The sequence below is a fragment of the Acetivibrio ethanolgignens genome (assembly GCF_001461035.1).
Lineage (GTDB): Bacteria > Bacillota > Clostridia > Lachnospirales > Lachnospiraceae > Velocimicrobium > Velocimicrobium ethanolgignens.
In genome coordinates this window covers 1-57397 of sequence record NZ_LNAM01000164.1, presented here as the reverse complement: position 1 = coordinate 57397, position 57397 = coordinate 1, and the positions used below count along the sequence as shown (strand labels likewise).

General features: G+C 43.0%; 60 protein-coding genes and 2 pseudogenes (1 of these 62 cut by a window edge). 8 read left to right on the top strand and 54 right to left on the bottom strand.

Translation table 11 applies throughout. The features are described from left to right. From ASU35_RS20485 to aroD, 11 genes and pseudogenes are all read right to left on the bottom strand, one after another. Nucleotides 1-400, bottom strand: part of the annotated coding region (locus ASU35_RS20485; protein ID WP_187142709.1) for an Ig-like domain-containing protein (this coding region is incomplete at its 3' end). The annotated region extends 2762 nt beyond the left edge of the window; 400 of its 3162 annotated nt are in view. Nucleotides 401-610: 210 nt separating this feature from the next. Continuing rightward, a complete protein-coding gene (locus ASU35_RS11200; protein ID WP_058353096.1) occupies nt 611-1432 on the bottom strand; it encodes a response regulator in 822 nt (273 codons plus the stop codon). A 7-nt stretch (nt 1433-1439) separates the two neighbouring features. Beyond that, nucleotides 1440-3221 (bottom strand): sensor histidine kinase, encoded by a 1782-nt coding sequence (locus ASU35_RS11195; protein ID WP_172794635.1) that lies wholly within the window; start codon nt 3219-3221, stop codon nt 1440-1442. Nucleotides 3222-3332: 111 nt separating this feature from the next. Continuing rightward, nucleotides 3333-4214 carry a DUF6674 family protein gene (locus ASU35_RS20250; protein ID WP_058353094.1) on the bottom strand — a complete coding sequence of 294 codons (882 nt, stop codon included), beginning with the start codon at nt 4212-4214 and terminating at the stop codon, nt 3333-3335. A 246-nt stretch (nt 4215-4460) separates the two neighbouring features. Continuing rightward, nucleotides 4461-4583: pseudogene (locus ASU35_RS18795) on the bottom strand (helix-turn-helix domain-containing protein); the annotation flags it as partial. 400 nt (nt 4584-4983) lie between these two features. Next, entirely contained in the window at nt 4984-5853 is an 870-nt protein-coding gene (locus ASU35_RS11185; RefSeq protein WP_058353093.1) for a DegV family protein, read from the bottom strand. A gap of 43 nt (nt 5854-5896) precedes the next feature. After that, nucleotides 5897-6412 (bottom strand): 5-(carboxyamino)imidazole ribonucleotide mutase, encoded by a 516-nt coding sequence (gene purE / locus ASU35_RS11180; RefSeq protein ID WP_058353092.1) that lies wholly within the window; start codon nt 6410-6412, stop codon nt 5897-5899. Between the two features lie 71 nt (nt 6413-6483). Then, on the bottom strand, nt 6484-7509 hold the full coding sequence (locus ASU35_RS11175; RefSeq protein WP_058353091.1) for a branched-chain amino acid aminotransferase: 1026 nt from the start codon (nt 7507-7509) through the stop codon (nt 6484-6486). Between the two features lie 184 nt (nt 7510-7693). Continuing rightward, nucleotides 7694-9415, bottom strand: a complete 1722-nt coding sequence (locus tag ASU35_RS11170) for an InlB B-repeat-containing protein (RefSeq protein ID WP_058353090.1) — start codon at nt 9413-9415, stop codon at nt 7694-7696. A gap of 18 nt (nt 9416-9433) precedes the next feature. Further along, entirely contained in the window at nt 9434-10060 is a 627-nt protein-coding gene (locus tag ASU35_RS11165) for a hypothetical protein (protein WP_058353089.1), read from the bottom strand. Nucleotides 10061-10118: 58 nt separating this feature from the next. Continuing rightward, nucleotides 10119-10898, bottom strand: a complete 780-nt coding sequence (aroD, locus tag ASU35_RS11160) for a type I 3-dehydroquinate dehydratase (RefSeq protein WP_058353088.1) — start codon at nt 10896-10898, stop codon at nt 10119-10121. Nucleotides 10899-11045: 147 nt separating this feature from the next. On the opposite strand from aroD, the gene ASU35_RS11155 reads away from it, so the two are divergent. Beyond that, nucleotides 11046-11633 carry a hypothetical protein gene (locus ASU35_RS11155; protein ID WP_058353087.1) on the top strand — a complete coding sequence of 196 codons (588 nt, stop codon included), beginning with the start codon at nt 11046-11048 and terminating at the stop codon, nt 11631-11633. A gap of 44 nt (nt 11634-11677) precedes the next feature. Here ASU35_RS11155 and ASU35_RS11150 read toward each other — a convergent pair whose 3' ends face one another. From ASU35_RS11150 to ASU35_RS11110, 10 genes are all read right to left on the bottom strand, one after another. Then, nucleotides 11678-12703, bottom strand: coding sequence for a galactose ABC transporter substrate-binding protein (locus tag ASU35_RS11150; RefSeq protein ID WP_058353086.1), 1026 nt, complete (start codon nt 12701-12703; stop codon nt 11678-11680). Between the two features lie 20 nt (nt 12704-12723). After that, nucleotides 12724-13647 carry a substrate-binding domain-containing protein gene (locus tag ASU35_RS11145; RefSeq protein WP_058353085.1) on the bottom strand — a complete coding sequence of 308 codons (924 nt, stop codon included), beginning with the start codon at nt 13645-13647 and terminating at the stop codon, nt 12724-12726. A gap of 2 nt (nt 13648-13649) precedes the next feature. Beyond that, the gene (locus ASU35_RS11140) at nt 13650-15449 is read right to left on the bottom strand and encodes a sensor histidine kinase (RefSeq protein WP_058353084.1); all 1800 of its coding nucleotides are present in this window, start codon (nt 15447-15449) and stop codon (nt 13650-13652) included. Between the two features lies 1 nt (nt 15450). Next, entirely contained in the window at nt 15451-17055 is a 1605-nt protein-coding gene (locus ASU35_RS11135) for a response regulator (RefSeq protein WP_058353083.1), read from the bottom strand. Between the two features lie 31 nt (nt 17056-17086). Continuing rightward, nucleotides 17087-18079, bottom strand: coding sequence for a Fic family protein (locus ASU35_RS11130; protein WP_058353082.1), 993 nt, complete (start codon nt 18077-18079; stop codon nt 17087-17089). A 71-nt stretch (nt 18080-18150) separates the two neighbouring features. Then, nucleotides 18151-18384 (bottom strand): hypothetical protein, encoded by a 234-nt coding sequence (locus tag ASU35_RS20245; protein WP_242861270.1) that lies wholly within the window; start codon nt 18382-18384, stop codon nt 18151-18153. A gap of 44 nt (nt 18385-18428) precedes the next feature. Beyond that, the gene (locus ASU35_RS20240; RefSeq protein ID WP_242861269.1) at nt 18429-18605 is read right to left on the bottom strand and encodes a hypothetical protein; all 177 of its coding nucleotides are present in this window, start codon (nt 18603-18605) and stop codon (nt 18429-18431) included. Next, on the bottom strand, nt 18602-19030 hold the full coding sequence (locus ASU35_RS20940; RefSeq protein WP_058353080.1) for an ATP-binding cassette domain-containing protein: 429 nt from the start codon (nt 19028-19030) through the stop codon (nt 18602-18604). The genes ASU35_RS20240 and ASU35_RS20940 overlap by 4 nt, the downstream gene beginning before the upstream one ends. A 115-nt stretch (nt 19031-19145) precedes the next feature. Then, nucleotides 19146-19529 carry a DUF6262 family protein gene (locus tag ASU35_RS11115; RefSeq protein ID WP_058353079.1) on the bottom strand — a complete coding sequence of 128 codons (384 nt, stop codon included), beginning with the start codon at nt 19527-19529 and terminating at the stop codon, nt 19146-19148. Then, on the bottom strand, nt 19498-20703 hold the full coding sequence (locus ASU35_RS11110; protein ID WP_058353078.1) for a tyrosine-type recombinase/integrase: 1206 nt from the start codon (nt 20701-20703) through the stop codon (nt 19498-19500). The genes ASU35_RS11115 and ASU35_RS11110 overlap by 32 nt, the downstream gene beginning before the upstream one ends. A 252-nt stretch (nt 20704-20955) precedes the next feature. Here ASU35_RS11110 and ASU35_RS20750 point away from each other — a divergent pair. Next, nucleotides 20956-21117: pseudogene (locus ASU35_RS20750) on the top strand (DUF6431 domain-containing protein); the annotation flags it as partial. A 52-nt stretch (nt 21118-21169) separates the two neighbouring features. Here the strand turns inward: ASU35_RS20750 and ASU35_RS20235 are convergent. The 15 genes from ASU35_RS20235 to cptIN all read right to left on the bottom strand — a co-directional run bounded on the left by ASU35_RS20235 (nt 21170) and on the right by cptIN (nt 32592). Next, a complete protein-coding gene (locus ASU35_RS20235; RefSeq protein WP_242861268.1) occupies nt 21170-21322 on the bottom strand; it encodes a hypothetical protein in 153 nt (50 codons plus the stop codon). Between the two features lie 26 nt (nt 21323-21348). Continuing rightward, nucleotides 21349-21489 carry a hypothetical protein gene (locus ASU35_RS20230; RefSeq protein ID WP_242861267.1) on the bottom strand — a complete coding sequence of 47 codons (141 nt, stop codon included), beginning with the start codon at nt 21487-21489 and terminating at the stop codon, nt 21349-21351. A gap of 197 nt (nt 21490-21686) precedes the next feature. Further along, nucleotides 21687-22616 (bottom strand): HipA domain-containing protein, encoded by a 930-nt coding sequence (locus ASU35_RS11105; protein ID WP_058353077.1) that lies wholly within the window; start codon nt 22614-22616, stop codon nt 21687-21689. Continuing rightward, on the bottom strand, nt 22600-23028 hold the full coding sequence (locus ASU35_RS18785) for a helix-turn-helix transcriptional regulator (protein ID WP_172794634.1): 429 nt from the start codon (nt 23026-23028) through the stop codon (nt 22600-22602). Before ASU35_RS18785 ends, ASU35_RS11105 begins: the two co-directional genes overlap by 17 nt. Before the next feature lie 375 nt (nt 23029-23403). Further along, the gene (locus ASU35_RS19320; protein ID WP_242861266.1) at nt 23404-23931 is read right to left on the bottom strand and encodes a hypothetical protein; all 528 of its coding nucleotides are present in this window, start codon (nt 23929-23931) and stop codon (nt 23404-23406) included. A gap of 19 nt (nt 23932-23950) precedes the next feature. After that, the gene (locus tag ASU35_RS11090; RefSeq protein ID WP_058353076.1) at nt 23951-24721 is read right to left on the bottom strand and encodes a FlxA-like family protein; all 771 of its coding nucleotides are present in this window, start codon (nt 24719-24721) and stop codon (nt 23951-23953) included. 189 nt (nt 24722-24910) lie between these two features. Then, nucleotides 24911-26281, bottom strand: a complete 1371-nt coding sequence (locus ASU35_RS11085; RefSeq protein ID WP_058353075.1) for a sensor histidine kinase — start codon at nt 26279-26281, stop codon at nt 24911-24913. After that, on the bottom strand, nt 26278-26991 hold the full coding sequence (locus ASU35_RS11080) for a LytR/AlgR family response regulator transcription factor (protein ID WP_058353074.1): 714 nt from the start codon (nt 26989-26991) through the stop codon (nt 26278-26280). The genes ASU35_RS11085 and ASU35_RS11080 overlap by 4 nt, the downstream gene beginning before the upstream one ends. Before the next feature lie 288 nt (nt 26992-27279). Next, entirely contained in the window at nt 27280-27390 is a 111-nt protein-coding gene (locus ASU35_RS18780; RefSeq protein ID WP_083504267.1) for a JAB domain-containing protein, read from the bottom strand. Nucleotides 27391-27685: 295 nt separating this feature from the next. After that, a complete protein-coding gene (hydE, locus tag ASU35_RS11075) occupies nt 27686-28720 on the bottom strand; it encodes a [FeFe] hydrogenase H-cluster radical SAM maturase HydE (protein WP_058353073.1) in 1035 nt (344 codons plus the stop codon). After that, nucleotides 28717-29805: a tRNA 2-thiouridine(34) synthase MnmA gene (gene mnmA / locus ASU35_RS11070; protein ID WP_147525430.1), complete on the bottom strand. Its 1089-nt coding sequence runs from the start codon at nt 29803-29805 to the stop codon at nt 28717-28719. The genes hydE and mnmA overlap by 4 nt, the downstream gene beginning before the upstream one ends. Further along, entirely contained in the window at nt 29786-30229 is a 444-nt protein-coding gene (gene nifU / locus ASU35_RS11065; protein WP_058353071.1) for a Fe-S cluster assembly scaffold protein NifU, read from the bottom strand. The genes mnmA and nifU overlap by 20 nt, the downstream gene beginning before the upstream one ends. Before the next feature lie 35 nt (nt 30230-30264). Next, nucleotides 30265-31461 carry a cysteine desulfurase NifS gene (nifS, locus tag ASU35_RS11060; RefSeq protein WP_058353149.1) on the bottom strand — a complete coding sequence of 399 codons (1197 nt, stop codon included), beginning with the start codon at nt 31459-31461 and terminating at the stop codon, nt 30265-30267. A 17-nt stretch (nt 31462-31478) separates the two neighbouring features. Beyond that, nucleotides 31479-31937, bottom strand: coding sequence for an RrF2 family transcriptional regulator (locus ASU35_RS11055; protein ID WP_058353070.1), 459 nt, complete (start codon nt 31935-31937; stop codon nt 31479-31481). Nucleotides 31938-32127: 190 nt separating this feature from the next. After that, nucleotides 32128-32592 (bottom strand): type III toxin-antitoxin system CptIN family toxin, encoded by a 465-nt coding sequence (gene cptIN / locus ASU35_RS11050; protein ID WP_058353069.1) that lies wholly within the window; start codon nt 32590-32592, stop codon nt 32128-32130. A 290-nt stretch (nt 32593-32882) separates the two neighbouring features. On the opposite strand from cptIN, the gene ASU35_RS11045 reads away from it, so the two are divergent. Beyond that, nucleotides 32883-34388, top strand: coding sequence for a putative polysaccharide biosynthesis protein (locus tag ASU35_RS11045; protein ID WP_058353068.1), 1506 nt, complete (start codon nt 32883-32885; stop codon nt 34386-34388). Here ASU35_RS11045 and ASU35_RS11040 read toward each other — a convergent pair. The 6 genes from ASU35_RS11040 to ASU35_RS11015 all read right to left on the bottom strand — a co-directional run bounded on the left by ASU35_RS11040 (nt 34379) and on the right by ASU35_RS11015 (nt 39485). After that, on the bottom strand, nt 34379-35380 hold the full coding sequence (locus ASU35_RS11040; RefSeq protein ID WP_058353067.1) for a hypothetical protein: 1002 nt from the start codon (nt 35378-35380) through the stop codon (nt 34379-34381). The two genes, ASU35_RS11045 and ASU35_RS11040, sit on opposite strands and share 10 nt — an antisense overlap. Before the next feature lie 67 nt (nt 35381-35447). Further along, on the bottom strand, nt 35448-37070 hold the full coding sequence (locus ASU35_RS11035; protein WP_002334812.1) for a recombinase family protein: 1623 nt from the start codon (nt 37068-37070) through the stop codon (nt 35448-35450). A 99-nt stretch (nt 37071-37169) separates the two neighbouring features. Next, complete coding sequence (locus ASU35_RS11030; protein ID WP_002334813.1) at nt 37170-37364, bottom strand: hypothetical protein; 195 nt, start codon at nt 37362-37364, stop codon at nt 37170-37172. 72 nt (nt 37365-37436) lie between these two features. Next, nucleotides 37437-38381, bottom strand: a complete 945-nt coding sequence (gene mobV / locus ASU35_RS11025; RefSeq protein ID WP_002334814.1) for a MobV family relaxase — start codon at nt 38379-38381, stop codon at nt 37437-37439. 183 nt (nt 38382-38564) lie between these two features. Further along, nucleotides 38565-38960, bottom strand: a complete 396-nt coding sequence (locus tag ASU35_RS11020; protein ID WP_002588752.1) for a replication initiator protein A — start codon at nt 38958-38960, stop codon at nt 38565-38567. A gap of 111 nt (nt 38961-39071) precedes the next feature. Beyond that, nucleotides 39072-39485, bottom strand: a complete 414-nt coding sequence (locus ASU35_RS11015; RefSeq protein ID WP_002588751.1) for a cysteine-rich VLP domain-containing protein — start codon at nt 39483-39485, stop codon at nt 39072-39074. A gap of 338 nt (nt 39486-39823) precedes the next feature. Here ASU35_RS11015 and ASU35_RS11010 point away from each other — a divergent pair, with 338 nt between their 5' ends. From ASU35_RS11010 to ASU35_RS11000, 3 genes are all read left to right on the top strand, one after another. After that, nucleotides 39824-40627 carry a helix-turn-helix domain-containing protein gene (locus tag ASU35_RS11010; protein WP_002334816.1) on the top strand — a complete coding sequence of 268 codons (804 nt, stop codon included), beginning with the start codon at nt 39824-39826 and terminating at the stop codon, nt 40625-40627. Nucleotides 40628-40655: 28 nt separating this feature from the next. Further along, entirely contained in the window at nt 40656-41201 is a 546-nt protein-coding gene (locus tag ASU35_RS11005; RefSeq protein WP_001071501.1) for a P-loop nucleotide/nucleoside kinase family protein, read from the top strand. A 175-nt stretch (nt 41202-41376) separates the two neighbouring features. Beyond that, nucleotides 41377-42243 (top strand): aminoglycoside 6-adenylyltransferase AadE, encoded by an 867-nt coding sequence (locus tag ASU35_RS11000; protein WP_001255868.1) that lies wholly within the window; start codon nt 41377-41379, stop codon nt 42241-42243. Here the strand turns inward: ASU35_RS11000 and ASU35_RS10995 are convergent. The 4 genes from ASU35_RS10995 to ASU35_RS10980 form a co-directional block, all read right to left on the bottom strand. Next, a complete protein-coding gene (locus ASU35_RS10995; RefSeq protein WP_002334817.1) occupies nt 42192-42602 on the bottom strand; it encodes a hypothetical protein in 411 nt (136 codons plus the stop codon). The genes ASU35_RS11000 and ASU35_RS10995 overlap by 52 nt on opposite strands. Before the next feature lie 239 nt (nt 42603-42841). Next, nucleotides 42842-42994 (bottom strand): helix-turn-helix domain-containing protein, encoded by a 153-nt coding sequence (locus ASU35_RS10990; RefSeq protein ID WP_058353066.1) that lies wholly within the window; start codon nt 42992-42994, stop codon nt 42842-42844. Nucleotides 42995-43054: 60 nt separating this feature from the next. Beyond that, the gene (locus ASU35_RS10985; RefSeq protein ID WP_242861265.1) at nt 43055-43630 is read right to left on the bottom strand and encodes a uridine kinase family protein; all 576 of its coding nucleotides are present in this window, start codon (nt 43628-43630) and stop codon (nt 43055-43057) included. After that, nucleotides 43627-44172: an ECF transporter S component gene (locus tag ASU35_RS10980; protein WP_058353065.1), complete on the bottom strand. Its 546-nt coding sequence runs from the start codon at nt 44170-44172 to the stop codon at nt 43627-43629. The genes ASU35_RS10985 and ASU35_RS10980 overlap by 4 nt, the downstream gene beginning before the upstream one ends. Nucleotides 44173-44375: 203 nt before the next feature. On the opposite strand from ASU35_RS10980, the gene arcC reads away from it, so the two are divergent. Then, nucleotides 44376-45293, top strand: coding sequence for a carbamate kinase (gene arcC / locus ASU35_RS10975; RefSeq protein ID WP_058353064.1), 918 nt, complete (start codon nt 44376-44378; stop codon nt 45291-45293). Between the two features lie 25 nt (nt 45294-45318). Here arcC and ASU35_RS10970 read toward each other — a convergent pair whose 3' ends face one another. Both ASU35_RS10970 and ASU35_RS10965 read right to left on the bottom strand, forming a co-directional pair. After that, complete coding sequence (locus ASU35_RS10970) at nt 45319-46044, bottom strand: DNA alkylation repair protein (RefSeq protein ID WP_058353063.1); 726 nt, start codon at nt 46042-46044, stop codon at nt 45319-45321. A 4-nt stretch (nt 46045-46048) separates the two neighbouring features. After that, complete coding sequence (locus ASU35_RS10965; RefSeq protein WP_058353062.1) at nt 46049-46882, bottom strand: deoxyribonuclease IV; 834 nt, start codon at nt 46880-46882, stop codon at nt 46049-46051. A gap of 90 nt (nt 46883-46972) precedes the next feature. Here ASU35_RS10965 and metA point away from each other — a divergent pair, with 90 nt between their 5' ends. Beyond that, nucleotides 46973-47878 carry a homoserine O-acetyltransferase MetA gene (gene metA / locus ASU35_RS10960; protein ID WP_058353061.1) on the top strand — a complete coding sequence of 302 codons (906 nt, stop codon included), beginning with the start codon at nt 46973-46975 and terminating at the stop codon, nt 47876-47878. Here the strand turns inward: metA and ligA are convergent. From ligA to ASU35_RS10925, 6 genes are all read right to left on the bottom strand, one after another. Then, nucleotides 47873-49837, bottom strand: coding sequence for an NAD-dependent DNA ligase LigA (gene ligA, locus ASU35_RS10955; RefSeq protein WP_058353060.1), 1965 nt, complete (start codon nt 49835-49837; stop codon nt 47873-47875). The genes metA and ligA overlap by 6 nt on opposite strands. Further along, nucleotides 49779-50552 carry a pseudouridine synthase gene (locus tag ASU35_RS10950; RefSeq protein WP_058353059.1) on the bottom strand — a complete coding sequence of 258 codons (774 nt, stop codon included), beginning with the start codon at nt 50550-50552 and terminating at the stop codon, nt 49779-49781. The genes ligA and ASU35_RS10950 overlap by 59 nt, the downstream gene beginning before the upstream one ends. A gap of 186 nt (nt 50553-50738) precedes the next feature. Continuing rightward, on the bottom strand, nt 50739-51389 hold the full coding sequence (locus tag ASU35_RS10940; protein ID WP_058353057.1) for a hypothetical protein: 651 nt from the start codon (nt 51387-51389) through the stop codon (nt 50739-50741). Nucleotides 51390-51522: 133 nt separating this feature from the next. Continuing rightward, the gene (locus ASU35_RS10935) at nt 51523-56223 is read right to left on the bottom strand and encodes a DUF5057 domain-containing protein (RefSeq protein WP_058353056.1); all 4701 of its coding nucleotides are present in this window, start codon (nt 56221-56223) and stop codon (nt 51523-51525) included. Between the two features lie 16 nt (nt 56224-56239). Further along, nucleotides 56240-56824 carry a PilW family protein gene (locus ASU35_RS10930; RefSeq protein ID WP_083504260.1) on the bottom strand — a complete coding sequence of 195 codons (585 nt, stop codon included), beginning with the start codon at nt 56822-56824 and terminating at the stop codon, nt 56240-56242. After that, the coding region (locus ASU35_RS10925; RefSeq protein ID WP_083504259.1) for a type II secretion system protein at nt 56814-57397 on the bottom strand (584 nt) is incomplete at its 5' end. The genes ASU35_RS10930 and ASU35_RS10925, both read right to left, overlap by 11 nt.

Here is a 57397-nt window from a genome sequence, read left to right as displayed (position 1 = left end):
GCTCATGCTTACAGTCCAGCTCCCGTCTGATACAGCCGGATTCCTCGCTGCATTCATGGGTACAGTTTAAAGTTTTTGTATAGCACTCGTCTGTATGCTCATGCCCTTCCTCCGTATTTTCGCAGGTCAGTTCTTTTTCATAGCATTCTTCCCCATGCTCATGCACACATTCCGTCACTATCCTGTAACATTCGTCCGTGTGCTCATGGGTGCAGTCCGCACCCTCCACTGCCTCTACATAACCGCAGTCTGCGGTATGCTCCGGATGGTTCGGGCAGGTTGTTTCCGTTCTCTCCGCCGCCGCTGCGCTCAAAACACCGTAATCCACGGAGCTAAACATAAGAAGCGCCGCAAGAAACATGACGGATATTCTTTTTGTCGTTGCTTTAAATCTTTTCATAGAGTTGTCAATCCCTCCTCTTTTTAATTTATTAAGTCAAGCATAAATAACTCGACGTTAAAAAACCGTTAATTCTTCCCAGTTTTGGCAAAAAATATTGCACAAAACTTTCACTATTTTTTGTTCGTATTTCATAAAAAGGTCAAAAAAATCCCGTCCTGCCCTGTTTTAAGGGTAAGACGGGATTTCCCATCTGCCGTTGTTTCTTTCCTAAACCCCACTGTCCGGTTTTTGAAAAACTGCGGCTTCTTTCATGCTGTTTAACTGTCCGTTTCTGGTTTCTGACCACGAATACTCTTTCAGGTAATATCCCCCATAACTTTTCAATCCCTCCGTCTCTCCATCCAGTATGCGGTACAGGTCGCATTCCACCATGTCCTTCACGATATACTTGCTCTTTTCACCAGAACTTATAATATCCTCAATCCCGTTTTTCTTCAGCTCATCCATAAGCTGGTAGAAAGTGACCCGGTACAAGGTCTGCGTCTTTTCATCCGCACACCTGTCCTGCCACAGACAGGCTATGGCTTCCCCGGTCGTCAGCCCTGTTTCCCCCCTGTCCACCAGCAAGGCAAGCAGCTCCTGTTTTTTCCCGCCCAGAGCCAGCCGCTTCCCATCCACATGCACGGTAAAACTGGGTATTGTTTCGATTTCCACCCTCTTTTTGGGACGGGAGCGCATCAGTGCAGCCGTTTCCAACGCTTCCCCGATCTCCTCCTTCGTGTACGGCTTCATGATATATCCAAGTGCCTTCACACCAAATGCGTCCAGTGCATACTGCTCAAAAGCCGTCATAAAAAATATCCTGATGTTGCAGTCCTTTTTCTTTAACTCCCTCGCAAGCTCTATGCCTCCCATATCCGGCATCTCTATGTCCAAAAAGGCGACGTCTATCCTGTTCTCCCCTGCATACCGGAGTGCCTCCTCGCAATCCGAAAACAGACGGAGACTTTCGATTTCCGGAAACCCCTTCGCCTTTAACCGGAACGTGTCAAGTGCCGGCTGTTCATCATCCACACATATTACTTTCATTTCTTTTTCACTCCGTCTTCTGTATTTTATGTTTTCCGGGAATCGTAATGGTTACTGTTGTACCCTGCCCCGGAGTGCTTTTTATGTCCATTGTCCCTCCCACCATATACTTCAGGCGGAAACGGACATTTTTCATTCCGACAGATTCCTGCCCCGGTGCATTTGCCATGTCAAACCCCACACCGTCATCGGAAATCTCAATGATGCTGTCGCCGTTTTCCTCCCATGTGTGCAGGATGACGGTTCCTCCCTGCTTCTTATGAAGCAGCCCGTGCCTGATTGCATTTTCCACCAAAGGCTGGAGAACCAGCGGAGGAATCTTGAAATTATCTGCCTCAATGTTTTTTGCAAACTGTATCTTTTCGCCGAAACGCACCTGCTCAAGAAAGACGTATTTCTCCAGATGTTCCAGTGATTTTGTAAAGGCTTCCGGCTCGTCCTCCTCCATAATGTTAATGTTGCTCCTTAAATAATGGGCGAACATGACCAGTGTTTCATCCGCTTTCTGCGGGTCATATTCACACATACCACTGATTGCATTCAGGATATTGAATACAAAATGCGTCCGTATCTGGCTCATGGCGAGGACTATGCGGCTGTTTTTCAGTTCCTCCCTGAGCTTTTCCGCCCTGATGGAATCCTGCTGGTTCTTCGCCACCAGCCATGCTGCTCTGGCAAGATGGAACACAAACAGCACCGTAAATATTATTTTAATGCAGATGCCGCCCCGCCACCAGCCCGTGCAGGAGTTAACAAGCTCAAGCAGCAGCACGGTCAGCAGCACGATTGCGGAAGGCTGCATCAGTCCCCTACGCTTTCCGCCGTCCTTTGCATCCATAACGGTCAAAACGAGCAGAAGCAGGCTGACAGCTCCCTGCACCGCTGCCCAATAAATGCCAGTATCATAAATCCCCTTTGCCCCAGCAAGGGACACAACCATAAGAACAAAATCAGTGAGCATCAGCACATATACTGCAATTTCCGATATTTTCCTGCGTTTCCCATGCAGCAATTCATTCACACACGCCCCCATCAGCCACGCTGCACCCATCATAGCAAGCCGTCTGGCATATGTATTGAATGCCATCTGCCCGCTCCAGAGGGAAATGTCCTTTGCGTCAAGATACATATACACCCCCATCATGAGTGACATGAGTCCGGACTTTAGCAGCAGACTGTTGCCAGGGAGACGTAAAAGCCTGTAGCCAGCCGCTGTTCCGATGAGTGCAATGGAAACCACAAGAATGAAAATACTAGTTGCCTTATACGGCAGGCTCTGCCGCTCAAAATAGTTTTTCATTACCACATCACCACCAATGTAAATGGAATCCAGGAACTGATTATATGCGTCCCTGTTTCCAAAACCGTGGGGATTATACAATTTTATTTCAAGTACGTCCTCCGGCGATGCTGACGGAAGCACCCACGATACCCACGTGCTACCGCACATATCCGGGAACTTTTCATGGCTTGATTCATATAGGATTTCCCCGTCCCTGCATATATCCACACCAATGTGGTTTAGATAAAATCTTATTTCTGCCCCCTCCAACAGTTCTGTATCAAATCTGCCACGGAGTGTTACAGCCCCGTTATAAGAAGACAGGTCTGTTTCTGTATCAAGCATCTGCCATTCTCCGCCACCTTGACTGTACTCGCCTGTAAAATGAACAGGTATAGGGATTGACATGACAGCCTGATGACTTTGGCGGCTGGCTGATATTACAAGAATCCCGGCTATAAGAAACATAGCTGTATACATGATTATATTTATTGGTATTTTCTTCAAAGTAGTACTCCTTAATGAAAAATTTGTTTTTATTATATCATAAATAACCTCGCCATTCCACAAAAAAAGACGTACCACCATTTCTCCATTACTGATGATACGTCCTCACATCTATCTGGCTTTATCTTCCCTTATCTTCAATACTTCCTTATGTGCCGCTTCCTGCTTCACCTCATCCACACCTCTAGCCTCAAATGCATCTGCATTATACTGATACTCCTGCGGCTCAGCGACCATTGGAGAGTATACAACCTCTGCTTCCACTCTCTCTGCTTCAGCCCTCTCCGGCTCTGTCTGCTCCTGTTTCTTCATATTCTCCATATGCTTTTCCTTATCAAGCTTCACATTCATAGCCAGACTATCCAGCTTATCAATAGATGCATCCAAATGAAGTTCCATTGATACAAGCATCTTTTTCACTGCTTTCATCGGAGCAAGTACCGCCTTTGTAATTGGATGTTTCTGCTCTTTCTGAGAATAATCTACCTCCGGTTTGTCAGCAAAAGTACGGAATGCATTGGCTGCTGTCTGACCAGCTTCACGAAATCCTTTTGCAAGAAGTGCTGTCTTTGCTATATCCTTATCCGTGGTCTTGATTGCACCTCTTACATTCTCTCGGATATCAAGAAGCCTTTTCTTAATTCCTAAGAACTCCGACACCCTGTATAATGCAGTTCTTCCCTTTACCTTTGCTTCATCAACTATGCTCTTTGCTGTAGATTTGACCTGTGCTTTCACTTCCAATACCTGCGACTTTATCTGCTCACATCTGGCATTAAGTCGCTCCTGTGCTTCCGACAATGCCTTTTTAGCATTATTGACAAGTGTATCTTCCTGCATTTCTTTGATCTGATTCTGCATATTGGTGAGTTCTTCCGTCATGGAATCAATCTTTTTCTCCAGTCCATTGAACAGGTTTTCCAGCTTCACCATACTGCCGACAGGACTTGTGGAAAGCTCAGCTTTATACTCAGTCTTTCCACGAAGCACCATATAATTGATGCCAATGCTAATTTAGTCCTCACTAAATATTTTGATATAAAATTGTACCTAATCTAAGCACACAGATTCACTCTCAGACTGATTGCGGACATCTGTGATACTGACTTGTATTTTCGGTTTTGATATAACAGCGCTGCCTTATCTACCGCTAAATTGGTATAAAAATAAGGACTAAATTAGGCATAACCCCTTGATTTTACTGGGTTTCATCTAACTTGGTCCTATTATAACTCAAACACCATTTTCCCATTTAGATATTGCACGATCTGTAATACCTAATTTTTCAGCCAGAACTGCCTGCGTATAATTTTGCTCTTTTCTGCATTCTGCAATAAACTTTCCTATTTTTTCCTGATTCATTTCGGGAACCCTCCTTTCGCTATAAAGCCTATCTTATAGTCATAAATAATTCCATGAACCAACAGTTGATATTGTATAAATACAGTAAGATAAAACACTCAACCAACGGTTGATAACTAAAATATGCACGAAATGTGCCACTTTTTATATGGATTCTTGATAATCCTTATTTTTCATCAACATAAACAGTGCTTTAGTAATACATTCACGAACAAACAAATTTGCAGGATGTCTTCTTTCCATAGAAAATCTCTCCTAAGATTATAAAATGTCTTATACGTTGGCTGTTTCTACGTTTTTTGCCCTCGTTTAATTTGGCCAAAACATTATTTTAAGGAGCAAATCCGAAGATTTACTCCTTAACTTAACAAGATTTTTGACTAACTAAATGACATTGGTTTTATTCTGTAATCTTTTTCGTACAGGCGAAAGCCAGAGAGCCTGGACCAATATGGCAGGCAACGCTTAAGGAAAGCCTGTCCACATAGATATCATAGCCTGGGAACAGTTCCCCTATCTCTTCTGCAAAAGCATTCGCTGCCTCCTCATTTGCTGTATGAGCAACCTGAAAGTAAAGACCTTTATCCTCCCTTACAGCTGCAAATCGGGTATCCAAATCATTTTTAATCGCTTCAATCATTGTCTTTTTTGCTGCCTTAAGACCTCTTACCTTAGCATAGGAATCCAGCTTTTCTCCCTGGATCTGAAGCACCGGCTTTAGATTCAGTACTGTTCCAAGAGCAGCTGCCGCTGCGGTGATACGTCCACCCTTTTTCAAATATTTTAAGGTATCAACCATAACATAGATACTGGATTCAAACCTGGTTTCCTCCAAAATCTGCTTAATCTCTGTGGCTGACTTACCCTGCTTTATAAATTCCAAAGCGTCCAGTACAGATTGCCGCTGGGTAACAGAAATCCGCTGATTGTTTACCACCTGCACTCTACCATCATAATCCAGCGCCAGTCCCATAGCAGTCTCACAGGAACCGGAAAGTCCACTGGACATCGGAATGTGCACAATCTCATCATAATCCTCCAAAATCCCATCCCATAAATCAAGAACGGAACCAACTGATGGCTGTGAGGTTGCAATATCCGCACCATCTTCCAGCATCTGGTAGAATTCTTCCTGGGTCAGATTAATATCTTCAAAATATTCCTTTCCATTAATCGTAAAAGGCATCGGAAGTACAAAAACACCAAGCTCCTTACCCTGTGCCTGCGTAATTCCGCTATTGCTGTCCGTAACTACTGCTATTTTCTTCATTCTGCTTTCTAGTCCTCCATTTTCAAATCTATTCACAGACCATTTATTTTGACTGTTTTAAATATCCCTCATAGCCCAGACGGTTAAGCTTCTCATCCTTGGCTACTACAGAAGCCTTCATCTGCTGCTGGTAGGCTGCCAGTTTCTCTCGTAAAGACGGATCAGATATAGATAAAATCTTTGCTGCAAGAATGCCTGCATTGGCTGCCCCGTTAATCGCCACCGTAGCTACCGGTATGCCAGATGGCATCTGCACGATAGAATACAGGGAATCTACACCGCCCAATGTCTTTGTCTCAATTGGTACGCCAATCACCGGCAGCTTATAAAGTGCGGCACACATACCCGGCAGATGAGCAGCTCCACCAGCTCCGGCAATAATTACCTCAATTCCCCGCTCCTCTGCAGTCGTTGCATATTCCACAAAAATATCCGGCATCCGGTGTGCAGATATAATCTTCATCTCATATTCAATTCCAAATTTATTCAGCATTTCACATGCCTTACTCATAATAGGAAGGTCTGAATCACTTCCCATTAAGATACCAACCTTAACCATGGCCTGCACGCTCCTTTTTACAGAAATTTAAACCTCTCTATTATCATACCAATTTTCATTTCAAAAGTAAACTATTTAATTACTTTAATCCATCCCTCTGGTGCTTCAATTCTCCCCATCTGGATGCCTGTTAAGGTGTCATAAAGCTTCTTTGTCACCGGTCCCATCTTAGTCATACCGCTTGGGAAACAGATCTCTTTACCATGATCAACAATTTTTCCAACCGGAGAAATAACTGCAGCTGTGCCGCAGAGCCCACATTCTGCAAAATCCTTAATCTCGTCAAAGTATACTTCTCTTTCTTCACATTCCATGCCAAGATAATCCTTTGCTACAGTCATAAGAGAGCGACGGGTAATCGATGGTAAAATACTGCTTGACTTTGGTGTTACCAGCTTGTTGTCCTTCGTAATAAAAATAAAGTTTGCTCCACCAGTCTCCTCTACCTTTGTTCTTGTAGCTGCATCCAGATACATATTTTCATCAAAGCCTTCCTCATGGGCAGTTACAATCGCATAAAGACTCATAGCATAGTTAAGTCCGGCCTTAATATGCCCTGTCCCCTTTGGAGCTGCTCTATCATAGTCGCATACCCGTAAGGTAAGTGGTTTTACTCCACCTTTGAAGTATGGTCCAACCGGAGTTGTAAAGATACGGAACTGGTATTCATCTGCCGGTTTTACTCCAATCACTGGATTGGTTCCAAACATATATGGACGAATGTACATCGTCGCACCGGAGCCATAAGGCGGTACATAGGCCTCATTAGCTGCAACTACCCTCTCTACCGCCTCAATAAATCGCTCCTCCGGGAATACAGGCATCTGTAATCTCTTTGCAGAATCTGCCATTCTCTTTGCATTGAGATCCGGGCGGAAGGTCACAATATGTCCATCCTCTGTGGTATATGCCTTTAACCCCTCAAAGCAGGTCTGTGCATACTGAAGAACACCAGCACACTCATTAATTACCACTTTATCATCTTCTGTAAGGCCTCCTCCATCCCATACCCCATTTTTATAATTGGAAACATAACGCATGTCTGTTTTCTGATAACCAAATCCAAGATTCGCCCAATCAATATTTTTCTTTTCCATATGAATACTTCCTTTCCACGGCTGTCTCTGTTTTTTAAGATTTTACCCCGAATAGCTTTCTGTGTCAAGAAAGAGTCCTTACATCAGCATAAAAACTCCTGCCCGGCTGTTCTCCAAAAGAAAAATAGCCGGGCAGAGAGTTCTTTCGGATAATCCCATTGAAAATCCTCGTCTGCATATGCAATTATTGATATCTGATTCCATACACTCCTGTCTGGTTTACATCTAATATTACCATCCCTGTGGCAGAATCATAGTAAGAGCCAGTCACCTTTTTTATCTTCCCATTCTCTGTCACATATACACCACATACCCTATCTTTGTCCTCGTTATCTTTCAATGCATATGGTATCGACACAGATACTGTACTCTTTACAAATCTTTTTACAGATTTTCCCTTCTTATTTGTAATGTCTATTTTGAAAATTTGCTGCTTATCTGCAATTTTAGATGCTGACTTAGAAAGCATTGAGGCAGGAATTTTTTCTACCCTAATCACCGCTGTAGTGCCTACATCCTTTTTTATCTTTTTTAGTGCCTCCGGGGTAAAAGAAATCTGAAGCCGATCTGTTACCACTTTTACTTCTTCTACCTTGGAATTCAATAATGTTTTCTGAGCCCCCTCCGACAGCTGAATGGAAATGGCATTTCCCATAGTAACTGTTTTCACCTTAAACACAATCGTAGCACCCTTTCCACCCTCAGGACTGCTATCTACTGCTTTTTGAACAATTCCTTTTGTTATGGATACAGTACTAGCTTGGCTTTTATCCATCTTTCCCTTTAAGACAACTGCTGTCTCCTCTGTGGTGTTTCCTTTTGAAACCGAAGCTTTTTCCTTCTTCCGGGACTCATTGGATGTCTTAATTGATTCCTCCTGCCTTCCTGACGTCTCACTGGAAACTCCTCCCGAGGCAGAGCCTCCACCTGAGCTGATACCGCCTCCCGGGACAGAGCCTCCTTCTGGACTGATACCTTCTTCCGAACCCGGCGATGGCTGTGGTTCTGGAGCTTTACCCGCATCCGGAGAGACCTCCGGTTTCAGAGCTTCAGTTGAAGTCGGCAAATTTAACTTTTCAAAAACAGCTGTAAGAGCTTTATCTCCAGCAACGGTTAACCTATAGTTCTCATCTGTACTAACCTCTTTGCCGTTTTCAAGCCAATGAACAAACTTATACCCTTCTCCAGCCTTTGCAATGACAGTTACAGAAGCATTCTTCTTATAAATCCCTTCTCCTGTTACTGTTCCTCCACCGCCTTCCTTCACAGTCAGGGTGATTTTATGCTGCTTTTCTTCTGTATCATAGATTTCCTTATAAGAATCGGATGTCCAGGGATTTTTTGCAGCCCTGTTTAGGGTTCCATCTCTCCGCAAGCCCTTTGTTTTGGTCTTTCCGCCGCCTGTACGCACATTTTTGCCCTCCAGGACACTGGAATTGTCATATATTCCACCACAGGCAATATCCAGAATAAAATAGTCAGACTCTCCCGACAGCCCCTGATACATCTTTAATTTGCTCACAGCTAGTCCATCACGGGCTAAAAGCGATCCCGTAGGATGCCACCTTACATCCTCTGTATTAACATCAATCAAATTCATAAAATCTATTGTAAAGTCATAGGCATCGCCAGAAAACTTCTCCTGAAAATCCTCAATGCTCGTATACTTTTGCTTTGTTTGCCTGCAGATAGCCTGACTGAGAGAATATCCGTCCTCCACATCCAGCACGATGGCATCCAAGCCCTTTATAATGTTGGCACTGGTAATGCTGTCAACCTCACCACCCGCAATATGTCCCAAATAAAGCACCGCAATATACCCCTGTGCATATGCCTCATATCCCAGATAGTAAAATTCCCCCAACCATTCCTTTATAAGTGCCTCTCTGGAATTTCTGAAATACAAATCATTTGTCAGCCTTCCTCACCATTCGATGCCGCCACCCACAGTCTGGGCTATCCCCTCATAAAACCAGCTGGGAAAAGCATCTACAGTCTCATGATAGGTATTGGTCCAGTATCCATCTCCCAGCATTCCTGTCGAGGTCACATCAAACATGACCGCATGCATCAGCTCATGGGCAATAGAGCCATACAACTCCCCATGATTGGCATCTGCATCTACCTTCCCTTCATTCGTTGCCGTTAAGGCGGCCATATTGATGCTCAGCTTATATTTTATGCCATTAGACTCAACCATTGCCAGGGCTGCATTTCCACGATTGTCGTTATAAAGTTCCAGCCCCATCTTCATTCCCTTTACGGTAGGCTTTGCAAAGGAAAAGCTCTCTGTTATCCCATTCAAAATCCTTGGAACATACTCCCCCTGCAATTTTAGAGCAAATTCCTTCAATGCTTCGGAAGTAAATTTTCCATTACTTTTATCTGCCCATTTCTCATAAAGCTCTTCATTAAGAATACTCTCTTCCTGTATATTGGCAATATCCTGATTTTTGTTTTCCAAATTACTCGCATTGGCTGTAACCGGTGTGATTGCCAAAACCATACAAAGACATAGCATTGCGAATATAGCCTGTTTTACTCTTCTCATAATACCTTCTACGTCCTTTCATCATTTTCTATAATTTTACCTTTAAACCCTCAAAATGTCAACTTTTTCCATTTTGCATCAGCAGATTAAGAATATCAAAAAGCTTTCCCGCCTCTATCTGTCCCGGGGCCGAAGCCTTTCCAGCCGTTCCAAAGGTAATAGCGGATCCAAAAATTTCACCGGATAATCGGCTTATCAGCCCAAGCCTTCCCATTGACATCGTTACCACCGGTTTTTCTGTTCTTTCCTGCATTTCCATCGTTGCTTCCAGAAGAGTCAGCACATCTGCCTTTGTCTTTGGCATCACTGCTACCTTTAAAATGTCAGCTCCCAGCCGGTCCATCTGCAACAAGCGTTCAAGGATATCCTCCTGCACCGGCGTCTTTTCAAAATCATGGTTTGATAAAAGAATATACTTCCCTGCCGGTTTGGTTTTTAAAATATTCTCTGAAACTCTATCCTCCGCAAATAGCTCTATATCCAGGATGTCTACCTCCTCCTGTGCCAGAGCCCAGCGACAGAGTCCTTCGTATTTCTTCCAGGAAAGTTCTCTTTCACCCCCCTCTCTCCTGCTTCGGAAAGTAAATAAAAGAGGAAGCATAGGAAACTCCTTATGTATCTTCTCCAATGCTCTTTTCCGACTTTTTTCATCTTCGATATTTTCCCAGAAATCAATTCTCCATTCCAACAAATCAACACATTTTTTCTCCTCCGAAAAGCAGATTTTTCTTATAGCTTCCAGCTGCTCTGCCAACTGGACTTCCCCATTTGCTGTCACCGGCACACAGATTTTTGGTCTTCCCGAACCTATTACCAATTCTTTTATTTTCAATGCCATATAAAACGCCTCCTGCCTTCCCTTGAATTACCCTATTTTATCATATTTTTCTGTATTTTTATATATTTTTCTATAAAGTTTTCTAAGCTCTATCCGATATAGATAATATAACCAGAATTTATGATTCCACGGAAGGAGAAATGAACCATGAGTGTAAATGGAATTACTAACAACACAACAACAGCCTATACTGCACCAGCAGCTTCTACTGCTACAAAAGCAGAAACTACAGCTTCTGTAAAAGAAGACCCGGCAGCGGTATATGAAAAATCAGATAACAAGGCAAATTCTAAAAAGGTGTATAAGCAGGATACCGGTACCATTAATAAGCTTTTAGCCGATATGGAGAACCGGAAGAAACAGCTGGAAAATCTTGTAGCAAAGACCCTTCGCAAGCAGGGCGAGACCTACAACACCTCCATGAATATTTACGATTTGTTAAAGAGCGGCAATCTCAAGTTCTCACCAGAGGATATTGCACAGGCTAAGGAGGATGTATCTGAGGATGGCTACTGGGGCGTAGAACAGACCTCAGAGCGAATTTATTCTTTTGCTTTTGCCTTAACTGGCGGTGACCCATCCAAAGCTGATGAGATGATGGCTGCTGTAGAGAAAGGCTTTAAGCAGGCAACAAAAGCCTGGGGAAGCGACCTTCCGGATATTTCCAAGCAGACACTGGAGGCTGTTCGCGAAAAAATTAATAACTGGAAAAATGGAACTACCGTAGAGGAATAATTAAAATACACCATAGGGACTGCTAAAAGCAGTCCCTATTTTTCTTATCTTTCTTCTGTTTTCACCTTCTGATGGGGGAGCCTTACATAGCTTCCCTCCATATATTCTACATCCTCGAAGCTTTTCCCTGCTGCCAGATCAAAAGCAAGCCTTAGCATCTGCTTTGCCTGCCCTGCCCCATCATTAAACACAGTAGCACCAAGAGTCCCTTCCCTGATGGCTTCCATTCCAACCTCAGTTCCATCGATTCCAGCAATGAAAGGATATTGGGCAAGGGGTGTATCTACCGCCTTGTATGCATCAATTGCCCCCAGAGCCATATCATCATTATTGGACAGCACCAGCTCAATTTCATCACCAAAATTTTCAATCCACTGCTGCATCTTAGCCTGTGCCTGTCCACGGTTCCAGTTGGCAATGGCATGATCCAGCTTTTCCATCCTGATACCAGATTCTAAAATCGTATTGACAGCATACTCTGTACGGATAATTGCATCCTGGTGTCCAGCCTCACCCTCCAGCATTACATACTGGAGTACACCATCACCATTCTTATCCAGCTTCTCCGGATTCTTTTCATAGGCCTCTGTCACAATTTCTCCCTGCATAATACCAGATTCTAATGCTACTGCACCTACATAATAGAGCTTCTCCCAACGCTCCAAATCCTCCTCAACCAGTTCCCGGTTAAAGAAGATAACCGGGACATCTGCACTTTTTGCCTTGTCAATAATCATCGTCGGGTCTGTACGGTCTACCAGATTCACACAGATTACATCACAGCCACTATTGATAAAATCTTCTACCTGATTGTTCTGCTCGCTCTGGCTGCCGGCTGCGTTCTGAACCTCAACAAAAATCGTTATACCCTCTTCTGTCTCCTTCTCCTTCGCCGCCTTTTCAAAGGAATCCATCAGCTGTGAAATAAAGGTATCATACTGATTATATACACTGACCCCTATTTTGATGGAGGTCGTTTTCTTTTCACCACTGCCACAACCAATTAGTAAAAATGCAAGCCCCACTGTCAAAAGCACTGTCGCCAGATATCCATATGCTTTTCTGCTCATCTTTCTTTCCCCTTTCTGCCCTACTGCACTGCCGGAAACAGAATCCTCTCATTTTCTCCTGTATAAAGATTCTCCCGGTCTACCAGAATATATGGTATTGTCTCACTTTCAATCGCCGCATAATAGCGAAGCTGCCGATATAAGCTCTGCAATGCCGTATATCCCATAACAAAATCATCAGTTACCAGCAGAGCGTCTACTATCCCCTTATCCAGATAATATACCAGCTTTTCTGTTCTTCCAATCCCGTAAAGAAGCTTTCCATCCTCCTTTGCCTTATCGACTGCAGCTTCCCCTGCCTGAACATCCAAAAAGAGAAGCCTCTGTGTTTTTTGCCAAAGCTCCTTAGACACTCCATCTGGAGTAGAAGCCACAAAAGCAATCCTCTCTCCCAGAATCTCCTTCACTCCCTGCAAGCGTTCCTGATTTGCCTGCATATCGCTATTTCCAATCATAATACCAAAGTTCTCCTCTTCTCTGGCTTCTGAAAGCACTGTTTCTGCAAGTTTTTTTCCCATTGCTGCATTATCCGGGGCAATATAGCCACAATCAAAGGTAAGAGGCAGAGAAGAATCCACCATTACAATCCGCGTCTGGCTTAAGGTTTCATTAATTTGTTTTACCAGTGCTCCCTTATTTGGCAGATTTAATACAATACCCTCTGCTCCATTTTGCACTTCACGGTGGAGTATTTCCATCTGCTCCTTAATGCTTTCCTCTCCTGCCAAGATAACATAGCTTACCTCAATTTCATTTTCCTTGGCAAAGCTTTCCATCCCCTGCCGCAGTACCTTCCATTGCTGACTGTTCTGGGAATCCAAAATAACAGATACCCTTACTATATCCTCTATGGTTCCTCCATTCCAATAGGCATAACTGAATATAATAAGACAAAACAGGATAATCCCAGTCAAAAGCACCGCATGACTTAATTTTTTCTTCACAGCTATCCCTCCCTTCTTTCATAACGGATAGCTGGCAGATGAATCCTAACTGTGGTACCTTCATCCGGACAGCTTTCTACTGTAAGGCCATAGGCCTCTCCATAACGAAGCTGAATTCTCTTGTGTACGTTAATAAGTCCAACGCCAGAGCCCTTAGCCCGTACCCGGTTATGGTCTGTCAGAAGACGATCCACAACCTCCTTCGTCATTCCCATGCCATTATCTGTAACCTCAATATAAATATCTTCACCACGCTTATAGCCCTTTACCAGAATTTCACCGTCACCATACATATACTCAATTCCATAATAAATAGCATTTTCCAAAAGAGGCTGTATAATCAGCTTTACTGTGGCGTATTCATAAATTTCCTCTTCAATATCATATTCAATCGAAAACTTATCTTTATAACGGATTTTCTGTATATTCATGTAATTTCTTGCATGTAAAAGCTCATCCTTAATGGAAATAATATTTTTTCCCTTGCTGAGACTGATACGGAACAGGCTGGCAAGATCTGTTACCATGCAGATAGCCTCCTGATACCGTTCTCCTTCAATCATCCAGACAATAGAATCCAGAGTATTATATAAAAAATGAGGATTAATCTGGGACTGCAATGCATCCAGCTCAGAACGCCGTTTCTCTTCCTGCTCCATAACAACCTTTTCCATCAGCTTACGAAGCTGTACCACCATCGAGTTCAGGGTCTTCCCAAGATGTTCAATCTCGTTGGAGCCACCACCGTCATAAACAACAACATCCAGATTGCCATTTTCCAATCCCTTAACTGAATCATCCAGCCGCTTAATTGGCCTTGCTATCTGAGCAGAAACTGACTGGTTCACTAAAATCATAACTACCATCGTTATAAATACAATCAGAATCACAAAAAACCTTGTCTGGGACAAATTGATGTCAAAGGCACTGTTTGGTGTTACATTTACAATTTTCCATCCGGTATAGGCAACTGTCTTTACTGTGACCACTCTTTTTTCTCCGTCAAAGCTTTCCTTATGGGAGCCATCCTCATAGCCTGCCACAGCTTCATTGTTTTCCTTTACAATTCCTGCTGCAATCAGCTTCTGCTTTGGATGGTAAATCAGCTTTCCCTCACTATCTACCAGATAAATATACCCAGACTCTCCCAAGGAATTTGAACGCTTAAAGAGCTTCTCAATACCGCTGAAATTCATATCAACCAGTAAAATTCCACGCACATTGTTTCCCGCCGAAGTAAATTCCACCATTCTGCTTAGGGACACCACCCAATAATAACGGTAGGATGTATCGTCAAAAAGATTTTGGACATGGGGTGTAGAGAAATGCAGATTTTCCATTTTTTGAGCCGCAGCTGTAAACCATGCCTGATTTCTTACATCTATATCCTTTTTTAAATTGTTAACCGGCGTTGCTTCTACCAGCGTTCCATCCTCTTTAAAGCAGGATATATTCACTAAATAATCCTTATTTGCCTCATAAAGAAGGTTCATTTCACCATCCATGGTCTCTGCTGAAATATCCTTATTTTTAATTACCGAATAATACATCGTATCGGAAATCCGCATCATGTTACGAAGATAGGTTTCCAGATTTGTATTTGTCTGGTTTAACAGCTGCTCTGTCGCCCGCACCGTCATTTTCTCTGTTCTGGAAACAAATCTGTTATACAGCATAATACCTATAAAGCTCATGCAGACTACGGCAATCAGTGTAAAAGAGGCTGATATTGTAAACTGGATACTTGTCAATCCATGCCTTTTTGCAAAGCTTTCCCAATATTTCTTTATTTTCCGTATCATTTTACTCCATTCTTGTCTTTCTGTATTTCGAAGGTGCCATACCATATTTTTTCTTAAATACATAGCTGAAATAATTTGGTTCCGCATAGCCTACCATTTCAGAAATCACATAGGATTTTTCTTCTGTTTCCTCTAAAAGCCGTATTGCTTTTTCCATTCTAAGGTCTGTCAGATAATTTAAGAAGGTCTTTCCCGTCTCTTTCTTAAAAATTGTGCAAAAGTAAGCCGCACTGACATTTAATACTCCACACAGCTTTTCTACCGAAAGCTCACTGTCACTGTAATTTTCCTCCAGATAAGCCACCGCCTTATCCACCAGAATTTTTGCCGAATTAGACCGTTCCCTGCTGGCTGATTTACGAAGCTTTAAGCAGCTTTCTAAAAGCCACTGCTTTAAATCCTCCATGGTTGTAAAATGATTTACTATCCGGTAAACATCCATATCATCTCCAAAAATCTCTGTTGCATCAACCGGATAGGCACAGGTCATCTTATACATTTCCGTCACCAGCTCCATCAAGGTTATCTTAAACTGTGGTACCGGCATCTGAGCTTCCTTAAGATGCACAATAAATTCTTCGATTTTGATTCCCAGGCTCTCTTTATCCCCCACTCGGATTTCCCGGATAATAGAGGAAATTTCCTTATCACTCCAATCTGTTGTAGCACTGCTTTGTGGTTGGATATAGTCAATATAAACCGCCTGGTTGCTTCCTCTTCCCTCTCCATAAAATACTGCATTTTTAGCTCCTGTATAAGAATCACACAAAGCATCCAGGCTCTCACATACACAGCCAATTCCCGCTGCCGCATTCATCTTAAGAATACGGTTCGCCGTCTTGCAGATACGATCCATAAGATCCGTATATTCTTTTACCTGGAACTTGTCCGAAAGCATTGTAATATAAACAATCTGCTCAAAATACAAAAAGCTCTTAAATTGATACAGGCTCTCCAGGTTTTCATCTGCCAGACGTTTCATGGAAAACTGCATCAGCTCCTTTTCCATAGTACCAGCAGCCTCTGCTGCCATCTGGAATCGAATCACCGCTACCGTATAAAAAGGAGCCTCAAGCTCAATCTGGTAGTTCTTTCGGAAGCTGTCAATCTGCTCCTTGTCAATCCTTCCCTCTAAAAGCCCAATATAAAACTGATCCTGCATCATAGGAAGGCTCTTCTGATAATATTCCTTAAGCATATGAAGGTTCAGTTTTTCATTTCTTTCTCTATCCAGGGCTTCCTTCATCCTCCGGAAAATCTCCGTCAGCTCCTCCAGCTTAATCGGCTTTAAAATATATTCTTCAACCTCCAGCTTAATTGCCTCTCTGGCATACTCAAACTCATCAAAGCCAGAAAAGATAATAACCTTAATCCCATCATAGCTTTCCTTCAATTTTTTACTTAAAGTCAAGCCGTCCATAAAAGGCATCTTAATATCCGTCATCACAACATCCGGTACATTTCCCTCTGCTATCTCCAAAGCCTCCTCTCCGTTCTGGGCATAGCCTATCACTTCAAAGCCTAACCCCTCCCAATCCATTTTCCGGATAACTGCCTCGATAACCTCCGGCTCATCATCCACCAGCATTACTTTATATAAATCCATATTGCTTCCTCTCTACCTTTTTCATTTAAGTTTACTGTTTTACATATCTTTGGTTCCTGCTGTTAGGCTTATCTGACAATGTCATGTTAACCAGTCCCAGTTCCATAGCTGGCTTCAAATAATTTTTCCGTAAGGTTTCTTTTGATTTTAGACCTAGCCGCTCCATAATAGCATTTGCTGTATACGGCACATCATATTCCATACATTCAAGAAGCCTCTTTACATATTCCGAAGTACCAGCGTTAGATTTATTCACCTGTAAAATAACATCATCGAGAGCCTGATCTATCTTTTCAAGCATAAACTCAATAAAGATATCAGAATTACCATTTACATGACATTGAGCTATAGCATCATAATAATCATCTTGAAATTTTTCAATCTGGCTCTCCAACGGAATATACGCAAATATACTTCGCCATCTATATAAGATAACCGTGTGCCAAAGCCTTGCCATTCTTCCGTTGCCATCAGAAAAAGGATGTATAAAAACAAATTCATAATGAAAAACAGCGGACATGATAAGAGGATGCACCTTGCCCTCGTTCTTTTTAATCCAGAATAATAGTTCTTTCATCAAATCGTTTATCCTATGTGGTGGCGGTGCAACAAAAATACATTTGTCTCTTGAAAATACCCCCTCATCCCCTTTTCTAAAAACACCTGACTCATTTACAATCCTATCCGTCATTATTCCATATATCTTTTTTAAATCAGTAATACTTGACGGATTGATTTCTTCTATTCTTTCGTATGCTGCATAAGCATTCTTTACTTCTTGAATCTCTTTCTGATTACCTAGCACAAGATGTCCGTTAATAGCATCCCTAACTTCAGATAAAGACAACGAATTAGCTTCTATTTTCAGAGAAGAATGGATTGACCGTATCCTGTTATTTCTTCTTAAGTGAGGTTTTGATTCCAGTTCTTTATGACTATTTATTTTTCCAACCTTTTCCGAAATGGAAGAGACATATTCAAGCATTTTATTTGATATCGTATATGGTGGTATATAATCATTCATTCCATCACCTCATCTTGCTTATTATCTTACTTACTATCTTAACTATTTTTATATAAAATATCAATAGTTAATTAATAGAAAAGCAAAAGTCCATACAGACCTGCATTCAGTACCAGAAATTTCTTTACCTCCATCTCACCTGGAAAAAGTCCTTCACTGACTGCCAGACAAAGCACTGTTACATAAGCTACCAGACAAAGGAGGCTGGCTGCCATAAATACTGCCTGGGTTACTATAATATTTCTCCGGCAGTTTGGTGTCGCCAAAAGATATGCCATAGAGCCTCTGTCTATGTAACGGGTCACAAGGCGGCTTGCTAAAAGCACGATAAATACCGACGGGAAAGCAATCAGCAGAAAACCATACAGGTATCTGGCATACTTTCTGCCATCATAGCAAGGCTTTCTCCTAGCCTTGGGTCAAACATAGCCACAATCATGGAACCATACATCGTAAGCACTGCCATAAAAATCAGAAGAAGCTTATAATTTGATTTACATTCCTTTAAAAATAAAATCCGGTTCATTTTAATTCCTCCCCATAATAGTTCATAAACAGTTCCTCTAAGGTCTGCGTCCGCACATTCATATCTACAATAGAAAAATGACTGATTTTCTTCAGGAAACCATCCATATTTCCCTCATCGGTAGTATTGACCCAGACACCCTTTTTCTCACTTCCCGGTAATGCCTTAGAAAGCTCTGTTGCTTCCTCTTCTGAGGCTGCCTTTAGTTCAAAAATTTTTCTTTTACTCTCCTTTAGCTTTTCCAATGTTTCCACAGCTGCCAGCCGCCCACTTCTGATAATTGCCGTTCTGTCGCAGGTTCTCTCCACCTCTTCAAACATATGGGAGGACATAAGAATCGTAGCTCCCTTCTTCTTCTCCTCTAAAATCAATTCAACAAAACGATTCTGCATAAGCGGATCCAGGCCACTGGTTGGTTCATCCATAGTTTCCTGTTCACCCTTTATATTTTATATGAAAGAAAACGCATAGTCAATGTTAACCATGCGCTTACTTATGCCCCTCAATTCCGAGGTTCATGTATTCTATTGTTTTCTTTACTTATAGGTTTTTTAGTATGTTCATGTTCTTTTTATCCAGAGCCTTTTTCAATCTCTGATTCTCTTCTTTGAGCTGCTCGTTCTCTCCTCTTAGGAGTCTTATCTGCTCATGCAGTTTTGCAATTTCGTTATCCATGACCATGTCAAGGATTCCTTTTCGTGGATCAACCATACCTGCCTGTTTCTCCACAGCTTCATCTACCAATTTCCTCACGGTTGGATTCTTATAAAAGAACCCTCTTGATAATCCTGTTTGTACCATCAGTTTTGGTACTGTCACTCTCTCGCCTTCTTCTACCATTTCCAGTATTGTTATTCTGGCAAGGTTAATCTTTTCTACACTAACTCTGCGGTTACATTCCACCATCTTGTCGTATTTGCTCATATTCATCACCCCATCCATCGAGATTTTGCAGTATGATATCGGACAACCTTTTTCGTGCCTTTCGTGTATCATCTGCCAGAATCTGATTGCTCATCTTCCTATAATATTTTACATTTTTGAGATTACTGTGTCCGAGCAGTTTTGCTATGGTCCAGTCATCCAAATGCATCTCTGTCAGCTTTACGCCATAATAGTGCCGGTATAAGTGAGAGCCGAAGCCGAATAAGTTACCATTGTCATCTCTTATGTTCTGCTCTCGAATCATCTTTACGATTCGGCTTTGTATCGTACCATACTGCATCGGCTTATTCGGATTGTTCTCGTTAACAAAAATGTACTGTGTTTCTCCGAATCTTTCCTGCGTATAAGCAATCGCTTTTCTTATCAAAGCTGCCCGTTCTGCACTAACCGGCTTCTCATAAGTGCTAGTTTTCATCTGCCGGATTCGAATAATAGTATCAATTTCCTTTTCATACAAGCAGTCTGTTTCAAGTGTTAGGGTATCCGAAATTCTCGTTCCCAGCATCTGATGAATTACCATGAGTCTTGCAGTCTGCTCATCCATATTTACAATTGCTGCATTTAATCGCTTTAACTCTTCATCAGAATATACCTTAAATTCTGCTTTTCGTGCCGGTGGGATATCTCTTGTTAAAAATAAAGTGCTTAAATTCTGATATCCGCATGTATGACCGATGCTTTCCAAGACTGCCCGAAGCCTATTTATATCTGCATGAAAATGTTTTGTTTCTGTTGCCTCAGTTTTTAGGTAGGTCAGATACTCTTCAACGATTTCTCTTTCCAGTTCCTTACATGACTGAATCCGTGGATACCTTTCCTTTAGGTATTTTGATAACCGCCTCATGGCAGTCATCTCTTTTTGTACGCAAGCAATTGCTTCGCCCTGTAGGTTTAGGTATATTCCCTTTTTCACTTCTTCCCGGATTTCCTTTTGAGGTATGCCGGTGAAATTGATTGTCTTGGAACTTTTGATTAAGTTGTCTTTGTAAGGGATGTCTAATTTTTCAAGTTTCCAGATATCCTTTTCCCTTTCCGGGATTTCCTGCCCGCCTACAAAATCAAGCATTGCATCCAGATACCCAAATTCACGTGTCTTTAGCAGGACTACTGTTCCATATACGCACTCACGCTTTTTGGTAACTGTTATAGCCACTGTTTTTTATCCGAAAGCTACCGGACTTGCCAGTCCATGAACAGACGGTTATTATGACCATAAATCTATAGAAAGAAAAAGAGCATTCCCTTTATGATGTCGTGTTACCAGCACGTCATCGGGAATGCTCCACTCACTAAACATGGTCATTATAAAACATTACCGATTAGAACGCAAGGATAACTCTGATTTTTTTATGTAAGGAGCAGGGAGAGCGCCCATTGCCCATGGTGCGAAGGTGGATTTCAGGTAATCGGAAGTCGTAAAAGGATATTATACAGACAGGATGCCTCTGTCGCCCATCCGATTATCCGGAGACTGAAATGCACAGGCTGTGGGCGGATCAGTCATGAGCTTCCCGACATTATTGTGCCCTATAAACGTCATGAATCTGCCACCATTTCACAGGCACTGGAAGAACAGGTACCCTCCCGTCAGGACAGTTACTGTGAAAACAGTACGATTCTCAGATGGAAGCTCTGGTTCTTCCTGCTCCATGATTATCTGCAAAGCACCGTACATACACAGTGGCGGTCAGATATTTTCCTTCCACATCTGCAACATTTCTTATCACGTTCTCCGGCAGGTTATGATTTCCTACCTCTACCTCGTCCAACATATTCCTTGTAATCTCTTCGCCCTCATTCACCTGTTTATTGAAACGGACAATGGTGACTTTCTTGGATAAGCCTGCATTGACAAGGGGGGTGTAATGACAAAGCAGATAATCAGGGACACTGCAATACAGAAAATTCCCAACACGGTTCGGTTCTTAAATAATTTCATTCTTTGATTCCTCCTAATAATTTGTTCTTACCTTTGTATATCTCTTGCGGTTCTTGCATACTGCAGCCACCACACCTGTGATAACTGCCAACACACCGGCTGCTACTAACATCTTTTTCATGATCGTCCTCCACTTCTTTCTTAATTTTCTGCACAAAAAAGACACCGCTTTTTACGGTGTCCTCTAAGTTCATCTATTACATTGTCATATTCGGTTCCGACAGCTCCTGCTTTTCTGACATTACCATGTCATAGGCAGGCTTTAAAATCTGTTCAAACCTTGCAGTAATATATCTCTTATAAAAGTTTTTCTGCAACTCAGTGATAAAGGGTACTTCCTCAATGAACCCTTTTATCTGCTCCAAGTTAATTTTCGGAACCATTCTTTGTATTGCGGCATTGCATTCCGGTTCCTCTGCTGACATAAGAAAATCATAGTAATTGATTTTTCTTCCGTCCAACTTAATGGCTGATGTTGGGAATTGGTATATTCTGGCATTCAGCACATCTACATTTACCAGTGCCTGTTCCATAATCCTTTCGTCTGCCTGTGGCAACAGACAGCTTCCGCAGTCATAAATCGGAGCAAGGCTTGCCTCTTTTGTAGAATCATCATACAAAAAGCCCCAGTTTCCATTGTGCCTGTCAAAATTTCCAAGCAGGGCATCTATCACAAACATATTCCAAAAGTGCTGCATCAAAAGGGACGGTTCCACATACTGCTGTTTTTCTATGGTATCCATAATGTCTGCCAGTTCTGTTCCGCTTCCTCCGGACTCGGAATCCAGAATGGTATTTTTTATGGAGCAAAAGTCAAACAACCGGTACCTGCCTTCCGTAAAATCCCAGCATGCACATACCACCTTCACTTTCCCGCTTACTTCATATGTTCCAAGCAGGGTTTCCTGTGCCTTGATGCCAACCATGTTAAAGATACTGCTTGCGATATGCTCACTGATACAACTGTTCGTATAGGACAGCTCTGTAGGCTTTATCGCACCCGACGGTGGAAACTTAAGCATATACTCTCTTCCGTTATATTCCACTGCAATCTTCTTTCCGTTAGCACCATTATATGCCCTTCCTAAAATCTTTTTGCAGTTCGTAAAATCAATCGTTCCTGTCATGTTTTCCTCCGAAAAGATACTTGTTTCGCAAAAATTCTGCATGTTCCCGTGTAATTGCTCCATCATTAATTTCTGCTATGTTAATGCTTCCGTACAGTTCTCCCCACAAACAGTCCAATAAATCAGACTTAACTTTCAGACCTTCCTTATAGGCATCTAAATCATGCTGCAGATATTCCGGCAGACCATATTCAAAGGCACGTTCCCTTTCTGCATTCTGTATTCCTGCAACTGTCAGCATTTCCATGGAAACACCCAATACCTTTGCCAATTTATATACCGTTTCTGCACTGCATTTTTCCAATCTGGTTTTTCCACTGCATATATCGTTCAGTGTAGCGTGAGGAATACCTGCTTCTACCGCAAGTCGGTATTTTGTCATGTTCTGTTTCTTCAATAACCTTTCTACCATCGCCATTTCCTCCTCTCTATTTATTATATCGGCATACCGAAATATTATCAATAGAAAGTAAAAAGTTTTTAGCAAGGTTTTAGAAATTTCCTTATACACTTCCTTGCTGCATGAAACAGTAACAGAAGACTCAGTGCCATAAGAAGTCCTGCAAGGGTCCGTTCAAACTACTCAATGTCAAAGAAAAATTTACCTTAGAATATGTACCATTATTTGTGTAAGTCGTATTTGCCCGGTTTGCAGCATTTGATATGGCAGTCGCCTTCTGTGCTATTTTATTTGTAAAAGAATTGTATCCTGTAAAAACAGTTTTCAGCGAACTGATATCCGCTTTCTTCAAAGCCTCTTCGTCCAGTTCCAGCTTATTTCCCTTGCCTATGGTAATTCCGATTTTAGAGAGCAAATTACTGTTTTTTCTGTCATACCTGTCATCCACAAAACATTTCGCAACACATCTTTTGTGTTGGATTCTCCTGCTTCCTTGATAACATCATTATAATCATCAATAAAAGATTTTACTATTTTGGTGATTGCATCCCAGTCATACTCCTCTACCTCTGTTTCCTCCCCTGTCTTTTCATCTTTCTTTTTTATTTTCTTCTTTTCCCAGAGCGAAGCATCATTCAGGGTATCCACTGATTTTTTCAAAGAATCCGCACTTATTTTCATCAGTGTAAGTTTCTGTGCGGTATCGCTTTTACCCGATAATTTTTCCGCATCCTGCTTTGCATAATATGCTTTCATAAGTTTTCCATAGCTACCGCTCTTAATTGCAATATAATCAAACAGCATATTGGTATTTCCTACGGATGAACTGTCGGAGGTTCCGCCAAATAATGTGGAATAACCTACATTGCTGTTATATTTACTTTTATAATCACTAAAGCTCTTGATTTCTGACATATACCATTTCCAATTCCGGCTATAAACGCACATCAATCGGTGTATATACTGCCTGTTGTGCTGCATTCTGCCCGGTTTTCGAAACCGAAATTTCTACCGTTGTTACCGTTTCCGGTTCTGCCTTGACATCTGTATTCTCTGGTGCAGCACCTATAGCTTCCTGTGTCTTATCATTCTTTGCTTCGGTGTTTTCAATTCTGCTGTCTTCCTTTGCTGCTTCTCCTATAGATTTATTTACATCCGCAAGGGTGGACATCTGTGCTACTGTTGCAGACTGTGCCTTTGTCTGTAGATCTGCCAGTTCTTCTTCCTTCTTTTCAGTATTTCCTTTTCCTGCATCCTGTTTGATTTCAGACTCAAGCACACCTGCCCGTCCTTTCATCTGTGTCGCCATACTGCCCTGTATCTTTGCCTGTTTCATGGAGGAATCTGCTGAAATCATGGCCTGCATACTTGCCTGTGATAATCCTGTGCTTTTCTTTGCAGATGCATTATTCGTACCGGCTACCATATCATCCATAGATGATGAATTCTTACTCTGCTGTTCTTTTCGCTGCTCAATCTGATGTTGTCTTAACTGCTGATTGAGATTCGTTATCTCCTGCTGTATTTCCTGACGCTTTTTCATCTTATCCTCTAATGACATTTCTTCATTTGATGATAAGTCCTGTAACTTCTGCCGTGCATTTGCAATCTGGTTCTGTATATTCCTGCTTACAGAATCATTCGTCTGTGCCATTCCCATTGCTCCTGCCTGTGCATTCGTTCCACTAAAACCATTAATTCTCATTGTGTGTCCTCCTTAATCTGATTATTTGAAATCCGTTTTCTTATTTTTTCTTTCGGCACTTTCCTTTCCGCAATAAACTTCGATGTAGTGAACCGACCTTTTTTTGTTGTGAAGCAGTATATTTTCATCTCTACTTGCACGAAAAAGCACTAAATATCCTGGTTTCAAAATACTTAGTGCTTCTTATCTCTATTCCACCTGTAACATAATACTTAAAATTACTTCCTGATTCACCTGCTCCAAAGATATATCTCCCATATACATCTTTGCAACCCTGCGTATATTATTAAGTCCAAATCCATGTTCCTTTCCGGATTTCGTTGTTTCCGGCAGATCACTTTCACTATATTTTAACTGCCCCTGATATCTGTTCTTTATGGTTATCATAAAAATACTTTTTTTCCGAAAAGAGGAAATGCTGATATAAGGATTTTCTCCACTTACATTTTCCATACAGTTATTCAGGGCATTATTCAGAATCACACTCAGGTCAAACGCATTCAGCTTAGTATTTTCTGGATAATGAAAATCTGATGTAAAACAAATCTGTTTTTCCCTTGCTTCTCTCAGCTTTTCAATGAGAATCACATCAATTACAGGACTTCCCGTTTTTATCTCAGGAGATACCTCATTCCACTCCTTTTTCAAATGCTCCAGATATCCTGTGGCATCATCCGTATTATGAAGTGCAACCAGATGTTCCAGTGTCTGGATATGATTTCCCATGTCATGGCGTAGGGAACGGATATCTTGATACAGCTTTTCCACTTCCCCGATATGTTTTTCCATATCACTGACCTGATTTAACACCAGCTCCTGCCCCCGCTGTTCTTCCTGCATCTCTTTCCAATTTTGGAACATCACAATCATAACAAGAATAGCAACTATGGAAATCAGATAGTGTAAAAAGCTTAAAGCACCATAAAATCCATAGGTATTAATCAAGCTCTTTCCGGTATCTTTTTCGTATATAGTAAGATAATATTGCAAAATGCCATACCCTGTTACACCTACAAGAGAAGGTATGATAAGCATTACCATCTCTTTGACACTCATCTCATCTTTTTTATATACATATGCTTTATTGATCAGACCTATTGCAACTGCAATAAAAACAATACAAAGTACAATATCCAAAATTTTTGTTCCAACATAGAGTCCATATTGCAGCCATTCCCTGCCAGCAATTGTATTCCGAAAAACCAAAGCTTTCGTAATAAAGTCATCCAGTCTGCTTGCCATTGCAACCGCTAGCCATCGGATAGAAAAGAAAGTGACTGCAAGAAATATTTTCTGATATATGTTTCTTCTGTTCTGTACATACATCACAAGAAACGCTGCCACAACTCCCAGCAAATATGCAGAAAAATTGTCAATCTGTGGTGGAATCATATACAACACAGACATGATTACAACATAAACAATACTGACCCCAACAGCTTCCTTTTTCTTTTTCATATATGGACATACAAAAATACCAAAACAGATTCCTGTAATCATCAGAAGTGCAATAACAGAAAACTTCGATGTAATCATCCAGCATCTTTCCACTAAACTCATCTGACCTCATTTCCTTTCCTCTGGTTATATTTCAGATATTGCTTCACAAACTCAGGATAATTCTGTTTTGCAATCAATGCAGTTCCATTTTCCATCGTTACGCAATTTGCATCATATCTCTGAACATATTTGAAATGTACGAGGTATGCTCTGTGTGTACGGAAAAAATCTGCCCCCGCCATTTCGCTCAGCTCCTTTAATTTTCCATAATATTCGATGTCTGTATTTCGTGTATGGATAATGACCTTTCTGTTATATACCTCGGCATACACAATATCCTTCAAAAAAACTTTAATATGACTTCCTGCAGACTGTACCATTATGTACTTTTCATCCGATTTGTTTTCAGAATATTCTCCAATGATCCTGACTGCACGTTTCACAACTTCCTCAAATTTTTCATCTGAAAAGGGCTTAACTAGATAATGAAATGCTGCAACATCAAATGCTTGAAAAACATACTCCTCCGCCGCTGTCACAAATATCAATACCATTTTTTCATTTTTCTGACGCAGAATCCTTGCCGTTTCCATTCCATCCATTTCCGGCATCTGGATATCCAAAAAGAGAATATCTGGCTTACAACCGCTTACAATCAGCTCATCACCAGATAAATATTTATCTATAACTGCATCCGGCAATAACTTTTTTATTTTTTCTTCCAGTATCAGCCCTATAGACTTTTCATCATCGCAGATAGCAATTTGCATCTTGTCACTTCCTTGCTTACATATATTTATATCTACTATATCGGAAAAGTTCATGCAATATCTATCTGTAATGTTGTGAATCGAAATTTTTTTGTTGCGAAACAGAGTACCACTATATTCCTTCCACTCCTTCTAAAAGCACTAATGTTCCTTCAGAAATAAATCTATCTGTGAGCCACCATTATTGCCTTTATCAAATTGCCTTGACCATCAGAAACAATGACTCCTGTTATAGATACGAATGGAATCCATCAAAGATTTACGCTCTTTGCTATTGCAAGTTCTTCCTCAGTAAATCTTCCCTCCATTATTCTCACCTTGCATGCCTTTTTCTCTGAAACTAAAGAAAGCATGGTTATCTCCACCGACAATGATATGGTCAATAAGCGGTATCCCCATAAGCTCACACAACTTATGCTCCTTCCAAAAGAAAAGAAAACCAAATCAGCTGATAAATTACTCCATCACAAGTGCTAATATAGTCCTCACTAAATGTTTCATTATAAAATTGTAGCTAATCAAAGCAAACAGCTTCACTCTCAGATTGATTATGGATATCTGTGATACTGACTCGGATTTTTGGTTTGATATAACAGCACTTCCTCATCTTTACCGCTAAATTGGTATAAAAATAAGACTAACCAATGCGGTTAATCTTATTGTAATCCATTGACTAAATTTTACAAGGGGTATTTTATATAGCATCGCCACGCTCGCAGACCAGCTGATACCCTACTGACTCAACTCTTCGGCTTAAGCAGCCACGACACTCTGCAGCCTCTTCACCAGTGCAGATTTTATTATCATACAAATCATACAGCTTCCGGTTCTTTACCGGAGACAGATTCGGCATAACAACATTTGCTCCCGCACATAGACCCTTTTCTCTTCCACGCGGATCCAGAGTTCCAAGAGCCGTTGTTGCTGGAAGCAGCACCTTAGGAAGCAGAATGCGGATAATCGAAAGCAAAAACAGCGTCATTTCAACACTTCCTGCTTTTTCACCGGCAAATCGGGTATCATGATGCGGAATAAAAGGTCCAATTCCCACCATCTGTGGCTTTAACTCCTTTAAAAACAGAAGATCCTCTGCCAGATGCTCTATCGCCTGTCCCGGTGAGCCCACCATAAAGCCGGCTCCTACCTGGTAACCCAGCTCCTTTAACTGATACAAGCATTCCTTTCGGCTGGACAGCTTCATTTCTTCTGGATGCAGCTTCCTGTAAAGCTCCTCACTGGCTGTCTCATGACGTAAAAGATATCTGTCTGCACCGGCCTCCCTAAAAGCCCGGTAGCTTTCATAGGATTTTTCTCCTATAGACAGCGTCAAGGCACAATCCGAATACTTCTCCTTTATCTCCCGAATAAGCTCTACCATCCTGTCATCTGTAAAATAAGGATCCTCGCCTCCCTGCAGTACAAAGGTACGAAAGCCCAGCTCATAGCCATTCTCACAGCAGGATAAAATCTCCTCCCGGCTGAGGCGATACCTTTTTGCCTCCCGGTTTTCCCGGTTAATACCACAGTAATAGCAGCCATTTTTACAATAATTTGTAAATTCAATCAAGCCTCTGGTATAGACCTTATTTCCATAATGTTCTTTTTTAAGACGTACCGCTGCCCCCTTGAGTGCTTCCACCACCGCCGGATTATCCACCATGTCTAAAAGCTTTATATATTCCTCTTTTGTTAGCTCGTGATTTTCTATCAGCTTTTTAATGATATTCATTTAATCGTTCCTCCACCCAGTACGCTTCCATCCTTCTCATAAAGCACTAATGCCTGGCCCGGAGTGGCTGCTCTTTGTGGCTCATCAAAAACACATTCCAGCGTATCCTCAGAAATCATACGAACAGCTGCCGAAGCACCCTTATGGTTATATCGGATTTTAGCGATAACACGGCATTCTCCCTCCAGCTTCTCAATGGACATGAAATTTAGCTTGTCCGCTGTTACCCGGTTAGAAAAAAGGCTTTCGTTATCTGAAATAACAACCTCATTGGTCTCGGGACGGATTTCCTTTACAAAAACAGGTCGGCCCATAGACAGGTTGAGTCCCTTTCTTTGTCCTATCGTATAATAAGGGATACCTCGGTGGGTTCCCAGAATATTTCCTTTCTCATCCACAAAATTACCAGGCTTTACCAGTTCACCGCTGTTTTCTGAAATGAAACGGCCGTAATCGTTGTCCGGAATAAAGCAAATCTCCTGACTGTCAGGCTTATGGGCTACCTGAAGGCCGATTTCCTCTGCAATCTGGCGGATTGCCTCTTTTCTATATTCTCCCACTGGCATCAGCGTATGAGACAGCTGGTGCTGGTTCAGATTATACAGAGCATAGGTCTGATCCTTTAACTGGGTAGCAGAGGTCTTTAAGGTATATCGACCGTTAGGAAGCTGTGTAATGCGGGCATAATGGCCTGTTGCAATATAATCTGCTCCGATATCCAAGGCACGCTTTAAAAGAGCCTCCCATTTTACATAACGATTGCAGGCAATACAAGGATTCGGTGTACGTCCTGCCAGATATTCCTCTAAAAAATAATCCATAACATTTTCCTTGAATTCCTTTTTAAAGTTCATGACATAATAAGGAATCCCAAGCTGTGCTGCTACTCTTCTGGCATCATCTACCGCACTTAAGCCACAGCAGCCGCCATTTTCCTCCTGCACACTAATCTCCTCATCCTGCCATATCTGCATCGTCACACCGATGACCTCATAGCCTGCTTCCTTTAAAAGATAGGCAGCCACAGAGGAGTCAACTCCTCCGGACATGCCTACTACTACTCTTTTAGTATTCTTCTGTGTCATCCTCTTCGCCCTCATGAATATCAGACTTTGGCTTAGAAAGTCCTTCAATCCTTATGCCATGCTTTTCTGCATAATCCCAGAGTGCTGCATGGATGGCTTCCTCTGCCAGTAAGGAGCAGTGAACCTTCACCGGTGGAAGTCCATCCAGAGCCTCCATAACAGCCTTATTTGTTATCTGCAGAGCCTCCTGAATTGTCTTTCCCTTAACCAGCTCTGTTGCCATACTGCTCGTTGCAATCGCTGCACCACAGCCAAAGGTCTTGAACTTACAGTCCCTTATAATGTCATTATCATCAATATCGAGGTACATTCTCATAATATCACCGCATTTTGCGTTACCAACAGTACCTACACCACTTGCATCCTCTATTTCTCCAACATTTCTTGGATTTGTAAAATGGTCCATTACTTTTTCACTGTACATTTTTATTTTCCTCCTGAATCTTTCTCTATAAACAATTAATCTTCCTGTGGAATTTTATTCTTCGCTACAAAATCCTCATACAATGGAGACATACTCCTTAATTTTGCAACAATCTCCTTTAATTTTTCAATCGTATATTCAATCTCTTCCTTCGTAGTCTCATGACTTAAGGTAAGTCTTAAGGAGCCGTGAGCAATCTCATGAGGCAGACCGATAGCCAGAAGCACATGAGATGGATCCAGAGAGCCAGAGGTACATGCTGATCCACTGGAGCCGCAGATTCCCTGCATATCCAGCATAATCAGAAGAGATTCTCCTTCTACAAACTGGAAGCTGAAGTTTGCATTATTTGGAAGGCGGTTTGTTCTGTGTCCATTTAACCGTACATAAGGAACCTCCTTTAAAATACGGTCAATTAAGAGGTCACGAAGCTCTGCTTCTCTCCTTGCACGCTCCTCCATCGTGGCTGCTGCAATCTCCGTCGCCTTACCAAATCCTACAATGCCAGGTACATTTTCTGTACCCGCACGTCTGCGGCGTTCCTGAGCACCGCCGTGTATAAAGGATTTAAGCCTTAAGCCCTTACGGATATAAAGGAAGCCGATTCCCTTCGGTCCATTTAGCTTATGTCCGCTGGCACTTAACATATCAATATGCAGCTCATTTACATCAATCGGCACCTGTCCAAAGGCCTGTACCGCATCGGTATGGAATAAAATACCATGCTCCTTTGCAATCTCACCGATTTCCTTAATCGGCTGAATGGTTCCAATTTCATTATTAGCAAACATAACAGAAATTAGAATCGTTGTCGGGCGGATTGCCTTTTTTAATTCCTCCAGCTTAACCACACCATTTTCATCCACATCCAGATAAGTCACCTCAGCACCCTGCTTTTCCAGATATTCGCAGGTGTGTAAAATCGCATGATGCTCAATTTTAGTCGTAATGATGTGGTTTCCCTTTTCCTTATAAGCCTCTGCCGCAGCCTTCAATGCCCAGTTGTCGGACTCTGAGCCTCCGGCTGTAAAATAAATATCCTTTTCCTCTGCTCCCAGGGTCTTTGCTATCTGGGCCCTGGCTTCATCTACCGCTGTCCGGCTCAGACCTGCAAACTCATATACACTGGAGGGATTACCAAATTTCTCTGTAAAATAAGGAAGCATTGCCTCTACAACCTCTGGTCTTGTCTTTGTTGTTGCCGCATTATCCAGATAAATCTTTTTATTCATTCTTCTCTCTCCTGCCTTTAACATAATTTATCGTTTTTCTTTTCCTGTCTTGCAGCTTGTACCTCTCTGCTTTCCTTAACCAGCTCTGAAAGCATAAGTCCATCAACTGCAGCATTTATACTATCACTTATACGCTTCCAAACATATTTTGTTACACATATATCAGATGCGTTACAGCTTGATCCACCTATCAGCTCCGAGCAATCCACCGGATTTAAGTCACCCTCCAGAGCTCTTAAAATCTCTCCTATCGAGATCTCCTCTGCCGGTTTAGCTAAAATATAGCCACCCCTGGCACCTCTGGTGCTTTCTACAATCCCAGCCTTCTTAAGCTTGGCAATCAATTGCTCCAGATAACTAATTGATATGCTCTGCCTCTCTGCAATACTGCTTAAGGCTACCGCCTCTGTCTCACTGTTCGAAGCCAGGTCAAGAACCGCCCTCAATCCATAACGCCCCTTTGTGGACAGTTTCATTTTAACGCCTCCCATCTTGCGTATTTAATTCCGAGTAATTTAATTCCTACTAATTTAATTCCTAGTAATTTACTTGGGATTTCCAAAACTTATATTACCATGCAGCAAAGTGTCTGTCAAGAGATTTCACATCTTAAATTTTCTATTCTATATAAAATGCCAGTATCCATCAGAATACCGGCATTCATTACTATTTTTTCAATTTTTTTAATATCGTAATTACATCTGGTTGGGTTGGCATAAATTTTACCCCACGTTTTAACATACCCATAACTTTTCTTGCCTTTTGTTCAATCATTTTCGCTGTATGCTCACTTGTCAGCATTAAATGATTACCCGCAATCGTATATTCACGTTCTATGTATTCTTCTGTAATAGGAAACATATCCTGAATCAAAAAAGCACTTTCTCTGTCATCATCCAATTTTACAATGCAAAGAATATCACAAGATTTTCCTGCTTTTTCTTTCTTTTCTATAATTTTTTTAAACTTCTGAATCTTGCTTGACAGTGGTATCATCCAATAAATTCCCATATCACTGTCTTCAAAACAATAATAATGTGGTCTGTTTCCCTCCTTATTCCCTTTAAGGTAAGGATCTGACATATCTTCAAAAAATTTGTCTTTAATAATATAAAACCCTGTTTTTTTCATTCACCCATCCTTGCTATGTAAAAAGTCCCTCGCCTTTCGGCGAAGGACTAAACTTTCAACCCAACCACTTATATACCGCATATTGGTCAGCGGTAAACTTTCAACCCGACCACTTATATACCACATATCGGTCAGTGGTAAACTTTCTTCCTAATTGTATTTTAACAAGTATAAAATAAAAAGTCAAGGACTTCTCTATATTATTATATGCAAAATATAAGCGATTCAATCCGAATGAAGGCCAGCTCTCCTGAATATAATGAAACAACTCTTTCTTTTAGGAATATTCCATGAAAAAAAATAAAGTTCTCACCGGAACCCTGATTTTAACCCTGGCCGGATTCTTAACCCGGATTATGGGCTTTTTCTATAAAATTTATCTTTCCAACATGCTGTCTGCCCGGGATTTGGGCCTGTATCAGCTGGTATTTCCAGTCTACGGCATTTGCTTTACCCTGTATGCCTCCGGCATCCAGACTTCAATTTCCCAGATGGCTGCCAGCCACCCGGACAAACGCCGCGTCCTCTATACCGGTATGCTCTGTTCTGTTTCTATCGCCAGCCTTTTATCCATGCTGGTCTATTTTAATGCCGATTTTATTGCCCAGTCTATCATTCTGGAGCCTGACTGTACCAGTTCTTTTAAGGTGCTGGCCTGTGTATTTCCCTTTTGCGGCATGACAGCCTGCATTAACGGCTACTACTATGGCTTAAAAAGGACAGCAATTCCCGCCTTGAACCAGCTTCTGGAGCAGCTGGTTCGGATTATTTCCGTTTACTTTCTGGCAATTTTTATTGGCAGCGGTGATGCAAAGGTTACCTGTGAACTGGCTGTCTTTGGTGTAGTTCTCGGAGAAATTGCAGCAGACCTTTTTAGCCTTTTTTCTCTTTTTTTCCACCGGCCTGCAAAAATCATTCCCAGCTCCCGACTCAGGTCCAGCGAGTCCATTATGAAGCGGCTTTTACTGCTGGCCGTACCCTTAACAGCCACCCGCCTGATTATCAGCCTTTTAAACAGTGGCGAAGCTATTTTGATTCCTCATATGTTAAAAGCCCATGGGCTTTCTTCTTCAGAAGCTCTGGGCTTATACGGTGTTCTGCATGGAATGGCCATGCCCTTTATTTTGTTTCCTTCTACCATTACGAATTCTCTGGCAGTCCTTTTACTCCCGACGATCTCGGAGGCTCAGGCTGACGGTAGAGAAAACCGCATCCAGCATATCGGCGGTCTTACCGTAAAATACAGTATTTTAATCGGCCTTTTATCTACCTGCATTTTCCTTGTCTTTGGAGATGCTCTGGGAAACATATTTTTTCACAATCCGGCTGCCGGCACCTTTATGATAATCCTCTCCTGGCTGTGTCCCTTTTTATACCTGTCCACTACCCTCGGGAGTATCATCAACGGCCTTGGTCAGACCCACTTAACCTTTCTGAATACAGTTGCCGGCCTTTCCATCCGTATCGGCTTTTTATTTTTCCTTGTGCCCGGTCAGGGAATCAATGGCTACCTCACCGGCCTTTTAGTCAGTCAGCTTACCATCTCCCTGCTGGATTTCCAGGCAATCAACAGAAGCTTTCCTTTGAAAATTGATGCTATTTCCTGGATTTTGAAGCCTGGCATCAGTCTGTCCTTTTTAGGCTTTCTTACTCACAAAAGCTATCAGTATTTTTCTATGCTGCCGGATATTTCAAACGCCTTAGTGCTATTTCTTTGCTGCCTTGGACTTTGTCTTTCCTATTTGGCACTTCTTTACATATTAAATGTTATCCGTCCGTCAGACTTTCAGTTCTGACGGCGGACTAAAAAACTATATCCACCGGCAGCCAAACAGGTCAGTAAAAGGATGATAAATTCGCCAGTTGTCTGCGTCTTTTTTTCTGCCTCCAGAGCCTCGCCGCTATATTTTCGGTAAACCGTGTGATTTTCATAGTCAAAGCGGATAATTCCTACATAATCAGCATAACGCTCATGATACTTAATTTCCTCGTCAAAATACTCCGGATGTACAATTTCGTCCCCTTTTTCCTGTTCCGGCCAAATGCCTTCCATATCTCTTGCATTTTTAAAAGCATTGTAGGCCTGAAAATAGTGGTTTACAAGGGAAGCAAATTCCAGCTCCGGAAGTGCCTGTGCTACTCCTTTATTAATGACAGCATTGGTAAAGCCCCGAAAGCCGCCGCTTACTAAAATTCCTGCCAGCAGTATTCCCATTACTATACCAAGCTGTTTCTTTAATTGAATTTTGTACCATTTCATAAAAAAAAGCCGCAGAAAAATTCCATTAAGTAAACCAACGATTACAGCCGCTGGCAACTTTTCTAAAAATGCGACTTTCAGGCTCAAAAAAATCAAGCCACCACTGATACCAGCCGTTACAGAGGACTTTTTTATACCTCGTTCCAGACAGTCGCTATAAAGCTTTTTCTTATCTTCCTCCTGTGGTATAGCTCCAATCCTTTGGATGAAGCTGCGGAATCCTATTACCCACAGTACCGTTCCTAAAAGCCAGAACCACAGACCTGCAGTAAAAGCAACTGCTATACTCAGTTCAAAACCAAATAGATACAGAAGTGCCTTTTTAAGAACCTTTACCAAAAAAAATCCACCCAGGAAAACCGCCACTGCTATCAAGCATAAATTCGTCAAGCGATACTCTGTCTGTTCATAGCAGTATCTCCACTGCCTTCCCAGTTCCTTTTTTTCTACCGTCTCCTTTTCCAGCCGCTTTCCTGCCAAAAGCTCATCTGCCGTTGTCTCATAGACCTCTGCCAGCACCGGCAGCATGGAAATTTCGGGAAGTCCATCTCCCGTTTCCCTTAGTTAAAGATATTGTTGGGTATCTCAAGATGTGTCATTCGATTTTGCCGATAAAGCGGTAGAAGATTTCCACTTCCTGTTCCCGGCTTCCGTCCTCACTTTTGACCGCTTCATGGACAAGGATTTTTTCAATCAGCGTATTCAGAAGTTCAGCCGTCAATTCTGTGGGATTGACATACTGTTTCATCAGACCTATCCACTTTTCAGCGTCAACCGCTGTCTGGGCGGCGGTCTCCATCGCTTCGTGAAGCCGTTCAATTTTTACGTCCAATTCTCGCTGTTCGCCCTGATACTTTTCGGACAGCATATTGAAATTGTATTCTGTAATGCGTCCGGCAGACCAGTCCTCATACATTTTTGCAAACAGGGTGTCTACTTCTGCTTTGCGCTTTTCCGCCTTTTTCAGTTCGGCTGTCTGCCGCTTCCTTGCAGTATTGCGTTCCTTGTCGCTGGCGTTAAGTAGCCGTTTCAGAAGTTTGTCCCCATCCTGCTGTGCCAGCACAGACCAGTATTGCAGACGGGAAAGGACATAGGCGTAAAGCACATCATAGCGGATATAGTGCATGGAACACTGGTGCAATCCTTGCCCGTACTTGCTACAATGGTAGTGGGCATAGGGATTTTTGTTCTGGCTGTTCATACCATAGGCCAGCGACCAGCCGCAGTCCGCACATTTTACCAGCCCGGAAAATATCTGTGTTGTGCCGTTCTTCTGCCGTCTGCGCCTGTTGCAAATCTGCTCCTGTACTTGACGGAACACATCTTCGGAAATAATCGCTTCGTGGGTGTTCTCCACACGATACCATTCCTCTTTTGGCTTGCGTACTTTCTTCTTGTTTTTGAATGAAATGTTGGTCTGCTTATTGTGGACGCTGTGTCCGATATAGGTTTCCTCTTTCAGAATACTTTTCACCTGCGCTATCGTCCACGCATAGGCTTTTTCCTCCGGCGCTCCGGCATAGATATTTGCGAAAGTGCCGTATCTCTGGAAATTCAGCCAGCCGGGAGTAGGTACTTTTTCTTCGACCAAAATCCGTGTAATGCTGGCGGCTCCCCGGCCATGAACGGCAAGGTCAAAAATCTTTTCGATAATCCACCTTGTTTCCGGGTCAATCAGAAGATGGCCTTTCTTATCTGGGTCTTTGACATAGCCAAGCGGAGCATAGGCTCCATAGTGTGCGCCATTTGCGAACCGTGTCCGCATGGCCGCCTTTACCTTTTTGCTGGTCTGGCGGGCGTGCATTTCATTCAGAATGTTGAGGAATGGGGCAAGCTCATTCTCTCCGTTGATGGTGTCCACATTGTCATTGACAGCGATATAGCGGACGCCTTTGCTGGGAAAGTAGATTTCCGTGTACTGGCCGGTCAGAATGTAGTTTCTGCCTAAGCGGGATAAATCCTTCGTAACAACGCAGTTGATTTTCCCGTCCTCAATGTCATCAATCATTCTCTGAAAATCCGGCCTGTCAAAGTTCGTTCCAGACCATCCATCGTCGATATATTCATCTATGACATTCAGGCCATGCTCGGCGGCATATTGCCGGAGCATCATGCGTTGTGTCTGAATACTCCCGCTTTCTCCTTGCAGTTCATCGTCCCGGCTCAATCTCATATAAAGCGCCGTGTTGTAAATCGTAGTATTGTAAGGTTGTTTCACCGTAAAAATCCTCCTTCTAAAGAAACAACCCACGCTTACAATACTTTTGCTCTATGGCAATTATATCATAAGCGTGGGCGTGTTATCAATGATGGGCTATCAGGTTGAAGCGGCTTTTTCTGCGGTATGCCGCACCACATCTACAATCAGATCACCGAGGGGCTTCCCGCCTGCGGCGAAGTGTTCGGAGATTTTTATACGGTTGTTCCCACATACAAAATACTGCGTGCCGTTCTCTGCTTGTATAACCTGCCCTGTTCGGGGTGTAAAAATATCGCTTTCACTTTTTGCCATCCAGTGTCCTCCATATTCAGTTTTCAAGGTACAATGCCGCACAGAGGCGGCGAAAATTTCTGCTTATATCTATCACCTTTCCTTTACCGTGTGCCGCTGCTGACGTTTCAGTTCCGCCAGTATATCCGGCGGGATACGGTCAACCAGCCGCTGTAAATTGTCCAGTTCGCTTTTCAGCTTTGCCCGTTCCATCGTATCTTTCATCTTTCCTTTTTCGCTGGCCTTTGCCCTTGCTTCCAACTTCTCATTCTCCGCCAGCAGGTCATTGATTGTGACCTTGTACTTTTTCAACTGCCCGGAGAAATTCTCCATCTGCGGGAACCACTTTTTCAGCATGGAGAGGGCTTCCTCTTTTTTCTTTCCGGCGTTCAGCGGGTTAATGCCGTCCAGTGTGGCTTCAATGGCTCTTGCCTGCCGGGAGAGGGAAACCGCCTGTTTGAAAAGCCGGGTGGGGATATGCTTCCGGCCTGTCCTGCTGGCGCTCTCCCCACGCTCCAAGTCAGGATATTTCTCCACCATATAGGCGTGAAAATCGTCCTGCCACTTCGTCAGGTTTGCCCGGTTGCCGATAATCTCCTTTGCACACAGGCGGTTGTCCTTTGTCAGCGGAACAAAGGTCAAATGCAGGTGGGGCGTTTTCTCGTCCATGTGTACCACCGCCGACACGATATTTTCCCGTCCTACCCGGCCAATGAGGAAGTCCGCCGCCCTCTGGAAAAACGCCTGTATCTCCTTTGGGGATTTCCCCTTGAAAAACTCCGGGCTGGCAGTTACCAGCGTATCGACAAACCGTGTGCTGTCCTTGCGGGTTCGGCACCCGGCCTGTTCAATGCGGTTTTGAATGAAATGATAGTACCTGCCCTCTGGCTTGACGATATGAAAGTTGTACTTGCTCCGGCTTGTGTCAATGTCGGGGTTGCTGGCGTATTGTTCTTTCTGTCTTTCGTGATGGGCTTCCAGCGGCCTTGCCGGGTTGCCCTTGTGCTTCTCAAACCGCAAAATTGCGTGTTGTGCCATTCTGCTCCTTTCCCCATTCCTTTCCTATCCGGGGTTTTCCACAGGGAAAATCCCGCAGAAATTAGCTCGGATAGGATTGGAATGGATAGAATATAAATAAATCTTTTTAATCTTTGTATTTCTATATACCGTCCGGTTTTCGTACTTCCGGGGAGTGATTTCCTCACTTCATAAGTACGGTTTTCAGCCCTCCGGCGTACCAGAACCGGATTTCTTGAAGTCGGTGTTTGGAACCGCTTCATAGGATTTTGGGAAAATGCGGTTGGGTTTTCCACAGCCCTGCTTCTGGATCTCCACCAGCCCGGCGTATTGCAGTTCCCGCAGGGTGTTTACCGCTTTCTGCCGCCCACAGTGGAGCAGGTCAACCACCTCGCAGATGGGATAGTACAGATAAATCCGTCCGCAATCATCCGCCCACCCATTCTTGCGGGATAACTCTGTCCGGCGCAGGATAAAGGCGTACAGAACCTTTGCCTCGTTGGACAAGGGCTTGAATGTGGGGGCTTCAAAGAGGAAATTCGGGAGCCGGGTGAAGCTGAACGCCTTTTCCGGCTGATGGATATAGATGGTATTTGTCATAGTGCGTTTTGTGGACGGTTAGAAGCCCGTTTTCCGGGGCGGGCGATACTTTATACCACCAGCCCCGGTTTGGGGCTTGCGAAGCCTGATAAATCAAGGCTTTTTTCGCTCCTAACTGTCCACAGCAGACCTCCTTTTCCGTTCACTTTCTGTTTTCTGCCGCCTGTGAACTCTGGCGGCACAGCCGGGGCAGTATTTTGCCCGGTTGGATTTGGGGACGAACACACCGCCGCAGACCTCACAGCGTTTCAAGTCCTTATCCCGGAAAATCTCCGCTTCCAGCGTCCCGTCCAGCGGCAAGACCGCCCAGCGGAACCACTTACAGCAGACCGAGAAAGAAATCGTCTGCGGACAGGTGCAGGTGTCCCCATCGTCAAGGACAATGCAGTTGCCGTCCTCACAGCAACAGCACTCCCGGCGTATCAGGCTGGCCGCCTGTTTTCTCTGCGCCGGGGTCATGCGGTAAAGGGAACCGTCCGGCCTGCGTTCCAGCGGCGGCAAGTCTTTATAGGGGTTATCTCTCATGCGTTCCCTCCATTTTGCTTTCCGTTGCCGTTCTCCCCGAAAAGGTTTCCTGCCCCATTCCTGCGGCGTGTTCCGGCGTTGGCACGCTCCTCGCAACTTCGGGACATTTTGTCCCGAAGTCCGACTCCTTGCGGTGCTTCCCCAGCCGGGGTATTCCTTTTCGGACGGTCATTCTGTTTTCAAGGTGCCGTCCATCGATGAACTACCCTAAGTCTACACGAAAAAAATGCAATTCCCGGAATATTGCGAGAATTGCATTTTGATGAAGTTTACACTTTGGAAATTGCATTTTTGCAATCATTCTGTATAATGGAAGTATGCGGAGGAGGTGCGTATCTATGGCTTTACCCGGAACGCCCGGACAGCGGATTTCCGATTTATGCAACGGGAACCACATCACACAAAAGGAACTTGCGGAGAAGATAGGCGTTTCCGCTTCCCAGTTGAGCCGCATTGTCAGCGGCGAAACAAGAACGGTCAGCAGTGATATTCTCATAGGTGTGGCAAAGGAATTTAAGGTATCGACAGACTACATACTGGGCTTGTCTACCGTGAGCGTTCGTAAAAGCTACGATATTTCTGAATTAGGCTTGTCCGAGGGAGCCGTGAGGGGGCTTGTGACGGGTGCTGTTGATGTGCAAATCCTCAACCGCCTGTTGGAACACAGGAATTTTCCTAAGCTGATAGATTTGATACGGATTTATTTTCAGGATACGGCGGCAAAGGGCATAACAGCAAGAAACCAGCTTATCGAGATGGCAACGGCTTCCCTGTCCGACCTGATGAAAGAACACCCGGAACACCGGGCAGAAGCGAAGCAGGATTTACAGCTTTTGAACGCCCAAAAGATAGGGGAACATGAAGCGGAGATTGAAAAAATCAAAAATGTGTTCCTGGCTATCCTGCGGGACATTAAGAAAGACATTGACAACGGGGAACAGCCGGGAGAAGCTGTGACCGCCGCTATGTTCCAAGCCATGCGGGACGCACTGGCGGAACAGAAACAAAAACCACTTTCCATTGACGATGTAACGGCGATGATAGCTGGACAGATCGGACAGCTTACACCGATGGATAAAGAAACTGTTGAAATGTTCCAGCAGTTTGCGAAGAAGATGATTGAGCAGGCAGGAACAAAGTGATAAATTTGAATTGTGAGGGAAAATACAGATGAATCAAGGAAGAATTATTGTGATTACAGGCTCACCGGGGACAGGAAAAACAACAACTGCGTCAATTGTCGCAAAGGAATCAGATATGGATAAATCAGTGCATATGCACACCGATGACTTTTTTCATTACTTAAGCAAAGGCGCAATACCACCACATTTGCCAGAATCCAACGAGCAAAATCTGGTTGTCATTGAAGCCTTTTTAGAAGCTGCAAAGCGATATGCTCGTGGCGGATATGATGTAATTGTAGATGGGATTGTCGGGCCATGGTTTTTGGAGCCATGGAAAGCTCTTGCCCAAGAAGATTACGAGGTACACTATATTGTATTAAGAGCGAGTAAAAAAGAAACTATGAAGCGAGCTGTGGAACGCTCAAAATTAGATAGAAAAACAAATATTGAATTAGTGGAAACAATGTGGGAGCAATTTTCCGGTTTGGGAGTATATGAATCAAATGTCATAGACACAACTACATTCACAATTAAAGATACGGTTTCCGCAATAAAAGAAAGAGTTGCATGTGGGACGTCTTTACTATCTTAGACATTCCCATTTGTCAGGAAGATAGCAAAGCCAGCCGAGCCAGTCAACGGTCAAGATGAACGGCGCATTTCATGCGCCGCCGTTGACAGTCCCGCCCGTCTTTGCTAAAGGGTAATCAAGGCGGGAAAGCCCTAAAATGGCTTCACACCTATTTCAATAATTGGAGGAGATAAAAATGAGATCAGAAAAGGAAGTTTATGATATTGTTTTGAATTTTGCAAAAACAGACAAACGCATTCGCATGGTTACTTTGGAAGGATCTAGAACAAATACAAATATTCCGCCTGATGATTTTCAGGATTTTGATATTACTTTTTTTGTTACGGATATGGACAGCTTCACAAGTGATGATAAATGGCTAGATATATTTGGTGAAAGGTTGATTCTGCAAAAGCCGGAAGATATGGAATTATTTCCAGCTGTAGAAAAGGGATTTTCATATTTAATGCTGTTTACTGATGATGTTAAGATAGATTTAACTTTGCTGCCGCTGGAACTGATAGACGAGTATTTTACATGGGATAAACTGGTAAAGTTACTGTTGGATAAAGACAACCGTATCGTAAAGCCGCCAATACCAACGGATATAGACTACCACTTGCAGAAGCCTACTCAAAGAATGTTTGACGATTGCTGTAATGAATTTTGGAATACTACAACATATGTAGTAAAGGGCTTATGCCGCAAAGAAATTCTTTTTGCTATTGACCATATGAATGATATAGTACGAAAAGAATTGCTTCGCATGATTTCCTGGCTGATTGGTATCAAACAGGGATTTCATTTCAGTTTGGGAAAAAACTATAAATTTATGAAGCAATATGTCCCAGAGGAATTGTGGGAACGACTTATGTCCACTTATAATATGGATTCCTATCCCCATATGTGGGAATCCTTTGAACAATGTATGGCATTGTTCCGGGAGGTTTCGTCAGAAGTGGCATGCCAGTTGGATTACCAGTATCCACTATATGATGAAAAAATCAGTAATTATGTGATTCGGCAAAAGAAAAAATATGGCATTGAAGATGATAACAAATAAAATTTTTTCAATCGAAAAAATTTATTTTGATTATTCAATTTTGAAAAACTGAATACCTCAAAATCAGAAAGAGAGCGGCCAAGCACTTTGAGGGATTGGCCGCCTTGTCCACCCATCCAGCGGGACAGCGGGCGGAGGTCAAGGCCGGGTGTAAACCCGTTCATTTCAGCCTTGACGGTTGCCCGTTGTCCTGCTACTTTTCCGGGAGTGTGGCCACAACTTCGGGACACTTTGTCCACAAGTTGGAGCGTAGGACGAGGAACTGGGGCTTTCATATACGCCCTGTCTGCTGATGAGTCCAGACCTGCGCTTGCGGCTCCACGCCACGCAAGCACAGCCCTGTTTTCCTGCCGCTTCAAATGCCCTTGCCCTCCCCGGCGGCAACGGCATTTTCACGGCAACGCCGGCAGAGCGTATAACACACTACACTTTGCTTCGCAAAGTCGTGTGCCAAATGGGGGCGTTGCCCCCTTTGGAAACCCCCACAAGAAAAGGCGGTACGCTACCCCTCCACGGGGCGCATACCGCCTTTTCTTGTTATCCAGCCCTCCGGCTGTATCGGTTGAGCAAAAGTCCGCGTGGGATTGATGTGGTATCTTTAACTTTGGGAAACTCCCCGCTCCCACTTGCTTACCGTTTTATTTGTAACTCCTAAAAGCTCTGCAACCTCTACCTGCGTATATCCCTTACTTTTTCTAAGTGCCGCCAGAAACTCTCCGGTAGCTTTGGCATTTACCTCTCTTCGTTCCATAGTCCTTCCTCCTTTGCAGACTTATTCTACGAAATGTAGAGGATTTTTACAACCGACGCATCATAGATTTGGTCTACGCTCCATAGAAGCTACCCTAAAAGCTTGAAAATACGCATTTTCCTTTGGAATCCATTCAGATACGAAGCGTTGATATTTTTCTGCTCCACTGCGTTTCAGTAGCCGGCGTTTCTGCTCCTCTTCTTCAATAGCCATAAAAAATCGGTAATCATAAGCCCCTCCAAAATAAGGATGAAGACAGTATGCTCCCTCAATAATATTCCATTTTTTAGGGAAAACCTCTATCTTCTCCTTAAACCCTCCGGTACTGCAATCAAAGGGACGGTAAGAAAAAGTCTCTCGCCGCTGCAGCGGCTTTAATACCTCTTCCTTAAATCTTTCGTAATCAACGTTGCCGCCGACTTCTGAAAGCCGTTCTGCAGTCCTCTGCTCTGGCCGCAGAAAGAAGTCATCCATATGGAATACATTGCAATCATATTTTTTTAAAAGCCCTTCGCACAGCATTGTTTTCCCACTGCAGCACATACCATCAATTCCAATCAGTAGCCACTCCTTTTTTGCATCGCCTTGACTATGAAAAAGAAGCTCCAGCTCTTTTTTTACCTCTTCTGCTCTCATTCTCTTATTATCTCCGCTTTTTTCAAGGTAAGTACAAGAGCAGGGATTAAAATAAGCTGAATAATAATTCCCGGAAGAGCATTTACAAAGGCTCCTGCAACAAAAAGCTGCCAGGTATAGCCTGTCTTAGCAACACCATACAAAATGGTATTCGCAATTCCCATAACCACACGTCCACCAAGCATAGCTCCCACTAAAGCTGCATATATAGTAAAAACCTGCCTTCCTGCAAGGACTTTTGAAAACCAATGATAAAGAAGTCCGCTTAAAAAACCATAAGCAGCCAGTTCAAAGGCCATGGAAACAGCTACCGGAAACATCACCGGCATACCAAACAAAATACTTCTAAGAAGTGGTGTCAATGCTCCGCACAAAAGCCCCCAGAAGGGTCCACATACAAAGCCGGATAAAAGTACTGGCAGATGCATCGGCAGAAGCTTCTGACCAATTAAGGGAATTCCTCCTGTAGCAGACGGGAGTACAATACCAAGGGCCACAAATAAGCCCGCTAAAATCATCGGATAGCTTTTACTGTTTTTCATAGATTTTCCTCTTTTCTTTTTACATAATTTGCATTACTTCTATTCTACTGATAAGAGAGAGGATTGGCAACTATAATGTTGCTAAAAATATTTTTTATTATCTAAAATATTTTTAGATTTTTATTGATTTTTTCGGTCACTATTGTTATGATAAGATTAAGCTTTTTAAAGCAGGGGAAAATAATTATTTAGGAGGTCTTGTTATGAGCAAGAAAAAAAGAATTGTTATCGCCTTAGGCGGTAATGCCCTTGGAAACACACTGGCTGAGCAGATGGTTGCTGTAAAGACCACAGCTAAGGCTATTGTAGATTTGATTGAAGAGGATTGCGAGGTTGTTGTTGTACATGGTAACGGTCCTCAGGTCGGCATGATTCAGAAATCCATGGATACCAACGCACCATTATCCGTCTGCGTTGCCATGAGCCAGGCTTATATCGGCTATGATTTGCAGAATGCTCTGCGTGAGGAGCTTTTAAATCGCGGTCACAAGGGTATGTCCGTTGCAACCATGATTACCCAGGTTCGTGTAAATGAAGCTGATCCAGCTTTCCAGAATCCAACCAAACCAATCGGCCGTTTCCTTACAAAGGAAGAGGCAGACGAGCAGGCAAAGGAATTTGGTTATATTATGAAAGAGGATGCTGGCCGTGGCTATCGCCGTGTCGTGGCTTCTCCAAAGCCTGCAGAAATCATCGAAATCGATGCTATCCGCTCCTTACTGGAGCAGGGTCAGCTGGTTATCGCCTGCGGTGGCGGCGGTATTCCTGTTGTCAATGAAAATGGCCATTTAAAAGGCGTTGGTGCCGTTATTGATAAGGACTTTGCAAGCTGCCTGTTGGCGGAAGAGCTGGATGCTGATTTCTTAATCATCCTGACCGCAGTAGAAAAGGTTGCCATCAACTTCGGCAAGCCAGACGAAACCTGGTTAAGTGACATCTCTATCTCTGAAGCCGAGAAATATATCGGAGAGGGGCATTTTGCTCCTGGCTCCATGCTTCCTAAGGTACAGGCTGCTGTTAAATTTGCAGGCTCCAAGGAAGGCCGCGCCGCTCTTATCACACTGCTCGAAAAGGCAAGAGACGGTGTACAGGGCAAGACAGGTACAAAGATACATAAATAATTGTAAAAGTCCGTAGGTATCAAAGCTAACCTACGGACTTTCTTTTCATTGTTTTCAGTCTCTCCTTTTCCTCCGGCTCAACCCGATAGGATTCACAGGTCTTCTGGATTGCCTTATTATAGGTAAAATCATCCAAAGCCTTATTATTTTTGAGATATCTCATCGTTTCCTTCGGAAACTTCACATAGCAGACAGATAAGGCCCACGCTACTGCCATTTTAACGTAATAGCCCTCGTGGTGGATACTGTCAAAGACAGCATAAAGCTTCTCCAGGTATTCCCTATCCACATAATAATCCAGAAGCATAACAACTCCAAAGCGGATAAAATACTCCTTGTCACTTTCCAGATATGGCTGTAAAAATTCCCACATCTCTTTTTTATGCTTTTTCGTCTGCTTTAAGCTGGCACAAAAGGTGTCGCAGACTGCCCAGTTATCAATATAAGGTACAAATTCACGAATGTTTTTCAACAGCTCCTCAAAGGAAGCATCCCTGCCTCCGGCAATCACCAGCCCCTGTAAAAGTATTTCCTCGTAAAGAACCTCTGAAGCCTCCAGAGCCTCTTTATTTAAGGAAAGCCAAAGTCTCCAGTCCTCCCGGCAGATTTCCTTTGCAAATGCCCGAAGCTTTGGTATCCTGACACCTAAAATATTGTCCTTTCCCGGCACCAGCCCACTGTGAAATTCCCGGTACTTTTCATCAGAAAGCTTGCGAAGCCGCTTTCTTGTTGCTTCTTTTGTAAATTCCATTTCCCTACTCCTTATAGTTTTCTCGTAAAATACGAATTTCTTCTGCATAGCCCGGCAGCTCATTCGGTGTCTCCAGGCAAAAGGGCAGTCCCTTAAGCTTTGGATGATTCATAATTTCAAAAATCGCCTTCCAGCCAAGCTGTCCCTCGCCTAGTCTTGCATGTCGGTCCTTGTGGCTTTTAAAGCCATACATACTGTCATTTAAATGCACTGCCTTAAGCCTGTTAAGTCCAATAATGCGGTCAAATTCCTCCAAAACCGTTTCCAGATTTTCCTTTATATCATAGCCTCCATCAAACACATGACAGGTATCCAGACAAACACCCAGCCTTTCCTGACATTTCGTCTGGGAAATAATAGCCGCCAGCTCTTCAAAGCTTCTGCCTACCTCACTTCCCTTTCCAGCCATAGTTTCCAGCAATATCATCGTCTTCAGTTCCTCTGACAAAAGCTCGTTTAAAAGCCCGGCTATCTTTTGGATGCCGATTTCACTGCCCTGTCCCACATGGCTGCCCGGATGAAAATTGTAGTAATTTCCCGGCAGATATTCCATCCGTTCCAAATCCTCTTTCATCGCCCGATAAGCAAAGTCCAGTACCTCCGGCTTGTCCGAGCAGGCATTCAACGTATACGGTGCATGAGCCACCAAAGGGCCAAAGTTATTTTCCCTGGCAATGTCTAAAAAATGAGCAATATCTTTCTCATCCAGAGCTCTTGCCTTACCACCTCTGGGATTCCTTGTAAAAAACTGCAATGTATTTGCTCCTATTTCCACTGCCTGCTTCCCCATAGCTGCAAATCCGCGTGACACGGACATATGACATCCTACAGTCAACATTTCTTCTCATCCTCCGTCCTTTCCTTGCTTTCTTCTTTTCTTCATGTTACTATAGTTATAAATTTTTAGAATAATCCATGAGGTGATGCTATGCCAATTAAAGTTTACAACTCTCTTCCAGCAAAAAAAATCCTGGAGGAGGAAAATATATTCATGATGGATGAAAACCGGGCTATTTCCCAGGATATCCGCCCCTTACAAATTGCCATTTTAAATCTGATGCCACTAAAGGAGGATACTGAAGTCCAGCTGCTTCGCTGTCTTTCTAACACGCCTTTGCAGGTAGATGTTACCTTTTTATCCACTGCCTCTTATATCGGAAAAAATACTGTCACCAGCCATCTGGACAAATTTTACCAGACCTTTAAGGATATCAAAGAGCTTAAATTTGATGGTCTGATTATCACAGGTGCTCCCGTTGAACAGATGGACTTTGAAGAGGTCGCCTACTGGCAGGAGCTGACACAGATTATGGAATGGTCCAAAACCCATGTGACCTCGACTCTCCATATCTGCTGGGGAGCCCAGGCCGGTCTTTACTATCACTATGGAGTTAAAAAGCACCTGCTGGACAAAAAGCTGTTCGGCGTCTACGAGCATCAGGTACATCACCGCCGTGTTCCGATTGTCCGGGGCTTTGACGATGTATTTTTTGCCCCACACTCCCGCCATACCACGGTAGCTTCCAAAGATATTGAAAAGCTTCCGGGCATTACCATTATGGCAGACTCACCCGAGGCCGGTGTTTTCCTTGCTATGGAGGCTTCCGGCAGTCAATTCTTTATGTTTGGTCACCCGGAATACGACCGCATGACCCTGGATAAAGAATACCATCGGGATTTAGATAAGGGGCTTCCAATTGAGCTTCCAAAAAACTACTATCCGGATGATAACCCGGAGAAAAAGCCTCTGATGCGTTGGCGAGGTCATTCCAATACCATTTACTCCAATTGGCTAAATTATTACGTCTATCAGGTTACGCCTTACATATTATAAAAACCGCTCCATAAATTCCTCTTCCGTAATAATCGGGATTTCCAGTTCCTTTGCCTTTTTATTCTTGGAGCTGGAGGACATCTTGTCATTGTTAATGAGATAGCTGGTCTTTGAGGTTACAGAGCCGGTCACCTTTCCGCCTCTTTCCTCAATGGCCGCCTTCATCTCGTTACGGTTGGCAAAATGCTCTACCGATCCGGTAATAACAAATACAAGCCCCTCCATCGTCTGTTCCTTGTTATTTTCTTCCTCTGTGATAAAGGTAATTTCCTTTAAAAGGTCCTCTACAATTCTTCTATTTTCCTCATCGGCAAAAAAGTCCACAAAGGTCTGGGCGATTACTCTGCCGACTCCCGGAATCTGTGTCAGCTCCTCTGCATCTGCGTGACGGATTTTTTCAAAATCATTTTTAAACTCCCGACAGATAAGCTTTGCATTGGAAAGTCCAATATTTGGTATTCCCAGACTGTAGATAAATCTTGCAAGGCTGGTTGTCCGGCTCTTTTCCACAGAATCCAGAAGGTTCTGACAGGATTTTTCTCCAAAGCCCTCCATAGCAGCAATTTCTTCCTCATACTGCTTAAGATGGTAAAAATCCGCCAGCTCCTTAAGCATACCACGGCCAAGCAGCTTCTCTATAGTTGCTTCGGAAAGACCGTCCATATTCATAGCATCCCGGCTGACAAAATGGGTCAGGGACTTAATCTGCTTTGCCAGACACTTTTCGTTTGGACAGACCAGAACCTTTACACCGTTTTCATCCTTCACCCGTGCCTTGCCGCCGCAGACAGGGCAGGTATCCGGCACTGCCATCATACCACTTCTGGTCAGATTATCCGCCAGCTGCGGAATAATCATATTTGCCTTATATACGGTAATCCTATCTCCCAGCCCCAGTTCAAGGCCTTCCATAATACTGATATTGTGAAGGCTGGCACGGCTTACTGTCGTGCCCTCTAACTCTACCGGCTCAAAAATAGCCACTGGATTGATAAGTCCGGTACGGGAAGCACTCCACTCCACCTCTAAAAGCTTAGTTTCTCTTATTTCATCTGCCCATTTAAAGGCAATGGAATCCCTGGGGAACTTCGCTGTTCTTCCCAACGAGCTTCCATATGCAATATCATCATAGATAAGCACCAGACCATCGGACGGAAAGTCATTGGTTTCAATCTTATCCGCAAACCACTGTATCGTATCTAAAATATTTTCCTTATCCACAAGCCTTCCTTCAACGACATCAAAGCCCATGGAAGTAAGCCAGCTTCTTTGCTCCTCATGAGAATTTTTAAAATCAACTCCTTCTGCCGATACTAAAGAAAAGGCAAAGAAATGTACATTTCGCTTTGCTGTAATTTCATTATTCAGCTGCCGCACCGAACCACTGCAAAGATTCCTTGGATTCTTATAACGGCTTTCTACATCTGAAATCTCCTGATTGATTTTTTCAAAATCCGAATACTTAATAACCGCCTCTCCACGAAGAACCAGATTCCCCTGAAAGCTGATGTGATGAGGCACATTTTTGAATACTCTTGCATTATTTGTGATAACCTCACCAATCTCACCGTTACCGCGGGTAACTGCTTTTACAAGCTCTCCTCCCTCATAGGTAAGTACAATCGTAAGTCCATCCAGCTTCCAGGAGAGCACACCCCTTTGCTCTCCCAGCCAGTCACGCAAAGCCTCTCTTTCCTTTGTCTTGTCAAGAGAAAGCATCGGCGACTCATGACGCTCCTTTGGAAGCTCACTTAAAACCTCATAGCCGACCTTTACTGTAGGGCTTCCTGCCAGCACAACTTTTGTCTCTTTTTCCAGTGCTGTCAGCTCATCATACAGCCTGTCATACTCAAAATTACTCATGATTTCGCTGGCATCCTGATAATATGCCTTTGCAGCCTTATCGAGAAGCCCGGCCAGCTCCTTCATTCGTGCGATTTTTGTTGTATTTTCTGCCATTTTCTTTTCCCTGTCCTTTCTCCAGCTTTTCTAACAGCACCCGTTTTTCCTCTTTAGTAAGCTTCCGATAGGTGCCCTCCTTTAAATCTCCTAATTCGATATTCATAATACGAATCCGTATCAGTCTTCTCACCCGGTAATCAAAATATTCACACATCCGGCGAATCTGCCGGTTCCAGCCCTGGGTCAGTATGATTTTAAAGGTATAATCATCCAGAGGCGTCACCTTGCATGGCCTTGTTACCCGGTCAAGAATTGGCACGCCACCAGCCATACCCTGTAAAAATTCCTTTGTAATCCGTTTATTTACCGTTACCAGATACTCCTTTTCATGAGCATTGCTGCCCCTTAAAAGCTTATCCGACAGCTCTCCCTGGTTTGTCAAAAGAATTAACCCTTCTGAATCCTTATCCAAGCGTCCTACCGGGTAAATCCGCTTTCCATAGTTAATATAATCTACAATATTGTCCCTATCCTTTTTGCTGGTTGTACATACAACTCCCTTCGGCTTGTGAAAAGCAATTAAAATCTCCTCTGTCTCTGGCTCCACCACTTTTCCATTGACACAGATACATTCCCTTCCAGTCACCTTCTGTCCAGTCACAGCCCGCACTCCATCAACGGTAATTCCGCCAGCCTCTAGCAGACGGTCTGCCTCTCTTCTGGAACAGACCCCTGCCTCACTTAAATATTTATTAATTCGAATTTCTTCCATACCTTCTCTCCTATCGAATAACAAAGAGTTTGTAAAGCAAACTCTCCGCCTGCGGCGGGTCGCGAAAGCGACATCTTCCACGCCGCCGCAGTGGGATCCTTAGCGGAGCGTTTTTTATTCGATAGGACGCACTTTCCTATCGAATAAAAAACTGCCACAAGTCCTGCGGCAGTTTTCTCCCTTGCCTTAATTTGATTTACTACTCTTTTCTGTCAGCTTTTTATTAAACTCCTGTAGCTTCTCATCGCTGCTCAAGGCCTCTTCCAGGCGGGTATGCACTTTCGCTGCCAGCTCTCTGACTTCGCTGGATCTATCTATCCTCTCAATAAACTCCTCGATGGAAGAATCCGCACCGAAGAATACTCTTAATGCTCCATCCTCTCCGGTTACAATATAAAAGCGGCTGAGTCCCGGTGCCAGCGTATCAATATCCTTCAGCTTCAGTTCACTGTATACATAAGCCAAATAGGTTCCAGTCTCTGGTCCATCCATCACATAGCATTCTATATTTTTCACATCTTCCACATATTGATATTTTACCTCCAGCTGTTTTTCATTTACATATTCAATATTCGTCACCAAATCTGCCAGAGAGTCCATATCCTTTGCCACACTGGCCTTAAAATAGTCCTGAACCAAAAGATTTATCTTTTCATCCGTTGATTTATTTAAACCGTATTCCGGTTCTGTCGTCTGTACCGCTGGCACTGCTGTCCCTGTAACGTTTATCTCCTTTGACACTCTGGAACCCCCGGCTCCCATAGAAAAAGCTACAAGTCCAATAAACATCGTTCCCATAGAAACCAGAACTACTGCTTTTTTATATTTAAATTTCATCCTAATGTCCTTCTTTCAAGTAATCTTTCCAATAAATCAAATCACCTTATCATATCAGAAATTGACCTAAAAAGCAAGTAAAAGGTGCCATGTGAATTTCACATGGCACCCTAAGGAAAAAGTGCACGGCATCCTAATCCAGGTTAAATAGAGCACGTCGATAAAGAATAACCGGCTGTTTTACTGTAATTACTTTATCCTGCTTCTTTCCGTAGGTCAGCGTAAGCTCTATCTCCAATGGAATATAGGAATGGTTTTCGAATAACTTTTCCAGGCTGTAATGGAAGGAGTATTCTCTATTCCCCTGGATGTGAGCTTTTGTACCAACCATTAAATTCGTACCTCCACCGCCTACCTCTACAGTCTTTAAAGAAAGGGGTGTACGCTCTACCGTTCCATAGTTCATATTCAGTACATCCTCTTCTTTGGCAAACCGGTACCCTCCATTCACCTGTTTTCCCAGCAGATAGTACTGTATCGTCAGGTTCTTACGAGAAAGAACATTGTTTTCAATGACCTTATAGGAAATATCCAGCTCCTTTTGCAAGAAGTCATCCAGACTTAGCCCCTTATCTTCATAATCATAGCTGATGTACATGGCCTCAGCCTTTCCTATAGACACCTTATCCTCGTTGGTCACCTGGATTCTCGGGCGGACTGCCGATGCATTATAAGCAGCAATCATGGTGTTTACAAAAAGCTTAACCTCGGTATCTGTCAGCTTTCCATTATGTCCTACACCAGAATAGGTTATATTACCACGATTGTAAATATAATAATTATTTCTGGCATCGTTTGGCAGATAGCTGTAATCCCATGGATTCTCCCCATTCTTATCATCCGACAGGCAGTACCATACTACAATATCATCTGCCTCCATATCCAACTGATAATACTGGAAGTGAGTAGGTGCTACCTGAAAGCTTTCATCAATCTTATATGGGTATTCGGTAATCTGCCCCGTATTGGTCTGGGTCACCTTCTGGGTTATCTTATCTCCTGTACTCTTACTATAGTTATACAAAAGGATATTGGTATAACCCTGGGCTGCCGGTGCTTCCTCCTTTTGGGACAGCCTTGGGATAGGCTCTGTTCTCATTGCATAACCGCATACTCTGCAGTAGTAGGTTCGAGCTCCTTTCTCCGTTTCTGTTGGCCACTTCGTAATCTGTCCACCAGAAGCCTCAACATGGCTTTGTTCTCTGCTCTGGCTGTGTCCCCAATGTTTAGAATCCCACCAAGCTACATCGCATTTCCATTTGTGTCCCTTCGCTGTTATCTCATAATGACCACCATTGCATACATTTACAACCTTTGGTTTAGCTCCGGCATCCAGCTTATCCTTAAACCCAACTACTTTACAAACATCTGTATCTTTCTGTGTTCCTCCTGTCTTGTAAGGCAGGTCCTTTCCCAGCGACTTCACCTGTGCAGGAGACATCCATTCACCACTGGCCGGGTATTGTAAGGTCACTCCATAGCGATCCATACCTACCATATCCCGGAAATATTTATTGATATGGTAGCCCCAGAAGTCCTTCTGACCAGTACTTCTCTCATATTGATCCTTAGACAGATTTACAAAGCTGGTAGTATCATGGGTAAAGAGAACGCTGAGCCCCTGCTCAATGGCTTCCTCAATGGCCTCCAGAGAAGCTGAATCTGAAATATCCGTATACATATCTGCAAAGCCCAGGATCAGCATATTAAATTTATTATCTTCAATATAGTTTTTAGACTTCGCTATGTTATTTTTAAACTCCTGAACTGTATTTCTTGTGAAATGAACATCAAATTCCTCTAAATCTTTGATTTTCTCATAAAAACGATATTGTGCTTGAAGTTTCTCATTTATATTCACATAACCAAGATACTTCTTTCTCTCTTCATCCGTTGGTAACAGTACCGTTGCATTTTCCGGAACAATCTGCAATACATTCAGCAGCGTTTTGTCATTTTTATCAATCTTCTTATCGTTATTTTTGTCCTCATGTATTTTGATGGCCGACATACCAAGCTCCGTATCCCGGATTTCCCTGTTATCCTTGCGGAATACCTCCAGCTTCCACGGTAGTACACCCACATAATCATCAATGGTGCATTTTAGCTCATACTTCGTATCTGCCTTCAGCTGGTTGTTTTTTACCTGCTTCTTCGTTTCTACCTCATATACGGCCACATTCTGTTCCTCGTGGCTTACATGGCGTCCGTCTGCATTGGTATCAATATACAGGCCTACTCCATATAAAATGTTACTATTGGCATTGTTGTCTTCGATTCGGAACCGGAAGGTCATCTGAAGATTCTTCAAATCCTTTCCATTGATGTATATATCTTCATCCTTTAGATTTTTATATGGCGTTTCTTTATTTGCAGTTGTATAGCTTCTATCCCGATAACGGACTGGTGTATCAGAATCTAAAACTAACGTACAATGCTTCATTGTCAGTGCAGTCTTAAATTTTGCCAGGGTTTCCTCTGACATTTTTCCTTCCCGATATAAAGACTCCTTCATAGTCGTTGCAATCCTATCTGCCAAAGCGTAAATATTGGAAGCTGAGTCTATCTTCTCCTTATTGATTTCCTCACTGCTATTTTTAAAGAAGCTATCCTCAAAAAGAATCGGATAGCCTGCCTTTGCAAAGGCAAGAAGCTCCTCTTTTTTGATTTTGGTAATATCATTCCCTGAAAAATAATAGGTATCTATCACATCTGTATTTCCAAAGCTTCCCCTAAGACGCTTGACGCTCTGTCTGTAGGACTCATCTATCTTAACCTGACTTCCCGTATGTCGATAAACACAGGTACTATCACCTGTTATATCATCTTTCAAAGCAGCTGAATTCGTGCCAATGTAGACCATATCATAAAGACTGTTTAAATCCTCTGTCTTTCCCAGAAATTCTACGGAGGTCTGCTTCGTTACATAGATACTACCAGTAAAGTCCGGGATTGTAAAGTAAAAGCGTCTGGCACTCAAGGAAAAGCTGTTGCATGGTTGAATCTCTAAAATATTAATCGCCGACTTAAAGCTGTTTTTACTCCTTCCCTGAAGCTTATCCTCCAGTGCATAGGCTAAGGTCTTTAGTGGAGAAGCCTCTAGCTTTCCATTTCCTTTTCCCTTAAGCCACTGACAGAGCTTTTTATTATAATCGCTTTCTTTTATTTCTTTCGCAGGGCTAAAGCAGCTCTCATCCTTATCATAGATATAACAGCGGTCTGTTATATTATTCCAATTATTTAAATCCTGATTGTAGCGGGTAGAGTCATTCCATGTCCACTGCTCTGCTTTTGCTCCATCCTCCTTTGATGGTAAAAAGGCCTTTGGTGCCCAATAGCCAGAATCTGCCTGTGCCACCTGCAAGGTGCTAAGCCTACCTGTCTTTTTATCAATCAGCGGCTGATTTCCATTCTCTGCATATCCCCGCAGATACAGATTGTAAAAGAGCTGTGGATTCATACTGCGAAGCATCACACCCAGCTTATACACATTATTGGAATAGGCAGTTTCCTGCACTGTATAGGTAGTTGCCTTGCCATTCCAATCCAGCTGCTTATAGCTTATCTGCTGTTTTCTATTATTTAACTTATTTGTGTCAAAGGCTTCCTCATCGATAAATAGAGCGGCATAATCCTTCACCGCCAGTACTCTTTCATAAATAGCCAGAACAACCTCCCAGCTCAGATCATGATTTTCAAAGCCTATTGCAGTAGTTCCTCGCTTATCCTTCATCTCCTGCCAAATCGATGGCAACTTATCCAGATGACTCCCTGGGGAAATGGAAATCAAATCGGCCTTTTGAACCAAATTATCACTGGCATTCTTTGTAAGGTCTGCATTCAGTATTTCTGGTGTAACTGTTTTCACCTGAATACGGAAATCCTTTCGTGCCTCATCACCCAGCTGTAAGGCATCGGTCAAAAAAGGACTCCTATTTTCATAACTATACTTTTTAAAGCAGTACAGCTTATTATTCTCTGCTCCTGCCTCTCTTATTGTATAATAGGTATCTCCAATCTTGTCTAATTTTATCTCAGAGCTCTCTACGACAGCAGGCTTATCCAAGCTCAGGGTATGCCAGGAAATATCTCCCTTTCCTTCTCCTACCCATGTTATCACTGCCCTTGCCTGCTCTTTTACCGTTTTCTCTGTTTCCGGAGCAGATGTTGCTGGAGCAGCAGCTTCTGAAGTAGTTGCTTCTGGAGCACTTATTTCCGGAGCTGGAGTTGTTAGAGCCTCTGCATCAGCTCCCGCAGCTGTGCCATCACTGCTCGCATCGTTATCAGTAGAAACCGGTGTTTTTAATGCAAAGGCTCCCGTATTTTTCTCTCCCTTTACATAATAGCCATAGACCTCTTGCTTGTCCTTTACTTCTGTAGGTTCTCCTAAAGATTTTAGAAAATTTCGCTTAGCTTCTTCTGCTACCTTCTTTGCATCCTTGTATTCCTTTTCCTCACCAAAGTAATAATACTCCTTTTCCTCGGCCTTTATTCCTGTAGCCTCGGCAACTGTCTTCATTTCCTGATAATAGGACAATCGCTCCATGTCCACCGGTTCACAGCCTGCAATCAGGTATCCAAGCTCTGCAAAGCTTTCATCAGGAAGGATCTCCAGAATGAGAAAAGGATTCTCATTACTTCCCAAAGGCTTTGTTCTGTCCTTTTGTATGGTCTCTCCAACCCCGGCAGCTGCTGTAGGAATTGCCTCCCCTGCCACCTCTGCCATGAGACCGGGTCTGGCAAAAGCCTGATATCTTTGTAGTGTCAGGAATCCCGTTAGTAAAACAAGGCCTGCTGTACCTGCACCAATCCAACGTTTCCATTGTTTTCTCACTGTAAATCCTCCTTTCCTATGCTGGCTTCGTTAAAAGACGGTTACGAAGCTTAATGCTGTTCTCCAGGGTGTACTGTCGACTTCCGTCCTCAAGAACCAGGGATATCTCCACCATAGCCTTTTTCTGCTGTATATTCATAGATTTTACATATTCTGCCAGGAGATATTGCTCCCTACCCCCTTCTGGGAATAAATTGCCGTTAATTTCAATGTCATCATCCTTCAGCTCTCGATAATACAGCTTTTTCTCAGCCGTATCCAACCAGAAAACTTCCTTTCTCGTTATCCTTTGTTTGTCTTTCTCCTCAGTTGCTTTTGGATTTTCCTCAATATAATATAGGGTAAACTGGTTGCTTGTAGCAGCATAGGCATCCATGCAATTACTTTCCAAAATCCGATCCCTTAGCTGGTTCATTACAATCTGAGCCTCTGCCTGCAGATCAATTTCGTTTTTCGCCGTTTCATAGGCCCTAGAACCCATCATCAGAAAAAAAGTAATGGCACCGATTAGAATTCCGGCAATGGCAACAGCAAGGATAAGCTCAATCAACGTAAAACCACGGCTGTCACTTCTCATTTTCCTTCTTATTCTATTCCACATAATGCTTCCCCGTTCTTTCTACCAGATGCAGAACCATACTGCTTCTTCCTTTATTCTGGAGAGTAATGGTTTCGCAATAGGAGTCCTCCTGAAAGGCTCCCGTGCTTTTCTTAAAGCCAATTCTCAAAAAATTACTCTCCGTCAGCCGAATCTGCTCCCGACTGGTTACAATACTGCCATTTTCTTTTCTACGCATACCGCCTATGGTCAAGGTTATCCCATTGCCTCCCAGTAAGGTACTCTCCGCAGTATTCAGATAGTCCCGCGTCAGTTCTTTATCAGCACTGGCAACCATCCTAAGCCCATCCTCGGCCTGGAATAAATACAAATACTTCCCTTTACCCTTTCCCATGGTTTCCGCCTGCATACGGTCCAACAGGGACTCCAGCCTGGCTGCACATTTTTTAGCATTTCCATAGTACATATAGCCAATGGTACGGATGGTAATCCCGGAAAGAAGAGCCAGCATAGCAATAGCAAGAATCACCTCTACCAGGGAAAAGCCCCGGTTTTCTTTTTTTACATTATAGGAAATTCCGATTTTGGAAAAGTAATAAAAGAACAACAGTTCAC

What these genes read in the sequence shown, in the direction of transcription:
- ASU35_RS11200 (WP_058353096.1), bottom strand. Translation starts at nt 1,432, where the DNA reads ATGAAAGTAATATGTGTGGATGATGAACAGCCGGCACTTGACACGTTC.
- ASU35_RS20250 (WP_058353094.1), bottom strand. Translation starts at nt 4,214, where the DNA reads ATGGTGCTTCGTGGAAAGACTGAGTATAAAGCTGAGCTTTCCACAAGT.
- ASU35_RS11185 (WP_058353093.1), bottom strand. Translation starts at nt 5,853, where the DNA reads ATGAAGAAAATAGCAGTAGTTACGGACAGCAATAGCGGAATTACGCAG.
- purE (WP_058353092.1), bottom strand. Translation starts at nt 6,412, where the DNA reads ATGGTTAAGGTTGGTATCTTAATGGGAAGTGATTCAGACCTTCCTATT.
- ASU35_RS11175 (WP_058353091.1), bottom strand. Translation starts at nt 7,509, where the DNA reads ATGGAAAAGAAAAATATTGATTGGGCGAATCTTGGATTTGGTTATCAG.
- ASU35_RS11165 (WP_058353089.1), bottom strand. Translation starts at nt 10,060, where the DNA reads ATGAGAAGAGTAAAACAGGCTATATTCGCAATGCTATGTCTTTGTATG.
- aroD (WP_058353088.1), bottom strand. Translation starts at nt 10,898, where the DNA reads ATGGCATTGAAAATAAAAGAATTGGTAATAGGTTCGGGAAGACCAAAA.
- ASU35_RS11155 (WP_058353087.1), top strand. Translation starts at nt 11,046, where the DNA reads ATGAGTGTAAATGGAATTACTAACAACACAACAACAGCCTATACTGCA.
- ASU35_RS11150 (WP_058353086.1), bottom strand. Translation starts at nt 12,703, where the DNA reads ATGAGCAGAAAAGCATATGGATATCTGGCGACAGTGCTTTTGACAGTG.
- ASU35_RS11140 (WP_058353084.1), bottom strand. Translation starts at nt 15,449, where the DNA reads ATGATACGGAAAATAAAGAAATATTGGGAAAGCTTTGCAAAAAGGCAT.
- ASU35_RS11135 (WP_058353083.1), bottom strand. Translation starts at nt 17,055, where the DNA reads ATGGATTTATATAAAGTAATGCTGGTGGATGATGAGCCGGAGGTTATC.
- ASU35_RS11130 (WP_058353082.1), bottom strand. Translation starts at nt 18,079, where the DNA reads ATGAATGATTATATACCACCATATACGATATCAAATAAAATGCTTGAA.
- ASU35_RS20240 (WP_242861269.1), bottom strand. Translation starts at nt 18,605, where the DNA reads ATGAACCGGATTTTATTTTTAAAGGAATGTAAATCAAATTATAAGCTT.
- ASU35_RS20940 (WP_058353080.1), bottom strand. Translation starts at nt 19,030, where the DNA reads ATGGATGAACCAACCAGTGGCCTGGATCCGCTTATGCAGAATCGTTTT.
- ASU35_RS11115 (WP_058353079.1), bottom strand. Translation starts at nt 19,529, where the DNA reads ATGAGCAAATACGACAAGATGGTGGAATGTAACCGCAGAGTTAGTGTA.
- ASU35_RS20235 (WP_242861268.1), bottom strand. Translation starts at nt 21,322, where the DNA reads ATGTTGGACGAGGTAGAGGTAGGAAATCATAACCTGCCGGAGAACGTG.
- ASU35_RS20230 (WP_242861267.1), bottom strand. Translation starts at nt 21,489, where the DNA reads ATGAAATTATTTAAGAACCGAACCGTGTTGGGAATTTTCTGTATTGCA.
- ASU35_RS11105 (WP_058353077.1), bottom strand. Translation starts at nt 22,616, where the DNA reads ATGACAGGAACGATTGATTTTACGAACTGCAAAAAGATTTTAGGAAGG.
- ASU35_RS18785 (WP_172794634.1), bottom strand. Translation starts at nt 23,028, where the DNA reads ATGGTAGAAAGGTTATTGAAGAAACAGAACATGACAAAATACCGACTT.
- ASU35_RS19320 (WP_242861266.1), bottom strand. Translation starts at nt 23,931, where the DNA reads ATGTCAGAAATCAAGAGCTTTAGTGATTATAAAAGTAAATATAACAGC.
- ASU35_RS11090 (WP_058353076.1), bottom strand. Translation starts at nt 24,721, where the DNA reads ATGAGAATTAATGGTTTTAGTGGAACGAATGCACAGGCAGGAGCAATG.
- ASU35_RS11085 (WP_058353075.1), bottom strand. Translation starts at nt 26,281, where the DNA reads ATGAGTTTAGTGGAAAGATGCTGGATGATTACATCGAAGTTTTCTGTT.
- ASU35_RS11080 (WP_058353074.1), bottom strand. Translation starts at nt 26,991, where the DNA reads ATGCAAATTGCTATCTGCGATGATGAAAAGTCTATAGGGCTGATACTG.
- ASU35_RS18780 (WP_083504267.1), bottom strand. Translation starts at nt 27,390, where the DNA reads ATGGGGATACCGCTTATTGACCATATCATTGTCGGTGGAGATAACCAT.
- hydE (WP_058353073.1), bottom strand. Translation starts at nt 28,720, where the DNA reads ATGAATATCATTAAAAAGCTGATAGAAAATCACGAGCTAACAAAAGAG.
- mnmA (WP_147525430.1), bottom strand. Translation starts at nt 29,805, where the DNA reads ATGACACAGAAGAATACTAAAAGAGTAGTAGTAGGCATGTCCGGAGGA.
- nifU (WP_058353071.1), bottom strand. Translation starts at nt 30,229, where the DNA reads ATGTACAGTGAAAAAGTAATGGACCATTTTACAAATCCAAGAAATGTT.
- nifS (WP_058353149.1), bottom strand. Translation starts at nt 31,461, where the DNA reads ATGAATAAAAAGATTTATCTGGATAATGCGGCAACAACAAAGACAAGA.
- ASU35_RS11055 (WP_058353070.1), bottom strand. Translation starts at nt 31,937, where the DNA reads ATGAAACTGTCCACAAAGGGGCGTTATGGATTGAGGGCGGTTCTTGAC.
- cptIN (WP_058353069.1), bottom strand. Translation starts at nt 32,592, where the DNA reads ATGAAAAAAACAGGGTTTTATATTATTAAAGACAAATTTTTTGAAGAT.
- ASU35_RS11045 (WP_058353068.1), top strand. Translation starts at nt 32,883, where the DNA reads ATGAAAAAAAATAAAGTTCTCACCGGAACCCTGATTTTAACCCTGGCC.
- ASU35_RS11040 (WP_058353067.1), bottom strand. Translation starts at nt 35,380, where the DNA reads ATGCTGCCGGTGCTGGCAGAGGTCTATGAGACAACGGCAGATGAGCTT.
- ASU35_RS11030 (WP_002334813.1), bottom strand. Translation starts at nt 37,364, where the DNA reads ATGGCAAAAAGTGAAAGCGATATTTTTACACCCCGAACAGGGCAGGTT.
- mobV (WP_002334814.1), bottom strand. Translation starts at nt 38,381, where the DNA reads ATGGCACAACACGCAATTTTGCGGTTTGAGAAGCACAAGGGCAACCCG.
- ASU35_RS11020 (WP_002588752.1), bottom strand. Translation starts at nt 38,960, where the DNA reads ATGACAAATACCATCTATATCCATCAGCCGGAAAAGGCGTTCAGCTTC.
- ASU35_RS11015 (WP_002588751.1), bottom strand. Translation starts at nt 39,485, where the DNA reads ATGAGAGATAACCCCTATAAAGACTTGCCGCCGCTGGAACGCAGGCCG.
- ASU35_RS11010 (WP_002334816.1), top strand. Translation starts at nt 39,824, where the DNA reads ATGGCTTTACCCGGAACGCCCGGACAGCGGATTTCCGATTTATGCAAC.
- ASU35_RS11005 (WP_001071501.1), top strand. Translation starts at nt 40,656, where the DNA reads ATGAATCAAGGAAGAATTATTGTGATTACAGGCTCACCGGGGACAGGA.
- ASU35_RS11000 (WP_001255868.1), top strand. Translation starts at nt 41,377, where the DNA reads ATGAGATCAGAAAAGGAAGTTTATGATATTGTTTTGAATTTTGCAAAA.
- ASU35_RS10990 (WP_058353066.1), bottom strand. Translation starts at nt 42,994, where the DNA reads ATGGAACGAAGAGAGGTAAATGCCAAAGCTACCGGAGAGTTTCTGGCG.
- ASU35_RS10985 (WP_242861265.1), bottom strand. Translation starts at nt 43,630, where the DNA reads ATGAGAGCAGAAGAGGTAAAAAAAGAGCTGGAGCTTCTTTTTCATAGT.
- ASU35_RS10980 (WP_058353065.1), bottom strand. Translation starts at nt 44,172, where the DNA reads ATGAAAAACAGTAAAAGCTATCCGATGATTTTAGCGGGCTTATTTGTG.
- arcC (WP_058353064.1), top strand. Translation starts at nt 44,376, where the DNA reads ATGAGCAAGAAAAAAAGAATTGTTATCGCCTTAGGCGGTAATGCCCTT.
- ASU35_RS10970 (WP_058353063.1), bottom strand. Translation starts at nt 46,044, where the DNA reads ATGGAATTTACAAAAGAAGCAACAAGAAAGCGGCTTCGCAAGCTTTCT.
- ASU35_RS10965 (WP_058353062.1), bottom strand. Translation starts at nt 46,882, where the DNA reads ATGTTGACTGTAGGATGTCATATGTCCGTGTCACGCGGATTTGCAGCT.
- metA (WP_058353061.1), top strand. Translation starts at nt 46,973, where the DNA reads ATGCCAATTAAAGTTTACAACTCTCTTCCAGCAAAAAAAATCCTGGAG.
- ligA (WP_058353060.1), bottom strand. Translation starts at nt 49,837, where the DNA reads ATGGCAGAAAATACAACAAAAATCGCACGAATGAAGGAGCTGGCCGGG.
- ASU35_RS10950 (WP_058353059.1), bottom strand. Translation starts at nt 50,552, where the DNA reads ATGGAAGAAATTCGAATTAATAAATATTTAAGTGAGGCAGGGGTCTGT.
- ASU35_RS10940 (WP_058353057.1), bottom strand. Translation starts at nt 51,389, where the DNA reads ATGAAATTTAAATATAAAAAAGCAGTAGTTCTGGTTTCTATGGGAACG.
- ASU35_RS10930 (WP_083504260.1), bottom strand. Translation starts at nt 56,824, where the DNA reads ATGTGGAATAGAATAAGAAGGAAAATGAGAAGTGACAGCCGTGGTTTT.